The organism is Nostoc sp. S13 (assembly GCF_029379315.1).
Classification (GTDB): Bacteria; Cyanobacteriota; Cyanobacteriia; order Cyanobacteriales; family Nostocaceae; genus Nostoc.
In genome coordinates, this window is sequence record NZ_JAQYWQ010000055.1 from 1 (window position 1) to 42,099 (window position 42,099).

At 43.2% G+C, this 42,099-nt stretch carries 33 protein-coding genes, 1 other RNA gene and 3 pseudogenes; 15 read left to right on the forward strand and 22 right to left on the reverse strand.

Annotated features, from left to right (window positions below):
- Nucleotides 1–220: hypothetical protein (locus tag PUQ00_RS17630; protein WP_300418987.1), on the reverse strand; the 220-nt coding region annotated here is incomplete at its 3' end.
- Between the two features lie 347 nt (nt 221–567).
- On the opposite strand from PUQ00_RS17630, the gene nifJ reads away from it, so the two are divergent.
- Nucleotides 568–4,218 carry a pyruvate:ferredoxin (flavodoxin) oxidoreductase gene (nifJ, locus tag PUQ00_RS17635; protein WP_300418988.1) on the forward strand — a complete coding sequence of 1,217 codons (3,651 nt, stop codon included), beginning with the start codon at nt 568–570 and terminating at the stop codon, nt 4,216–4,218.
- Nucleotides 4,219–4,318: 100 nt separating this feature from the next.
- On the opposite strand, the gene PUQ00_RS17640 is transcribed toward nifJ, so the two are convergent.
- Nucleotides 4,319–5,140 (reverse strand): SDR family oxidoreductase, encoded by an 822-nt coding sequence (locus tag PUQ00_RS17640; protein ID WP_300418989.1) that lies wholly within the window; start codon nt 5,138–5,140, stop codon nt 4,319–4,321.
- A gap of 1,045 nt (nt 5,141–6,185) precedes the next feature.
- Here PUQ00_RS17640 and PUQ00_RS17645 point away from each other — a divergent pair.
- From PUQ00_RS17645 to PUQ00_RS17655, 3 genes and pseudogenes are all read left to right on the forward strand, one after another.
- A pseudogene (locus PUQ00_RS17645) lies at nt 6,186–7,310 on the forward strand (ATP-binding protein); the annotation flags it as partial.
- Nucleotides 7,307–7,486 carry a hypothetical protein gene (locus tag PUQ00_RS17650; protein ID WP_300418991.1) on the forward strand — a complete coding sequence of 60 codons (180 nt, stop codon included), beginning with the start codon at nt 7,307–7,309 and terminating at the stop codon, nt 7,484–7,486. The pseudogene PUQ00_RS17645 and the gene PUQ00_RS17650, both read left to right, overlap by 4 nt.
- Nucleotides 7,487–7,547: 61 nt before the next feature.
- Nucleotides 7,548–9,047 (forward strand): HAMP domain-containing sensor histidine kinase, encoded by a 1,500-nt coding sequence (locus PUQ00_RS17655; protein ID WP_300418993.1) that lies wholly within the window; start codon nt 7,548–7,550, stop codon nt 9,045–9,047.
- A 50-nt stretch (nt 9,048–9,097) separates the two neighbouring features.
- Here PUQ00_RS17655 and PUQ00_RS17660 read toward each other — a convergent pair whose 3' ends face one another.
- The 3 genes from PUQ00_RS17660 to PUQ00_RS17670 form a co-directional block, all read right to left on the reverse strand.
- Nucleotides 9,098–10,546: a DICT sensory domain-containing protein gene (locus PUQ00_RS17660; protein WP_300418995.1), complete on the reverse strand. Its 1,449-nt coding sequence runs from the start codon at nt 10,544–10,546 to the stop codon at nt 9,098–9,100.
- 172 nt (nt 10,547–10,718) lie between these two features.
- Complete coding sequence (locus PUQ00_RS17665; RefSeq protein ID WP_300418996.1) at nt 10,719–12,221, reverse strand: UDP-N-acetylmuramoyl-L-alanyl-D-glutamate--2,6-diaminopimelate ligase; 1,503 nt, start codon at nt 12,219–12,221, stop codon at nt 10,719–10,721.
- 47 nt (nt 12,222–12,268) lie between these two features.
- Nucleotides 12,269–12,613, reverse strand: a complete 345-nt coding sequence (locus tag PUQ00_RS17670) for a glutaredoxin family protein (protein WP_300418997.1) — start codon at nt 12,611–12,613, stop codon at nt 12,269–12,271.
- Between the two features lie 80 nt (nt 12,614–12,693).
- Between PUQ00_RS17670 and PUQ00_RS17675 the strand changes: the two genes are divergently transcribed.
- Nucleotides 12,694–12,882, forward strand: coding sequence for a DUF4089 domain-containing protein (locus PUQ00_RS17675; protein WP_300418999.1), 189 nt, complete (start codon nt 12,694–12,696; stop codon nt 12,880–12,882).
- The gene (locus PUQ00_RS17680) at nt 12,879–14,267 is read left to right on the forward strand and encodes an AtzE family amidohydrolase (RefSeq protein ID WP_300419001.1); all 1,389 of its coding nucleotides are present in this window, start codon (nt 12,879–12,881) and stop codon (nt 14,265–14,267) included. Before PUQ00_RS17675 ends, PUQ00_RS17680 begins: the two co-directional genes overlap by 4 nt.
- Before the next feature lie 62 nt (nt 14,268–14,329).
- Here PUQ00_RS17680 and gntT read toward each other — a convergent pair whose 3' ends face one another.
- From gntT to PUQ00_RS17700, 4 genes are all read right to left on the reverse strand, one after another.
- Nucleotides 14,330–15,694 carry a guanitoxin biosynthesis MATE family efflux transporter GntT gene (gene gntT, locus PUQ00_RS17685; RefSeq protein WP_300419003.1) on the reverse strand — a complete coding sequence of 455 codons (1,365 nt, stop codon included), beginning with the start codon at nt 15,692–15,694 and terminating at the stop codon, nt 14,330–14,332.
- Nucleotides 15,695–16,522: 828 nt separating this feature from the next.
- A complete protein-coding gene (locus tag PUQ00_RS17690) occupies nt 16,523–17,176 on the reverse strand; it encodes a hypothetical protein (RefSeq protein ID WP_300419005.1) in 654 nt (217 codons plus the stop codon).
- 476 nt (nt 17,177–17,652) lie between these two features.
- The gene (locus PUQ00_RS17695; protein ID WP_300419007.1) at nt 17,653–19,239 is read right to left on the reverse strand and encodes a GMC family oxidoreductase N-terminal domain-containing protein; all 1,587 of its coding nucleotides are present in this window, start codon (nt 19,237–19,239) and stop codon (nt 17,653–17,655) included.
- A gap of 84 nt (nt 19,240–19,323) precedes the next feature.
- On the reverse strand, nt 19,324–19,833 hold the full coding sequence (locus PUQ00_RS17700) for a GNAT family N-acetyltransferase (protein ID WP_300419008.1): 510 nt from the start codon (nt 19,831–19,833) through the stop codon (nt 19,324–19,326).
- 245 nt (nt 19,834–20,078) lie between these two features.
- Between PUQ00_RS17700 and PUQ00_RS17705 the strand changes: the two are divergent.
- The 4 genes and pseudogenes from PUQ00_RS17705 to PUQ00_RS17720 form a co-directional block, all read left to right on the forward strand.
- Nucleotides 20,079–22,526: pseudogene (locus PUQ00_RS17705) on the forward strand (LAGLIDADG family homing endonuclease); the annotation flags it as partial.
- A 288-nt stretch (nt 22,527–22,814) separates the two neighbouring features.
- Nucleotides 22,815–23,888 (forward strand): annotated as a pseudogene (gene nrdJ / locus PUQ00_RS17710) (ribonucleoside-triphosphate reductase, adenosylcobalamin-dependent); the annotation flags it as partial.
- A gap of 479 nt (nt 23,889–24,367) precedes the next feature.
- Nucleotides 24,368–25,378, forward strand: a complete 1,011-nt coding sequence (locus PUQ00_RS17715) for an NAD(P)-dependent alcohol dehydrogenase (protein WP_300419011.1) — start codon at nt 24,368–24,370, stop codon at nt 25,376–25,378.
- A 238-nt stretch (nt 25,379–25,616) separates the two neighbouring features.
- The gene (locus tag PUQ00_RS17720; RefSeq protein ID WP_300419012.1) at nt 25,617–26,117 is read left to right on the forward strand and encodes a cobalamin biosynthesis protein; all 501 of its coding nucleotides are present in this window, start codon (nt 25,617–25,619) and stop codon (nt 26,115–26,117) included.
- A 513-nt stretch (nt 26,118–26,630) separates the two neighbouring features.
- Here PUQ00_RS17720 and PUQ00_RS17725 read toward each other — a convergent pair.
- The 11 genes from PUQ00_RS17725 to PUQ00_RS17775 form a co-directional block, all read right to left on the reverse strand.
- Nucleotides 26,631–26,984 (reverse strand): phage holin family protein, encoded by a 354-nt coding sequence (locus PUQ00_RS17725; RefSeq protein ID WP_300419014.1) that lies wholly within the window; start codon nt 26,982–26,984, stop codon nt 26,631–26,633.
- Between the two features lie 362 nt (nt 26,985–27,346).
- On the reverse strand, nt 27,347–28,357 hold the full coding sequence (locus PUQ00_RS17730; RefSeq protein WP_300419016.1) for a peptidoglycan-binding domain-containing protein: 1,011 nt from the start codon (nt 28,355–28,357) through the stop codon (nt 27,347–27,349).
- A gap of 69 nt (nt 28,358–28,426) precedes the next feature.
- The gene (locus PUQ00_RS17735) at nt 28,427–28,972 is read right to left on the reverse strand and encodes a bluetail domain-containing putative surface protein (RefSeq protein WP_300419018.1); all 546 of its coding nucleotides are present in this window, start codon (nt 28,970–28,972) and stop codon (nt 28,427–28,429) included.
- A 389-nt stretch (nt 28,973–29,361) separates the two neighbouring features.
- Complete coding sequence (locus PUQ00_RS17740; RefSeq protein ID WP_300419020.1) at nt 29,362–30,633, reverse strand: pitrilysin family protein; 1,272 nt, start codon at nt 30,631–30,633, stop codon at nt 29,362–29,364.
- A gap of 101 nt (nt 30,634–30,734) precedes the next feature.
- Nucleotides 30,735–31,976, reverse strand: coding sequence for a pitrilysin family protein (locus PUQ00_RS17745; RefSeq protein ID WP_300419041.1), 1,242 nt, complete (start codon nt 31,974–31,976; stop codon nt 30,735–30,737).
- A gap of 321 nt (nt 31,977–32,297) precedes the next feature.
- On the reverse strand, nt 32,298–32,555 hold the full coding sequence (locus PUQ00_RS17750) for a type II toxin-antitoxin system RelE/ParE family toxin (RefSeq protein ID WP_300419021.1): 258 nt from the start codon (nt 32,553–32,555) through the stop codon (nt 32,298–32,300).
- A gap of 34 nt (nt 32,556–32,589) precedes the next feature.
- Nucleotides 32,590–32,817 carry an addiction module protein gene (locus PUQ00_RS17755; protein WP_300419022.1) on the reverse strand — a complete coding sequence of 76 codons (228 nt, stop codon included), beginning with the start codon at nt 32,815–32,817 and terminating at the stop codon, nt 32,590–32,592.
- Nucleotides 32,818–33,041: 224 nt separating this feature from the next.
- Nucleotides 33,042–33,225, reverse strand: a non-coding RNA gene (gene ssrS / locus PUQ00_RS17760) — 6S RNA.
- Nucleotides 33,226–33,285: 60 nt separating this feature from the next.
- Nucleotides 33,286–34,443, reverse strand: coding sequence for a 5-(carboxyamino)imidazole ribonucleotide synthase (locus tag PUQ00_RS17765; protein ID WP_300419024.1), 1,158 nt, complete (start codon nt 34,441–34,443; stop codon nt 33,286–33,288).
- A complete protein-coding gene (locus PUQ00_RS17770; RefSeq protein WP_300419026.1) occupies nt 34,440–34,964 on the reverse strand; it encodes a pentapeptide repeat-containing protein in 525 nt (174 codons plus the stop codon). The genes PUQ00_RS17765 and PUQ00_RS17770 overlap by 4 nt, the downstream gene beginning before the upstream one ends.
- A 320-nt stretch (nt 34,965–35,284) precedes the next feature.
- Nucleotides 35,285–35,437, reverse strand: a complete 153-nt coding sequence (locus PUQ00_RS17775; RefSeq protein WP_300419028.1) for a lmo0937 family membrane protein — start codon at nt 35,435–35,437, stop codon at nt 35,285–35,287.
- A gap of 508 nt (nt 35,438–35,945) precedes the next feature.
- Between PUQ00_RS17775 and PUQ00_RS17780 the strand changes: the two genes are divergently transcribed.
- The 5 genes from PUQ00_RS17780 (at nt 35,946) to PUQ00_RS17800 (ending at nt 40,669) form a co-directional block, all read left to right on the forward strand.
- Nucleotides 35,946–36,200, forward strand: a complete 255-nt coding sequence (locus PUQ00_RS17780) for a hypothetical protein (RefSeq protein ID WP_300419030.1) — start codon at nt 35,946–35,948, stop codon at nt 36,198–36,200.
- Between the two features lie 776 nt (nt 36,201–36,976).
- The gene (locus PUQ00_RS17785) at nt 36,977–37,300 is read left to right on the forward strand and encodes a hypothetical protein (protein ID WP_180277395.1); all 324 of its coding nucleotides are present in this window, start codon (nt 36,977–36,979) and stop codon (nt 37,298–37,300) included.
- A 487-nt stretch (nt 37,301–37,787) separates the two neighbouring features.
- Complete coding sequence (locus tag PUQ00_RS17790) at nt 37,788–39,818, forward strand: FAD-dependent oxidoreductase (RefSeq protein WP_300419033.1); 2,031 nt, start codon at nt 37,788–37,790, stop codon at nt 39,816–39,818.
- Between the two features lie 195 nt (nt 39,819–40,013).
- A complete protein-coding gene (gene clpS, locus PUQ00_RS17795) occupies nt 40,014–40,340 on the forward strand; it encodes an ATP-dependent Clp protease adapter ClpS (protein ID WP_300419035.1) in 327 nt (108 codons plus the stop codon).
- A 5-nt stretch (nt 40,341–40,345) separates the two neighbouring features.
- Complete coding sequence (locus tag PUQ00_RS17800) at nt 40,346–40,669, forward strand: DUF2103 domain-containing protein (protein WP_300419037.1); 324 nt, start codon at nt 40,346–40,348, stop codon at nt 40,667–40,669.
- 26 nt (nt 40,670–40,695) lie between these two features.
- On the opposite strand, the gene PUQ00_RS17805 is transcribed toward PUQ00_RS17800, so the two are convergent.
- Together PUQ00_RS17805 and PUQ00_RS17810 are read right to left on the reverse strand one after the other, a co-directional pair.
- Nucleotides 40,696–41,016 carry a hypothetical protein gene (locus PUQ00_RS17805; RefSeq protein WP_300419039.1) on the reverse strand — a complete coding sequence of 107 codons (321 nt, stop codon included), beginning with the start codon at nt 41,014–41,016 and terminating at the stop codon, nt 40,696–40,698.
- Nucleotides 41,017–41,416: 400 nt separating this feature from the next.
- The gene (locus tag PUQ00_RS17810) at nt 41,417–41,902 is read right to left on the reverse strand and encodes a molybdenum cofactor biosynthesis protein MoaE (protein WP_300419040.1); all 486 of its coding nucleotides are present in this window, start codon (nt 41,900–41,902) and stop codon (nt 41,417–41,419) included.
- Nucleotides 41,903–42,099: the final 197 nt, after the last annotated feature.

Sequence of the window (42,099 nt, forward strand, 5' to 3'; positions counted from 1 at the left end):
AGCGACTGCCGTCGCAAAGGAAGAGAAGGAAGAGAAGCAAGAAATGCTTAACTGAACTGTATTGCCTTATAATCATCTGGATTATTAAAGGCTGCAATCCAGGCGGCTGCCTGATAGCAATGGGAGGAAGTTTGAGGGAACGCGCAAGATATGAATATGTCCATAAGATTTCCTCATTTCGCGAAAATTCCTGACTTATAGAATATTTTGTATCAGACATTCCCGACCCTATACCCCACAAAAAAGAATAAATTAGCTTAAAGTCTTATCAAACAGAGATTTTGGTTATTGAGTACATTATTAATACATATTAATAGACGCAGGATTGCGGATGAGATATTAATAGATGCAGTATTTATTTAAAGTTAACTTAAGAGCCAAAAGCCATCAATAAATCATCTTTTAAATAAGGTAAATCTCGATACAGTTCGGATAATATCCCCCTTTTAACAGTTATCAGTAACTCGTGTTCACTGATTTCTTGGCTCTGGCTATTTCTGATTCTTATATTCAGGTGTTTTGATAATCCAGCTTAGAGGCAAAGACAAAAATCATATTATGAACATTATGAACAAAACCTTTGCAACCATCGACGGGAATGAGGCTGTCGCCCGTGTTGCTTACAAATTAAATGAAGTGATTGCCATTTATCCCATCACCCCCTCTTCAGCAATGGGTGAATGGGCAGATGCTTGGTCAGCAGAAGGTCGTCCTAACCTCTGGGGTACTGTTCCCAGTGTCGTGCAAATGCAGAGCGAGGGAGGAGCCGCAGGCGCTGTGCATGGAGCATTGCAAACAGGTTCCCTGAGTACCACTTTCACGGCATCTCAGGGGTTATTGTTGATGATACCCAACTTCTACAAAATTGCTGGCGAGTTGACTAGCGCTGTGGTTCACGTTGCAGCCCGCACCCTGGCTACTCACGCTTTATCAATTTTTGGTGATCATAGCGATGTAATGGCAGCTCGTGCTACTGGTTTTGCCCTACTGTGTTCAGCCTCGGTGCAGGAAAGTCAAGATTTTGCTCTGATCGCCCATGCTGCTACCCTAGAGGCGCGAGTCTCGTTTATGCACTTCTTTGATGGCTTCCGCACCTCCCATGAAGTCCAGAAAGTTAAACTGCTCTCAGATGACGATTTGCGATCGCTTATCCACGATCACCTAGTACTCGCCCACCGCAGCCGTGCGCTCACCCCAGATCGTCCAGTTTTGCGCGGTACAGCCCAAAACCCCGATGTCTATTTCCAAGGACGTGAAGGTGCTAACCCTTACTACAACGCCTGTCCAGAAATTGTCCAGCGCATCATGGATCAATTTGGAGAACGCACGGGAAGGTATTATCAAATCTATGAATATTACGGCGCCAACGATGCCTCGCGCGTTATCGTTCTTATGGGTTCAGGTTGTGAAACCGTCCATGAAACAATAGATTACCTTAACGCCCGTGGTGAAAAACTTGGTGTAGTGAAAGTACGACTTTACCGCCCCTTTGATGTCCAAAGGTTTGTTGCAGTATTACCAAGTAGTGTAAAAGCGATCGCTGTTCTTGACCGCACCAAAGAAGCAGGTAGCGCTGGGGAACCGTTGTATTTAGATGTTGTTGCTGCTATCCATGAAGCGTGGGCAGATAAGAGAGCAGGGGGAGATGGGGGAGATGGGGGAGCAAGGGGAGATGAGGGAGTAAAATCTTCTTCATCCCCCTTATTCCCCAAAATCATTGGTGGTCGCTACGGTCTTTCTTCTAAAGAATTTACTCCGGCGATGGTAAAGGGCATTTTTGACAACCTTGCCCAAGCTAAACCGAAAAATCACTTTACTATCGGGATTAATGACGATGTTACTTATACTTCTCTAAGCTTTGATCCCAACTTCTCCACAGAATCGGCTCACGTTGTTCGGGCTATGTTCTATGGATTAGGCGCCGATGGCACAGTTGGCGCTAATAAAAACTCCATCAAGATTATTGGTGAAGAAACCGACAATTACGCCCAAGGCTACTTTGTCTATGACTCCAAGAAATCTGGCTCGATGACCGTTTCGCACCTACGTTTCGGCAAAGAGCCAATTCGCTCCACTTACCTAATTGACCAAGCAAACTTTATTGGTTGCCATCATTGGGGATTTCTGGAACGCATTGATGTTTTGAAAGCTGCTATTTCTGGGGCGACTTTGCTGCTTAACAGTCCATATAATGCAGATACCGTCTGGGAAAATTTGCCGTTCAAGGTACAGCAGCAAATTATCGAAAAGCATTTGAAGTTATACGTAATCAATGCTAGCCAGGTTGCCCGTGAAAGTGGCATGGGTGGACGTATTAACACGATTATGCAGGTATGCTTTTTTGCCTTAGCGGGTGTCTTGCCACAAGAAGAAGCGATCGCTAAAATCAAACAAGCGATTGACAAGACTTATGGTAAAAAAGGCCCAGAAGTTGTCCGCATGAACTTGCAAGCTGTAGATAACACCTTAGACAACTTGCATAAAGTAGATATACCACAGACATTCCCCACTCCCCACTCCCCACTCCCCAGTACAGACGCGATTAATCGCGTCTGTAACTCCGCTCCCGAATTTATGCGAGAAGTTCTGGGCAAAATCATGGTATGGGAAGGTGATGACTTAGCTGTTAGCACACTACCAGTTGATGGCACTTTTCCGGTAGGTACTGCCAAGTGGGAAAAACGTAACGTTGCCGAAGAGATACCAGTGTGGGAGCCAGATGTTTGCATACAATGTGGGAAGTGCGTCATGGTTTGTCCCCACAGTGCTATTCGTGCCAAGGCTTATCAACCGGATGAGTTAGTTAATGCACCACAAACCTTCAAATCAACTGGTGCAAAAGATAAAGACTTTGCCAATCAAAAATTTACGATTCAAGTTGCCCCAGAAGACTGCACAGGATGCACTATTTGTGTAAATATTTGCCCTGCTAAAGATAAATCTGAGCCATTGCGTAAAGCGATTAATATGGCACAGCAGCTGCCTTTACAAGAGCAAGAGCGAAAAAACTGGGATTTCTTTTTGAGTTTACCCAATCCTGACAGGCGATCGCTAAAATTAAACCAGATTCGCCAACAACAACTGCAAGAACCTTTATTTGAATTCTCTGGTGCTTGTGCAGGTTGTGGTGAAACACCTTATTTAAAATTATTAACACAATTGTTTGGCGATCGCGCCGTCATCGCCAATGCTACAGGTTGTTCCTCAATTTATGGTGGGAACCTCCCCACAACTCCTTGGACAACCAACGCCCAAGGACGCGGCCCTGCGTGGTCTAATAATCTATTTGAAGATAACGCCGAATTTGGTTTTGGCTTCCGTCTTTCTTTGGACAAACAAGCTGAGTTTGCGGCGGAACTATTGCAACAATTGGGGAGTGAAATAGATGAAAACCTTGTCTATTCCATCCTGAAAGCTGAACAAAAATCTGAAGCTGACATTTGGGAACAGCGCGAAAGAATAGAACTATTGCAGCAGAAGTTAAATGAAATAGTAACTTTTGACCCCAATCTCAAATCCAAAATCCAAAATCTTAAATCCCTTGCAGACTATTTAGTGAGAAAAAGCGTCTGGATTGTTGGCGGTGACGGTTGGGCTTATGATATTGATTTTGGTGGTATCGATCATGTAATTGCCAGTGGTCGGAATGTGAACATCTTAGTCATGGATACAGAAGTGTATTCTAATACAGGCGGTCAATCTTCTAAAGCTACGCCACGAGCAGCAGTTGCTAAATATGCCGCCAGTGGCAAGCCTGCACCGAAGAAAGACTTAGGGATGATTGCCATGACCTACGGAAATGTCTACGTAGCGAGTGTAGCCCTTGGTGCTAGAGATGAACATACCCTGAAAGCATTTCTGGAAGCAGAAGCTTATGATGGCCCATCACTGATTATTGCTTATAGTCATTGCATCGCCCACGGCATTGATATGACCACAGGAATGAATCATCAGAAAACTCTGGTAGAATCAGGTCGTTGGTTGCTGTATCGGCATAATCCAGAGTTGCTCAAACAGGGTAAAAATCCTTTGCAATTGGATATGCGATCGCCTCAGCAATCTGTAGAAGATTCGATGTATCAAGAAAATCGCTTCAAAATGCTCACCAAGAGCAAACCCGATGTTGCCAAGCACTTATTAGAACAAGCGCAAGCTGAAGTAGATGCCCGGTGGCAGATGTACCAATATCTGGCAAAGCGTCACATTCCCATCACTTAAGCCGTAGTTTTTCACTCTCCCACATCCGCAAGAGTTTGCAGTGTAAGTAAAAGTAGGGATGACTATCGTGTGGTAATGTAAAAAAATAGTTGGGCAATTTTTAAGAACGCGAGGAAAAAAGAGTTTCCCAATCAATCACAGGCGGTCTTTGTCCCTGGTTGACTATTTCAAAAATTTGTCTCAAACTATTTGGCTGAAAAAGGCATTCCACGCAAGCGCTGGCTACATCAATCCGGCTGGCATCACCCGAAACTGTATCCCCAGTGCCTACGACCACACCGTATTTACCTCCTGTTTTTGCCTTGAGAAGGGTGTTGAGGTCGTATGAGGTATATGGGCCGTCAATGAGGCGTCCTGGGCGGATAATAGTGTAGGGTAATCCAGAATTAATAATAGACTGCTCGCCCTTTTGTTTGGCATCCAACACGCCGAAGGCATTAAGAATACTAAAAGGAAACTGATTTTTACGGAGAATTCCGCAGGAAGAGACGAAAACGAATCGCTGTAAATTCCGGGGTGCTGCTGCTACTAAGTTGCTGACACCTTGGGCATCGACCTTTGCCGGACTATTCTTTGCTTTTGCTTCACTAGATTTGGGGTTAAGGAAAGTGATTCCCCATTCAATCAAGTTTGGGGGTTGGTCAAACTCCCATCGCGTAGAGGGAAAGGCAGTGGTTCCGGTACAACTTATAATATGGCTCACATCTGCCGTTGCGGCTGGCAGTGTAGCTGGCTGGCGGATGTCACCAACGGCAATTTCCACTCTCTGGTTAAACATCTCTTCAGCTTTTGCGGGATTACGTGTCAGGACACGAACTTTCAAGCCTTTCTCTAGTAGCTTACCTACGACCAGTTGCCCGACTCCACCAGTAGCACCAGCAACTAGTACCAAATTTTCAACTGACGTTTCAAAAGAAGTCATAAAGTACCTGTGAGATAGTCTCTAGCGGTTCTCAATTGCATGGAATACAGAAGCCAGTCGCGTGGGTGAGTCTCCCGACTTGGGCGAACTGGCGTACCACTCGTAGGGGCACAGCAATGCTGTGCCCCTACCATATGTTGCATCGCAACGAGAGAGAACTGCTATATTGCTAATCTAACGTGAGTTCGAGGAACCTTTAAGAGCCTTGAACTAAAGTTCAAGTCTGCCCCTCTGCGATTCGGAGAGAAACGGTTTTGCTTAGTAAAACCTCTTAAAGGTCTTTTGATTGAGCTAATAGACGGACATTATTATATAATCTATCGAATTTCCGTTAATCTACTAAAAAAATGCGATCGCCAAAATAGACCCAGATTAAAAATTTTGCTAATGGCTGTTGACTCTATAACTTACAGGCTGACAATTGGGAATTTTAGGATCAGAGTAAACTCCCTAAATCTAAATCAGCACAGTAGCCAGCACTTGAGGTTTCGAGCAAGGAATGAAAATTAGTCAAAAATTAATTTCGGGTGTTCTCGGAATGGTTACTCTCTCAGGAAGTATTGGTGCGATTAGTGCCAATCAGCAATTGAACATAGCTAAGTATCTTGCTCAACAAGAGGCTGAAGAAGTTGCTGGACTACTGGGATATTTCGTAAGTCGTGAGCTTGAGTCCCAGAAGATGCGATCGCGAGATGAGATGCTAGCGCAGTTGCAAGAGAATGTTGAAGCACTACACAAACGTCAGCGCGATCTGGAGATTGTAGATCGTAATAAAATCATTCTTGCAGATGTAGTTCCTGAAGACATCGGTACGCGATTAGATCACGATCTCCATAATGAAGTTGGTAAAACTATTCACGATGGTATACCAAGAACCTATGTTGAAACCAGTTCTGAATACCCAAAGGGGATTCTATTGATTGCTATTGCTTTTAAGACTAACAAGGGGGAAACAATTGGTGCAGTAATTCTGGAATATACACCGCTTTACAAAGCCGCGCTAGCAACAGCCCATAAAAATATTGTTGTCACGTCGATCATCAGTTTGGGATGTGGCATATTTGCATTAGCAGCAGGCTATTTACTCTCCAGAAGCATCTCAAAACCGATTAAACAACTCCAGCAAGCTGTGGTATATCTGGCTGAAGGTAAGCTGGATACCAGAGTTAGTATTCGCTCCCAGGATGAGATTGGCGAGTTAGCTACCTCGTTCAATAAAATGGCGGACGATCTGCAACATTCCAGATATGAGTTGATCAAGGCCAACGAACAATTACGAGACGAGATTGCCGAGCGCCAGCAAGCAGAAGCAGAACTTCAGTAAGTTCTGAAAGACCTGCAAAAAACCCAAATCCAATTAATTCAATCTGAAAAAATGTCGAGTCTGGGTCAACTGGTGGCGGGAGTTGCTCATGAAATCAACAATCCGGTTAATTTCATCTACGGCAACCTCCTGCATACTGATGATTACACTCAACAGCTGCTGCTGTTAATTAAGCTTTATCGAAATTATTATCCCTACCCAGAGCCGGAAATTCAAAATGCTAACGAAGAAGCGGATATTGAGTACCTAATAGAAGATTTGCCTAAGATGTTAACCTCAATGAAAATGGGGGCTAATCGCATCCGTGAAATTGTTCTCAGTCTACGAATCTTTTCTCGTTTGGATGAAGCTGAGTTCAAAATCGCTGATATACATGAAGGAATCGACAGTACCCTGTTAATTTTGCAACACCGGATCAAGGCACAAAATAATCGTCCTGAAATTAAAGTGGTCAAAGAGTATGGCGAAATGCCTAAGATTCACTGTTTTGCAGGGCAACTGAATCAGGTATTTATGAACCTCTTGGTAAATGCAATCGATGCTTTAGAAGAGGGTTTCCAAAAAGAACTTTGTTCAAATCCCTTGATTCGCATTTCTTTTGAACAGGTAAATGAAAATGCCGTCATTCGGATTGCTGATAATGGAGCAGGAATTCCAGAAGAAATCCAGTCGCGTCTATTTGACCCTTTTTTCACTACTAAACAAGTTGGTAAGGGGACTGGTATGGGATTATCGATTAGCTACCAGATAATTACTGAAAAGCATGGTGGCTCTTTGCAATGCATTTCATCATTGGGACAAGGTGCAGAGTTTGTAATTACAATCCCGATTCGAGTAGTGAAATGAGCACAATTATCAATCAGCGATCGCCATACCTATCAGTAAAAGTCAGCGCGAGTGTTTTTCAGCCCCTAACTGCGGCAGCTACGCCCGTCGTAGACATCACACTTAGAGGGGAAATTGCGCCCGAATTGTTCGGTTCTACCACTGTCACCAGTACACGAATAGCTATAACCTTTTAGGTAGTAGTGAAATTTCTACCTAGACGCTGTTAGTCGCTCTTGAATTAAGGGGTGAAAACCTGTGTACAAATGGATATTGCCAAGCCTGAGCGAAATCTTGGCTCAAAATCAATCAAGTGTGGCTGAATGTTCACCTGCTAAAGCAGAGCGGCAGTGGCGTGTCAGCCTCGCAGCGACAGAACATTTGCTATTAAATACTTTAGCAGATCCTTCAAAAGACACAACCCAAGGATTAGTTTTAGCTGCACCAGCACCCTTATTTAGTCAGCCAAAACTGACTCAAAGTTTACAAACAGTAACTTTTACAGCAAAACCATTTAATCCCTTGGCGCTGATGCCATTTCAGATGCCAGATGCAATGCCTGGGTTGGGCTACGCCAACACATCTGTAAATGAAGAAATTGCTCCCCATGAATCGGTACTTCCTTTATTACCTGCCGATCCGCTAGGGGCAGAGCAGTTTTGCTTAGTTTTCACAGATAAATTTAGATTAGTGCTGGTTTTAGCAACGCACAAAAACGGTAAAAAAACCTTTTCATTTTCTTTTGAGCCAGAGGTAGTGCAGCAGGCTTGGCGATCGCTAGGAGCAAGGGTAATGCTGGCTAATCCCGAATTTTTCGCCCGCCTGGACGCATTAGTACAACAGCATTCTCCGGTAGCACCAGATTACCATATCGTGATTGAGTTTAGCCAGTTGTTGCTTCGGGAATTAACAGAACCAGAAGAAACTGGGGACAAGGGGGACAAGGAGGAGAAGGGGGACAACGAGAATAACCCATGCCCAATACTTCGGCAAAGCTCAGTACAAGTGCCCAATGCTCAATCCCAAAATCCTGATGTGGAATTGCTCCAAGCCTTCGCTCACGAAGTCCGCACGCCTTTAACAACTATTCGCACCATGACTCGCCTGCTTTTGAAGCGGCGAGACTTAGATACTGGCGTGATTAATCGCTTAAAAGTTATCGATCATGAGTGTACCGAGCAAATTGACCGCATGGAGTTGCTGTTTAAGGCAGCAGAATTGGAAACTACTGCCTCAGCAAAATCGTCAAAAACTCAACTCACGCCGATGTCTTTAGATCAAGTGTTGCAGCAGAGCATTCCCCGTTGGGAACAAGCAGCGCATCGGCGGAACTTAACTTTAAATGTTGTTTTACCCCAGCAATTACCAACAGTGGTGAGTAATCCCATTATGCTAGATCAGGTACTTACTGGTTTGATAGAGAATTTCACTCGCAGCTTACCTTCTGGCAGCCATATTCAAGTACAAGTTATCCCGGCTGGAGATCAACTGAAGTTACAATTATCGCCCCAATTCGGGTGCAAAGATTCCAATAAAACCGCCACACCGGCAACGCCACCAATTCGCAAAGCTCTAGGTCAATTGCTGATGTTCCAACCAGAAACGGGTACGATTAGTTTGAATATCGCCGCAACTAAGCATTTGTTTCAAGCGATCGGTGGAAAACTGATTGTGCGCCAGCGTCCACATTATGGGGAAGTTTTGACGATTTTCCTGCCATTGGAAGTTAGCAAGCAGAAGCCGGTAGTTAGTAGTTAGGAGTTAGGAGTTAGGAGTTAAAAATTGATAACTTATTTACTCACAACTCATCACTCATTTTCTGTAGCGATCGCTTTTGGGGTATCGCCAACACTTGCCAGTTGTATTGTAAATGTGGAACCTTCAGATAATTTACTTTTTACAGAAATAGATCCGCCAGAGCGCAGCAGCAATTGCTGTACAATTGTTAACCCCAACCCAGCACCACCATAATCTTCAGTTGCTGCTGTCCGTACACGATAAAACCGATCAAAGATTTTGGGAATTTCGTTTTCGGCAATACCGATACCTGTGTCGCGGAATTCTAATTGGACATAATCGCCTTGAATACGGGCACGCACCCATACTTGACCACCATTAGGGGTAAACTTAATGCTGTTGTGCAGTATATTAATCACAATTTGCCTCAGACCACCACTCACGCACCAAACAGATGGGAGTTCAGTCGGTACGGTGTAGGCTAAGGTAATCCCTTTTTCTTGAGCCACAGTTTGATAAGTACTAACTACTCCAGGCACAATATCTGAGAGACGCACTGACTCTATAGCCGTCCCCTCCAAATTGCGTTCTAACTGCACCAGTTCCAACAAACCAGTAATCAGGGAATTTTGTTGATCGCACTGGGTATTTAACATCTGTAAATAACGTTGTCGCTGGGGGGGTTTAAGATTAGGGGAATTCAATAACGAAAGTGCTGTCTTCATGTGGGTCAAGGGTGTACGTAATTCCTGACACACATTTTTCAGGTATTCATCTTTGAGTTGCTCTTTATTGTGCAGTTCTTGATTTTGCTGCTCCAACTTGCTGGTACGTACTGTGATGATTTGACGATTAATTTCATCTTGTCGCAGGAGTTGTTTTGCCAACAGTTGATTCATCAGTGCAGCTTGGGGCACAGTTGGACAAATAAAACTAGAAGGTAAAATTGGGGATGATTCTGGCGTAATCGCTTTTTGGATACCATTTAATACTTGCTGAATTACTCTCCCCTCAACAGTAGTTATAATCAGCAACGGCTGGTTTTTATTACTATTTACTTTCCCCGATGTCTGATTTTTACGTTTTTTAAGTGGTCGATGAGCCAAAATTAAACTGCAAAACTGGGGCGATAACACCATCAGAAAATTTTCCCGTCGCAGTTGGCTATCTGGTGGGAGGTGAACAGAGACATCATAAGGGGATGAGGAGGATGAGGAGGCATTTACTCTTTCTTCATCTTCCCCTGCTCCCGTTCTCCCTCTCTCCTCAATCTGGCAAGTATAAATGAGACTTGAGGCACCTACCGAGGATTGATAACGCGCTAATTCTGATTGCCAGATTTTATCTGGTGGTAGCTTCACCCATAAAGTGGCTGCAATTTCTTGCTCAATTAGTAAGTCAATTTGCGCTCTCACCAGTGATAGCAGAGTAGCAGGACTGAGGGACAATGGTTTAGGAGGCACTTGCACTCCCATAACCTGTTGATAAACAGACAGATCGTTAACCAGAGATACATTCATGAGTCAAGCACAACAAGGGTGAAGCAAGAAATAATTCTGTCTTCGATTTTCACCTTTATGTGTGCATTTTTTACAAAATCCGCACGCAAATAAACATGAACAATCAATTATGAGCGATTTTAATTTTGTGGAATACATCTTTTAGGATAGCACAGCTGTGCTACCCTTTGGCTTAGGCTTGTATATTTAGTCTTTGGTGTAAAGCGTCGCGTGCGTGTTCTCGGTCGTCAAAATGGATTTTTTCAGTACCAAGAATTTGGTAGTCTTCGTGACCTTTACCAGCAAGCAAGACTCCATCACCAGGTTGTGCTTGTAAAATTGCGGTACGAATTGCGATCGCCCGATCGCAAATTACAGTTGGCTGCACTGTGTCAGCAATTCCCGCCAAAATATCTTTCAAAATCCGTTCTGGGTCTTCAGTCCGGGGATTATCCGATGTCACCACTGCCACATCAGCTAATTCAGCAGCAATTTTACCCATTATTGGGCGCTTAGTGCGATCGCGATCGCCTCCACAACCAAACACGCAAATCACCTTCCCAGGTATAAACGGACGTGCAGCTTTCAGCAAATTTTCTAGACTATCGGGTGTGTGGGCATAATCCACAATCACGCTAATATCTTGGTCAGGACTAATCTGTACCCGTTCCATTCGTCCGGGCACTCCGGGAAACTCAGGTATCACAGATACGAGTAACTGCAAATCTAGCCCTAAGTGTAAAACTGCTCCTACGGCTGCGAGAAGATTTTCTAAATTATATTGTCCGACTAGGGGCGATTGAAAAGCTACGTCACCTTTTGGTGTATGTAATGTACCACTGACACCATTGGGCTGGTAATTTAAATCACTCATCCATAAATCAGCGCTATTATCGTTTACACTGTAACTCCAAACCCGTTCGGAATCTAAAGAGGCGATTAACCGTTTGCCATAGGAATCATCAGCATTAATTATTGCCCGTCCCTTGAGATAATCAGGGCTAAATAACAACGCTTTGGCGGCAAAGTAATCTTCCATGTCGCTGTGATAGTCGAGATGGTCTTGGGTAAGATTACTGAATACCGCCACCTCAAATTCACAACCCAACACTCGACTTTGGGCTAAAGCGTGGGAACTTACTTCCATCACGCCGAACTCACTACCAGCATTTACAGCCTCTCTTAGCTGCTGTTGTAGTTCCACCGCAAAGGGCGTAGTGTAGGCAGCAGTTTGCTCAAAACCTGCCCAACGAGTGTAGAGAGTTCCCATCAAAGCTGTAGCTAGATTAGCTTTGATCAGCAAAAATTCAATTAGATGAGTTGTTGTAGTTTTGCCATTTGTACCAGTCACGCCTACCAGCTTGAGTTTTTGTCCTGGATAACCGTAAAAAGCACTAGCTATCTGGGCACAAGCTTGAGTTATGTTACTTGCACTGATGACTACAGCCTGATTTGTGGGAGGATTTTTTTGTGCAGCTTCGGGTGAGACGATCGCCGCTACAGCACCCGATGCGATCGCACTTTGCCAAAATTCCCCACCATCAACCCGCCCTCCTGGCATCCCAATAAACAAATCTCCCACAATACAAGCATGGGAATTCGTCTTCAAACCCCTAACTTCTACATCCTCAAAAATCGGATGGCTAGGCAATTGTTCAACACTATCTACCGCCGTTAGTAATTCCCGCAATTTCATCTTGTGAACCCATTCTTAATCTTGGGCTTATTCTGCATTATTTTTTTCTAATTGGCTAAATACTTACGCAACATTTGCTCCAACTGCTGCACATTAGCACGAGGAGAAGGACGCGGCAATAATTTCTCACTCCCCTCTTCTTCCTCTGTCTCTGTGCCACGGACACTTTGCTCAACGGGGGGGAACCCCCGCACGCAAGTGTCCTCCTCTGCGCCTCTGTGGTTCGATAAAAAAAGTACCGGCACCTCATACTCATACGCAGCAAACCAATCTTTACGAGTCGTAATATCCCTAATTTCCAACTCGAAACAGAGATTTTGGATTTGTTCTAGCTTTTCTTGCAAGCCTTCACATAAATGACAGCCGGGTTTACTGTATAAAATTAATCGCATTGTTTATTTCAGTTGGCGCAAGAAGTTATAAGTTTAGAATAACGAACCGCAAAGGACGCAAAGGGCGCAAAGTAAGAAAGATGAGAAGAGAAGGGTTTGATGTGGGTAAGTATGTTGATCAAATGGCGTTGTTGTTGGATTTGGAGCTAAAAGATGAGTATCGTGATGGTGTGGTAGCAAATTTTGAGAGAATTAGGGCGATCGCTAATCTTGTAAATTCTTTCCCGCTAGCGGAGGATGTTGAAGTTGCACCAGTTTTTGAACCATGAATGATGCTGTATCAATCGCTGCTGCTGTGCGTGAAGGGAAAGTCAGCGCGGTGGAAGTTACTCAGGCTGCGATAGCACGAATCGCTGCGCGGGATAATCAACTTAACTGTTTTACGGCTGTGACTGCTGAGACAGCTTTAACAGATGCAGCACGTATTGACACGGAAATTGCCCAAGGTAATCATTCCAGAATGCTGGCTGGTGTCCCTTTTGCGGTGAAAAATCTCTTCGATATCGCTGGTTTAACGACTCTGGCGGGATCGAAAATTAATGCAGGAAAACCAGCTGCTAGCCAAGATGCAGCAGCAATAGCGAAGCTGAAACAAGCGGGTGCTGTGCTGGTTGGCGCTTTGAATATGGATGAGTACGCCTATGGGTTTGTAACGGAAAACTTCCATTACGGTGCGACTCACAACCCCCATGATTTACAGCGAGTTGCTGGTGGTTCATCGGGTGGTTCGGCGGCGGCTGTTGCTGCTGGTTTAGTACCGTTGACGCTGGGTTCTGATACTAATGGTTCAATTCGCGTTCCGGCGGCGTTGTGTGGCGTTTTTGGTTTCAAACCGACTTATGGAAGGTTATCTCGTGCTGGTGTAGCTTTATTATCTAGCAGTTTTGACCACATTGGCCCTTTTGCGCGTTCGGTGCAGGATATCGCTACGGTGTTTGATGTGCTTCAAGGAGAAGACGATCGCGATCCCATTTGCACAAAGCGTCCGCCTGAATTGGTTTTATCACAACTTAAGCAAGATATCTCTGATATTAGAATTGCGATTGCTGCTGATTATTTTACCAAAGGCGCAGAAGCCGAAGCTTTAGCAGCAGTCCAAAAGATAGCTGATGCTTTGAATGTCACTGAATACGTAACCATACCAGAAGCACACCGCGCCCGTGCAGCAGCGTTTGTGATTACAGCTAGCGAGGGCGCAAATTTACATTTTGACAAATTGCGATCGCATCCTCAAGATTTTGATCCAGCGACACGCGATCGCTTTTTGGCTGGGGCGTTAATTCCTAATAGCTGGTATCTCCAAGCACAACGGTTTAGAAAATGGTATCGCGATCGCATTCGGGAAGTCTTGCAAAATGTGGATGTAATTCTTGCCCCAACTACACCAATTTCCGCACCGCTAATCGGTCAACAAACGATGATTTTGGATGGCGAAGAAATTCTTGTACGTCCTCATTTAGGGCTATTTACTCAACCATTATCTTTTATTGGCTTACCCGTTTTATCAGTACCAATTCAGCGTCCAAATGCCTTACCTTTCGGTGTGCAATTAATCGCAGCACCATATAATGAAGCGCTAATTTTACGGGTTGCGGCTGCGTTAGAGGCTAAAGGTGTAGTTTCAGCACCAGTGATTTTCAACGCTCTCAACTAAAGCTAATCGTTTACAATGCTGTGAATGAGGTGATTATAGAATGGAAAAATTACGCCTTCGATTTACTCGCATTGAGTTTTTTCAGCAGGAGGAATATCCTCTACCGCTAGTTTCAAGGTTCTAGGGATCTGAATTCCCTGCACTGCAATTCTAGTGACAATGAACAAAGACATCGCCAACCATAACAGATGAACACTCTGCAACTTCCAAGCCAGGGCTGCTGTGGGAATAAACCCTAACCCAGTTGCGATAAAAGCCGCATTGCGGAGGATTAATCCTTCTGCCAAACCAAAGAAATAAGCTTCAATTGAGACGGCAAACGCATACAGCCCCAGCACGCTCATTAGCCAGGGAATGTAGGGATCAATCTGGGTGGTTATTTCCGTATGATTTGTAAGTAGTCCAAATACGGTTTGAGGAAAGAGGATGCAGGTAAGGGACATGATGACTGCAAACATTAGACTCACGCCTATAGAAACGCCAAGCAGTGGCACCATCTGCCCCTGCTCGTTTGTGCCATGAAAGTTGCCCGTCAAGGTTTCCGTTGCATAAGACAAGCCATTGAGTATTTGAATTCCTAGCGTCATGAACTCAATCAGCAAGACATTTTCCGCAAAGGCGATTCTTCCCATCCCAGCAAACAGATTGGTAAAAGCCCAAAAGGTAAACCCAATCGCCAGTGTCCGTATAAAGAGATCCTTACTCAGGGCAAAAGTCTCATTCCAGGCAGATTTGTCCCAAAGCTGAGGCGCGACGGCAAGGATTTCCTGCCACTGGATTTCACTCTTCACCCAAATTAGTCCCAGCACCATCATCAGAAATTGGCTCAAAGCTTGTGCCAAGCCTGCTCCCATGCTGTCCAAACCTGCTCGCAGAATCATCTGGTAACTCAAGATAATGTTGACGACGTTGCCAAAAACCGACAATACTAAGACTTTCTGGCTCTGTTCACGCCCCATCAGCCAGCCGAACAGCACCATATTCACCAGAACCGCAGGTACACCCCAAATCCTCGTGTTGAAGTAGTCCACCGCAGCCGCTTTCACATCTGGAGTATTGTTTAAGACAATAAACCCCAACTCTCGCAGTGGGTATTGCAGGAGCAAAACAACAAATCCCAAGCCTAGAGCAATTAAAACATTCCGTAAGCCTAGCAGCAGCACTTCCTGTTGATCATTTCTTCCAGTCGCCTGGGCAGTCGTGCCGGTGACAGAGAGACGCAAAAAATTTAATGCTCGATAGAAGTAATTAAACACAACCGTCGCCAGTGCAACGCCAGCTAAATGACGAATGTCTTGCAAGTGCCCTAAAAAAGAAACGCTAACCATTCCAGATAGCGGTACCATTAAATTGGAGAGCATATTCGCGATCGCTAATCTGAAATAGCGAGGAATCCATCGGTCTTGCAAATCATTATTTACTAACATTTGGAATCGGTTAGCTGATGCGATTGAGCTATTTAACTAATTACTAATTCCTAATTCATAATGGGCACAAGCCGCTACATACCCCTACGGGGATCTTGCTACGTAAAGCGTCTTGTAGAGAAGACCAGGCTGCCTCACTAAATTGTCAAATTGGTGGTCTTGAATTAGTTGTAAATAAATCTTAAACTAATTTAATTACGAATTATGTAGCTTACTTTTCATTTTTGGCGAGTATTATCAATTACGAATTATTTTAAGGAACTCAAAAAATTAAATTATCCAAATTATTGTATCCAATGCAACTATCAGATTCTTTTTTCCTTGCTCAAGAACTGCTTCCACAGCGATTGGATATTTTTTTTATTTGAAAGTTCCTTAACTCCGGTCAAGTCGCTTCTCGAAATTAAAAATTAAAAATTATTAATTGAAAATTTAAGAAATCCTAATAGACTTAAAATTTTACTCCCCAACGCTACAAGGGTTGGGGCTGTTCTTGTTAGGTGTGTATTGCGCTCAATTGAGAAGCGCTATATTTCAATCAATGTGCGAATTAAAATCTACGTTAAACTCCAGGGGACTTTCCACGGGGTTTGGGAGGAACAGCAGGTATCCCAATTGCCGCGAAAACTTCTCCGGTTTATATTATCCGCCTATTTACTTAAGTAGCGGCTGAATAGCCTTGTCCCACTCATCAGCCATCTTATCGTAGCCGTGCTGCGTGGGATGTATTTGATCAGAGCGAATATCATACTTTGTAATGACAATTGGGCATTTTTTTACTTGGATTACTCTTATATAACTATAAGTTACGCACTACTGTTTAGTAGCTCAAAGGTAACGCCGACGCAATATCGAACTAATCCCAATTACACATATACCGAATAGTGTTGTTGCCGTTCTTGGTTCTGGAATTTGCTGCGGTGTCTGGAAAGAACCACTCAAAAAAGCTTGACCTTTTAAGGGACTAGTTGGATCTTGATCGAGTGACTCAATTTCACTAAAGTTAAATATGCCTGTTGCACCACTGAACCTACCTGCACCACCAGTGATAGTTATACTACCAGAACCTACTAATTTACGGTTAATAAAGTCAAATGCAGCAGTCGCGCTACTCCTGCCAAATAATTTATCATCACCACTGCCAAAAAACTCATCTCTGCCGATTGGCAAGCCTTCTAAACCAAATTTTGTTGCGTCTTGAACAAATACGAGATTACCAGTATTAGGGTCAATTCGGCTGTAGTTGTTTATGCTAGAAAAGTTACTCAGACTGTACGGAGCATCAGAATTGAAACCTGAGACAAATGCTTTAGATACGTCGGTCGATGGGATAGGTGTGAGAGTAACTTCCGTGTCGTATACTACGTCAAATGGATAAATCGTCTGGGCGTTTGCTTTTGTTGTACTCGCAGCAATACTGAGTAAACAGAAAACTACCGAACCAAGAAATATACTATGCGATCGCATATTAATTTTTATCACCTAAAACCCCTAATATTAATTTCTAACTTATCAGAGATTGTTATAAACTTTATACAAGTTTAAGAAAAAATTAGAAAACTCGCTATTTTATTTGAGAGCGATCGCACGAGCATATATTCCCTACTTTGCTGTATCGGCTTACCTCTTTTAAGACAATACATTCGGTACACCCAACTTTCTATAAGTAAAGTGAAAGCTGTAGTTAATACAACTTAAACTGTGCTTATAGATGCTGAAGTTGTGGTTACAAATACTCATGATATTATAAGTAAATTTGAAGCTGTAATTAATATAGCTTAAGCATTATTTATAAATACTCCTGATGTTATAAGTAAATTTGAAGCTGTAGTTAATACGGCTTCAACTGTGGTTATAGATGCTGAAGCTGTAGTTAATACAGCTTCAGTTGTGGTTATGAATGTTGAAGCTGTAGTTAATACAGTCTTATGTTATCTCCAGGCGATCGCGCCAGCGAGTTAGTTTGCCATTGCTGAAGCTACTTGCGATGAAACACCACTTGCGGCTTTAATTAAATCGGCTCCTTTCTCGCCGATCATAATCGTGGGCGCGTTCGTATTTCCCCCGACCAGAGTTGGCATGATCGATGCATCAACAACCCGCAACCCAGTAACACCGCGTACCCGAAGTTCGGGATCAACAACCGCCATTGAGTCAGTTCCCATTTTGCAAGTGCCGACAGGATGATACCCCGTAACGCAAAATTCCCGGATGTAAGCTTCGAGTGCTTCATCGCTAATCACCTCAGCACCGGGACTGATTTCCTCACCTCGAAACTGATCAAAGGCACTTGTATGAAATAATTTACGCATTATTTTAATCCCAGCAACTAGCTTTTGCACATCAGATTGACTTTGCAGAAAGTTGATCCGAATAATTGGTGGGTCTTTGGGGTCAGGCGAGGACAAACTGACACTGCCAATGTTTTGGGGATGAGTCAAACTGACTGTAACAGTGAATCCCAAACCAGAGAGGGTTTGGCCAGGAGATATCCACATAATGGGACCGAAGAAAAACTGTAAATCTGGCGCGGCATCCAGATTACCTTCGGTATGCAAAAATAATCCGGCTTCAGCATTACCATTACTGGTAATTGCCGGGTCTAACCCAGCAATTACCTCGTGTGCCACAGGACTGGTAATTATCTGGTGTGCCACAGGAACCAGAGAGTGGTCTTGGAGGTTTTTACCGACACCTGGCAAATCAACGACGACAGGAATCCCCATTGCTTGCAGTTGTTCTGCATCACCAATGCCGGAAAGCATCAGCAGCTTGGGCGAATCGAATGCACCAGCACTTAAAATCACTTCTTTGTTAACCCTGGCTTGGTGCAGCCTTCCCTGGTGCATATATTCCACCCCAACGGTGCGGGTTCCCTCAAACAATAACCGAGTCACTAACGCTCCTGTTGTTATTGTCAAATTGGGACGCTTGAGAATTGGCATCAGGAATGCAGCAGCAGCACTGTGACGTTTACCATCCTTGACCGTCAACTGATAAATTCCCGCACCTGATTGCTGTATTCCATTGAAATCAGGATTGTGGTTATATCCGATTGCCACGGCTGCTTCTACAAATCGTTGCGATGCCACAGTAGGGGGTTGAATATCGGTGACGCTCAACTCCCCATCAACCCCGTGGTATGCGTCGGCACCGCATTGCTGGTTTTCAGATTTCTTGAAATAGGGCAATACATCTTGATAACTCCAACCAGGATTCCCCAATGACTCCCAGTGGTCATAATCGTGATCATTGCCCCGGATATAAATCATGGAATTAATCGAACTGCTGCCACCCAAGACTTTGCCACGGGGACAAAAGATTTTGCGGTTATTCAGGTACGGTTCTGGTTCAGAGAAATATTTCCAGTCCAGTTCCGAGCGAGGTAGGTTGGGGGATTCCAACGGGATTTGAATCTCAGGTTTAGTATCTGGATTGCCAGCTTCGAGTAATAACACGGTTGTTTCACTATTTTGTGTCATCCGGTTGGCGACAACGCAGCCTGCCGAACCAGCACCAATCACAATATAGTCATATTGACTCATGACATCCTCGCTTATAAATTCAACTACTTTAAGAACTGTAATGCTAGCAATGAACGGGAGAGTGACGATGTTAGGAATCTCGCATCATTTTAAAACCAATTCCATAAAAACCCAGTTTGCTCGATGTTCTAGAGGAATCTCTGTTTTTTCCAAATACGGCTCGATATCTTGAAAGCCAAATATCCGATAAAGTGCCTGTGCTTCCTTTGCAAAAGGGGCACTGTCTAAACGTATCCTTGAGTAACCAATGTAAACAGCTTCATTGATGATAGCTTTTAATAAAGACCGACCGATTCCTTTTGAGCGAAATTCTGGTCTTACATACATCCTTTTAATTTCGCCAACATCTTCACCAATTTTTCGTAAGCAAGCGCAGCCGGCTATTTGTGCCTCGGATTGTCCCAAAAGCAAGCGTCCTGAAGGGGGTATAAATTCGTGAAGTTGAGTCATATATTGCTCAAAGAATGTATCAACATCTAACTTGATGCCGAACCGATGGCTGAATATCAACTTAGTCTCATTAAAATATTCCCAAAACAGTTTCTGTATATGAGATTTATGTTCGTCAGTCTCTACCTGGATAATTTTAAGCAAAGTTTATGCCTCCGCTAAGTAATTAAATAAGAATCGGTATCAAGAGAATTTACTTATAAATTAATGAGTGCTAATTAAAACTCAATATTGAGATTCTCCCAAGGGTGAGCGACATTATACATCATAAATTTATGTTGCAATGAGTACGGCGTAGAGGTAGCGTAAAGTGGACAATTTGACAATCTTTAATACTAAAACTACTTGGCGTATAGTCATAATCTGTCCGCACGCAAGACACTTGATATATGGTTCAGAATCTCGAAAGAACACGCCAGAGTGCAAGGTTTCCCGAAACTGCACCGGCTGCTAATCCCGTATTTTTTAGAACCTATAGCCGCCGGACAAAGGCGGGACTAAGGGAGACATGGGATGAGGTGTGCGATCGCACTCTACTCGGCTTAATCAAGCTGGGAAAGCTAACTCAAGAAGAAGCAGCCATCCTGGATCAGATGCAGCGCAACTTGAAAGCTATGCCCAGTGGACGCTGGCTATGGGTTGGTGGTACAGACTGGATAACCAAGCCAAAGAACTTCTCCGGGGCTTATAATTGCACCTCTACCAATCTCGAAGACTGGAGTGCCTTCGGATTAATGATGGATTTGGCAATGATGGGCTGTGGCACTGGAGCCGTCCTAGAACCACAATTTATTAACCAGTTACCCCCCATCCGTAATCGACTGAATGTCACCGTACAAGGTGAAATTGGCAGCACTCCTGTCCAACAGCGGCGTGAATATACTGAAACTCATATAGAAGGCAATAATGTCACTATTCACGTTGGAGATAGCCGTGAAGGTTGGGTTGAATCATATCAAACCCTGTTGGAACTCTCCACTGATGAACAATTTTCAACAGAAGTTGAAGTATTAGTCGATATCAGCGATGTCCGAAAAGCAGGAGAAACTCTCAACGGCTTTGGAGGAGTTGCTAATCCTGTTAAATTGCCTGGACTTTATCAGGGTTGTGCATCTATTCTTAATAAAGCTTTAGGACGACAATTAAATTCAGTTGAATGCTGTCTATTAATCGATCAAGCTGCTGTCACAATTGTTGCAGGCAATATTAGGCGCTGTCTACCTGAAGATGCTTTAGTTCATACTTCAAAAGGTCTTATTCCCATTTGCGATGTCCAAGTGGGTGATCTAGTACAAACTCCTTTAGGATTTCGGCGAGTTGTTGAGAAATTCGACCAAGGATTTCAGGATGTCTATGAAATTGAAACTAATGCGACTTACCCTAGAGCAACTTTAAACCACAGACAAGCAGTTCTTGCAGATGCTCAAGGGGGAATTACCTGGAAGTCGATTGCAAGTTTAGCTGAGGGCGATCGCCTGCTGCACAACACACAAGTTATACCTGGTACAGTTACCCATCTACCCCCTGATTTTACTGAATCTCGACCCTCAAACAGTCGTACAGCTAAGTCTTTTGTAATTCCCGAATTGACAGCTGAGGTTGCTTGGCTAATTGGGTTAACCCACGGTGACGGCTATATTGCTCTCGGTCGAAATAAGTATGATAAGCCTTATGGCCGGGTTGAATGGGCAATGAACAGTTTAAATACGGAACTCACAGCTAAAGTTCAAGCCAAAATAGATGCCGCTTTAGCTTTATTTGGATTGACTGCTACTCATGGCATCATCAAGGGTGAAAACACTGCCAAATCAATCTGCTCATCTATTCGATTAGCTGAGTACTTTCATCGTTATATCAAGCAGCCAAATATTCACCTAGCAATTCCTAGTTTTATTTTGCAGGGTTCAGTAGATATCAGGGCGGCTTACTTAGCTGGATTAATGGACAGTGATGGTGCTGTCAATAACCGACCCCCTCACTTAGTTACCTCAGTCTATCGGTCATTTATTAGACAAGTTAGTGCAGTTTTATCCAGCTTGGGTATCGCTGGCAGAATTAGCATTACCCATCCACAACAGCAAACATGGCAAGTTAAGTACAGCCTCACAATACCAGCCTTTAAAGAGCGTTACAACGCACTCATTGCGCCACACTCAGTTAAAGGGTATGTGAAAAAAGGACTGAAAATGTATGGTTTCACCCTTCCTGCTGCCATCATGCGGGAAGCTTACAGCTATAGCGAGATGCGAGATATGGGATTTCAAGGATCTCGCACTGTTGATGCCAATTATGAACGCTATATCGTTGAAGCTGATATCTTGCTAGATATTCCAGTCACTGTTAAAGGACTGGGGAGTTATGATCATGTCCACACTTACGATATTGAAGTCGAAGAAGCTCATTGTTTCTATTGTGATGGCTATCTGACACATAATAGTGCTGGTATGAGGCAAGGTTCTAGCGAAGATACTTTGTTCGCCGATGCCAAAGATAACTTATGGCAGCAGGATGAAGGTGGCAATTGGCGAATTGATCCAGAGCGTGATGCACTTAGGATGGCAAACCATACCAGAGTTTTTCACCGCAAGCCAACCTTAGAAGAATGTCTTAATGCCGTCCGCAAACAATATTATAGCGGTGAGGGAGCGATTCAATGGGCTGGTGAAGCCGTAGCGCGATCGAACATTGATTTGCTGCCAACACAGGCTCTGAAAGTTAATTTTTTGCAAGCTTATGAACAAGGAACAGCACAACAGTGGTTAAAAGAACATTATCCAAATCTTGATGCTAATGAGCTAGAACATCGTTTAGCTCGCTATGGGCTAAATCCGTGTGGTAATTGATTTTGCCTCACGTTAAAAACCTCGTAAAAACGGGGAAAGCTGAGATGCTAATCCCGTGGTAATCAAAGGAACTAAAAAGTCTTTGACACCGTACAGCGTAGAGAGTGAAACTAGATTACATCAGAAATTGGTGTCTAGAATATAATCTCTCCAAGAGTGCGGGGGCATGTGTGAAAAGCACTTTTATTATCTGAAGTCACATATGCAAAATGTACGCGGAGCTACTGCAAATAATCAAGCAGTAGAACTAGGGGATAAAAAGCCTCTAGGGTAACAAATATGGAAATCATCGGTACTAATTTTCACTGTAATTTGTCTGAGGTTCACCTTAATCAAATCGACCCATATAACTACAAAGAACAAGAAGAGGCTTTCACTGCTGGAGCGCTATCTGTAGCAGCACTTTTAAATCACAAATTCTTGGAACCACGCTATCAATACAGCCGTGAATTAGACCCGATTGTAGGAGTTTCTTTTACAGGTTTATTTGATTTCTTTGTCCATGCGTTTGGTGTTGATTGGCTGCGCTGGTGGGCAGAAGGAAGACCAGCAACTGCACAAGGATTAGCTTTCAAGCGTAAGGAAGAAAAATATCTAACTTCCTGGAAAGATATTGTACATCGGGTTGTTTGGGATTACTGCGATCGCCACAATCTCAAACGTCCAAATCGCTGTACTACAGTCCAACCCAGTGGTACTAAGGCTTTATTAACTAATGCTAGTTCAGGATGGCATCCCCCGAAAGCCCAAAGATTTATTCGCCGCATTACCTTCGGCAAAAATGACCCAGTAGCCTTAGCTTGTATTGACTATGGTTACAACGTCATTCCCTCTCAATCAGACAAAGATGAACAGGGCAATTTGCTTAACGATCCCTTTGATTCACGGGTGAGTGAGTGGTTAGTAGAAATCCCTGTTTCTGTAACTTGGGCTGATTTACCAGGAGCTGATGAAATCGATGTTTCTAAGTTTTCTGTTTTAGCCCAATTTGATTTTGTCCTTCAAGTTCAACGTTGGTATGTGACTCACAACACATCAGCTACTTTGGAACTTCGCTCTGATGAAATCGAACCTTTGGCACAGCGTATCTATGAAACTATCGAGAATGACCAGGGCTATATTTCAGCAGCTCTTTTAGCCCGTTTCGACGATTTGCAATCATTCCCACGTTTGCCATTTGAACCAATAGATAAACCAACCTACGATCGCTTGACTCAAGAGGTGAAAGCACGGCGCAAAACAGATGATTTCTGTGCAGTCTTAAGCCGCTACGATTCCGGCGAAATGGCAGAGGCTGGCCCTAGTGGTTGTGACTCTGATAAGTGTATGTTTCCCGATCAGCAACCAAGCCCATAAGGTGAAATGACAATCAACTTTGGGTAGGCACTATTAAAAAGCAGTGGTTTCATATGATATTTAACCACTGCTTTTTATATAGCGGTTCTCTTTTACGTGAGGTACACGCGTAGGGGCTGTTCTGTGCCCATAGGTGTCAACTTAACGTGAAAGTTAGTCTAGAAATAGCTTTTAGAGATTGTCTCGTTAAGAGTCTCTAACTGGGAATGCCTTTGGGAGGCTCCGCCTCAAGAAAGAGCGGCAGAGCCGCAATGAGCAACATTTCCAGCCTCTGGTTGGAAACGAGGTTTTAAAAGAGTTTTGGTTTAAGTTGACACCAATGGGCACAGAACAGCCCCTACACCTGGCAATATAATGTTGTACCGCACCTGAATGGGAACCGCTATATCAACTCAAAACACAAAAATACTTAAGTATTAATGTAGAAAAGCAGCACAAAATTTGTCTACACTATGATCTTTGGCAAAAGGAGTCCGCCAATGAAAGCTTACGAAATTCAAAGCAATGGCGGGATTGATGCTCTGGCATTAGTCGATCGCCCTGAACCAAAACCAACTGCGGGACAAGTTCTGATTCAAGTCAAAGCAACATCTTTAAATTACCGTGATCTACTTGTCGCCGAAGGAGCTTACGGTGCTGGACAGAAATATCCGTTAATTCCCCTGTCTGACGGTGCGGGAGAAGTTGTGGCGGTGGGAGAAGGTGTGACACGGGTGAAAATAGGCGATCGCGTCGCTGGTACTTTCTTCCAAGACTGGATTTATGGCTCTTTAACCAAAGAGAAAATGAAATCCGATCTCGGAGGCGGTATCGATGGAATGCTGGCTGAGTATGTCGTATTACACCAAGATGGTTTAGTGATATTACCAGACTATCTATCCGATATTGAAGGCGCGACTTTGCCCTGTGCAGCAGTCACAGCTTGGCATGGAGTGGTGATAAAAGTCAATATTCGCGCCGGTGATAGTATTTTATTACTCGGTACTGGAGGAGTTTCGATTTTTGCTCTCCAGTTTGCCAAGATACATGGTGCTAGAGTGATTATTACTTCCAGCAGTGATCAGAAATTGGCACGAGCAAAACAGCTTGGTGCCGACGAGACAATCAACTACAAAACAACACCAGATTGGGAAAAGCAAGTTTATCAATTGACTAATCGCACGGGTGTAGATCATGTAGTTGAGGTAGGCGGTGCAGGTACTCTGCCAAAATCGCTACAAGCAGTCCGCATTGGCGGACGTATTAGCTTAATTGGCGTATTGTCAGGCAGAGGAAATGAAATTGACCCCATGCCAATACTTTTTAAGAGTTTAACAGTTCAAGGAATTTATGTGGGCAGTAGGGACATGTTTGAGGCGATGAATCAGGCGATGGAACAGCATCAAATCAAACCGATTATTGATCGAGTTTTCCCATTCACTGAAGCACGAGAAGCTTATCATTACCTCAAAAGTGCGGCTCACTTCGGTAAAGTGGTTATTAATCTATAGTAATCCGCTTTGATTATTGAACTGACTTGCGTAGGCCGGGAGTAGGGAATAAGCCTTTTCGATTAGTACTTAATTTGTTCAAAAATCAAATAGGAGTCCTATAATTCGTAATTCCTAATTTTAAAGAGTTTAATTCTATGTTTATCGTTGGTGCAGTCCAACTTAGGCATCGCTGAATTGATTCAAAAAACCCAAGCATAAGAAAGCGTGACACGAACTGAATCAGGAAATAGAGCAAGTGCAACAAGTTTTTTGGGTAGGAATCGGTTGTAAAGGGGGAACCTCATGGCAGTTGATTGATCGGGCAATTGAGCAAATATTTCGAGAAAATCAACTTTGTCAAAGTGCGATCACAGGTATTGCTACCATTGACACTAAAGCCTCGGAAGTTGGTTTAGTAGAACTTTGTAACCTACGCAATTTGCCCCTAAAAACCTTTTCTGCCCAAATCCTTCGCTCTGTCTGTGTCCCCAACCCTGCCACAATTACCGACCACAAAGTAGGTACACCTAGCGTAGCAGAGGCAGCTGCTATTCTTGCAGCGTCTCAACTCACATTCATGACTGTTTTTCCCTTTACAAGCATAGAGGAATTGCGGGTGAGGTTCTTAGTCCCTAAACAAATTTTCCAGTTACAAGGGCAACCAGGAGCGGTAACGCTAGCTGTTGCCCAAGCTTCAAAAATTATCAGTATTACCGAAAAAGAATTCAGAATGGATTCTGTGCGGTTGGACGTATAAGAGGCTATTTATAAAGTAAATATTAAGTAGGGTGTGTTACGGCTATGCAAGGATTTGGGAGTTCGAGAGAGTGAGAAGTAGCCGTAACGCACCATGTTTCTCGGTGCGTTAAGCGTTGCTATAACGCACCCTACAATTTAAGGTTTACTTTATAAATCATCTCTAACAGAGGTTTAGAGCAAGCAATTTTAATCCTGGATAAGAAAAAATTCTTTCCGTGACCTTTTTTTAATTAAAAGTTAAAAATTAAGAAGAATAATAATTTTTAATTAATTTGGGGTTTAGAGGAACCACTGAATCTTTGATTCAGTGGTCTACAATCAGTGGTGGGTTCAGAGCAACCACTGATAGCGAAGCGTTAGCGAGTCCTCGAGCGTCTTGCAATTTTTAATTAATAATTTTTAATTTTTAATTGGAGCGTTCGCCTTTGGCGTCTCGTAGAGAAGCGACTTGACTGCTGGGGTATTCTGAATTCACCAATTATGTCTTCAGCAGGACTTCTGATTAATTTTTCTAGTCAACCACTCTCAACAAATAGTTAATTATGCTAGAAACAATAGCTAGCACAATTGAACCTAACAAAGCAGGTAAAAAGCCCTGAATCTCAAAACCGTAACCAGGAGTTAGGGCACTTGCCAGCCAAAGGGTTAAGGCGTTGATCACTAATGTAAATAAACCAAAGGTGAGTAAGGTAATCGGAAACGTCAAAATCTGCAAAATTGGTCTAATAAATGCATTAACCAGACCAATAACAAGGGCAGCGACCAAGGCAGTGACAAAATTCTTGATAAAGAATCCCGGAACGATATTAGCAGTAAGAAATAACGCCACCGCACTACCGAGCCAAGTTAATAAAAAGTGTTGCATAAGTTTTTTTACAGGAATTAGCAGTTTAATTAATTTGACTATTGCCAGTTGTAATCTGTAACACTATCAGATGTCGTTATACTTAGCTCCGAAAGTTGCGACCATCTTTTGTTAACCCAAAAATAATCTAATTTTTCAGCGATCGCATAGAGAGATACTTTCAATCAGGGTATCTTTATCGTATTGCAGGATGTACCACGAATTAAGTTGATCAAAAATGATCTGAGCAGGAAAATTCCTACAGAGGTGGCTCTCGGTCGAGAAACCTCTGTATCTAAAAGAGGGTATCTAGCACTAGCAAATTCCCAAGTCATTAAGGGAGACAAAATTGCACTATAATGCATGGCAACTTTAATATCAGCCTAACGCTGTTGGGGCGATCGCGGCAAAAGAACCTCCCAGGTAGAGCCACCAACCACACCGTCAGCTTCTAAACCATAGCGCTTTTGTGCAGCTTTGACAGCCTCTTCGGTGGTCACGCCAAAGTCTCCATCGGCATCGCCTTTCAAGAAACCAAGCTTTTTCAGTTGTTGTTGCAACTTGACAACTTCAGAACCACGTAACCCTATACGCAAAATTGGCAATCCTTCTGAGGTGTATTGAATACCAGGGGTTCGCTTATTAGTTGTGTTTGACTGAGGTCGAGTAGTTGATGTAGTACGATTCGGCGTTTTCCGTGTGCTTGAAGTTGTAGCTTTTCTTGGGGTAGCAGGTTTTGGCTCAGGGCTGGTCGGAAGTTGTGTTACAGCTTTTTTTGGGTTAGTAGGTTTTGGCTTAGGGCTAGTCCCAACTTGTGTTCCAGCTTGTCTTGGAGGGTTGGGGTTAGGATTTGCAAGGTTGGTCAGGTTACTAGCCTGGCTTGGAACAGGAAAATTCGTGGTTGAGTTAAATCTTGGCTGGGATGAAGTGAGGGTTGATGCCGCTACCGGTTCATTCGGGAAAAGTCGTTGCCAAGTGCTGGCATCAACAACGCCATCTGGATTTAAGCCAGCTGCTTGTTTAAACCGGGAAACAGCACTGGCTGTATTCTCACTATATACACCATCTACTGCACCAGAGTAATAACCCAAAAGTTTCAAAGCTGCTTGAAGTTCAGACACGCGGTCGCCTTGACTACCAACTTTGAGGGTAGGGCGGTTGATGCTATCTCCAGGATTTACTTGGGCAATTTTTTGTGGCGCAGCTATTGATACTAAAGACGTTGAGGCAATCAGCACAGGCGTAGTGGAGAACAAGAGTATTTCAATGGCTGATAAAGATTTAGAGCTTTTTGTCCACCAACCTTTTTGCCGTTTTTCCATCCTACAGCGATTTCCAGTTGGATCTAGTAATTTTAAGTAACTCAAAATACTTGCTATCAGGCTGCCTTGCATGGAATTTACTCCCAGAATATTCTCATGCTAATAGTACAGCCGCTTGGTCTAAAAAACAGCAACCTGAAGTTAAACAATCGCTAAGTTAGTCAAGTTGCCTTTGTAGCCGGTAATCTCAATTACGGCATCTGTTAGGGCAGAGAATCCATTAATATTATCATTGAGTGCTAGAAAAGTCTGCCGATTATTGCCTGTACCGAAAGTAAAAGTTGCCGCACCTTTAGTCACAAAACCAGTTGCAGTCAATATCTGTTGTACATCTGAGAAATTTAAACTAGCAACAGTGCCAAGTTGAACCAAATTAACAGCGTTAACTGCATACAGCCCATCAATTTTATCTTGACAAATATTCAAGTCAGTAATTCTATCAAAGCCAGACAGGAGCGAATCACTCAGACTGTTGAACACAAATTTATCAGCGCCACAACCGCCTGTTAGGGTATCACGCCCAGCGCCACCATTAAGGATATCATTACCTTTACCACCAACTAGTTTGTCATTTCCGACTAATCCCAAAAGCTGATCGTTGCCGTTTTTGCCAGAAATTTGATCATTACCAGCCCCACCAGTGAGTTTATCTGCACCGTTACCACCATTTAAAGTAATGTTTAGCACATTTCCCTCTGTGGTGGTCTTTCTGATTAATTGACCATTGGTGTCATATAGATAAGTAGCAAAGGCATCAGTAGTGCCATCACTGTTGCTGTCAATATCTGCTGAAGTCAGTTTGCCATTGGCATCACAGAAATAAAATGGACATCAAGTTGTAATATACATTCTTCCTGTATTTCAACCTTGACAAAGACAATATCGTTGCCTCAATTAACGAGTATGTGTTATTGATCACACACCTACTCGATTACAAAACACTGTCAAATTAAACAAAGTAGTGTAGTGAAATGGTACTAAGTACAGTTTAATACCACATAGAAATACATGAAATTTAGCAGTTGTATCGCTCGTCTAATTTTCAGAAACACTGCATCGCGCCTTAGAGAGCAAAGCTATGTGATCGCATTATTAATTGCTTCTTCTTGACCAACTAAAGACAAGTAAGGTGATTTTAAATACTTACAAGCTGCGGCGATCGCATCTTTGACACTCACAGCCGCAATCAATTCTTGAAACTTTGTATCAAAATCAATTCCTAAGCCCAAAATTTCATACCAGCCGTATATCTGAGCAATTTGCCCGTTGGTTTGTTTACCCAAGGCATACTGCCCCAGGATCTTGTTTTTAGCAGCTTGGAGGGCGCTTTCGGATATTTCGGTGGTACACAATAAATCTACCTCTGTACGCAGTCCCTCTAGGGCGATGCTGGTGTTTTCTGGTGCTGTACCCATGTAAACCACAAATGACGCTGGAAATAGCCTTGTGGAGTAAAAGGCGGATACTTCGTAAGCTAAACCTCGTTTTTCCCGCAATTCCACAAACAACCGACTAGAAAGCCCATTTCCCAAGTAAGTACACAGCAACTTCAGTGGGGCGTAGTCAAGAGAACTCACCGATGTTCCCAAATAACCAAGCATCACAATTGATTGTTGTGTCTGTACTGGCTTCAATCTTACCTCTGGTTCCACCTTAATTTCAGGTAAATTTAGTATTGGCAGTGCTTGGGCTGTAGCTTGCCAATCACCAAAAACTTCTTCCACCCATGCTAGCGCATCCGTAGGTGTGACTCTCCCAGCAATACTAATAACTACATTATCTGGACGAAAATAAGTTTGATGATACTCCACTAAATCCGCACGAGTTAAGCGGCTCATGGTGGTTTCATCTCCCAGCACCGACATAGAGTAAGGATGATTTTGGTACATTACCTGCCGCATTTGTTCAAAGGCGACATTGAACGGCTGCTCTTTTTGGGAACGAATATCTTGGAGTGCTAGACGCCGTTCTAGTTCCACTTCAGCTTCGGGAAAAGTAGGCGATCGCAAAATCCGCCCTGCCAATGTTAAAATTTCTGCAAAATCGGATGTTACCGTTTTGAAAGATACCAAAAAATAATCAGTGCCAGCATCTGCACTCAAACTCGCCCCTACAGACTCGACAATTTCTGCAATTTCCAAACTAGAAAGACCATCGCATCCCTTTGTCATCACTGCTGATAGCAAATGTGCCAACCCTGCTTGCTCCCGGTTTTCATGACAACTACCGGCACGCACAAAGATTCGCGTCGCAATAATGTCCGCAGCAGGGTTTTCTGCTACCAGCAGGACAATGCCATTGTTCAGTACGGTGCGATGGATAGGTGATTTTTGCAGCAAGGTTGTCATTTGTCCTTTGTCCTTTGTCATTTGTGAAAAACTAATGCCCCATGCCCCATGCCCAATGCCCAATGCCCAATGCCCCATGCCCAATGCCCCATGCCCAATGCCTAACACGGTTTAAGTATAGTAACCGCATAATTCTGCGGCGAGAGATACTGTTTAGCTAACTTTTGCAGTTCTTGGGCATCAAAAGACTGAATCTGCTGGGGATATGTCACAGCTAATTCAGCTTGAGCGATCGTATTGTAATATCCATAAAGCCCCGTCAACTGATTTGGCGTTTCCGTAGAAAACGCATACTCGTTACACAGCAGCCTGCGGGCGCGGGCAAGTTCTTGTTCACTAATTCCTCTAGTCTGCAAATCATCCAAATGAGCGCAAATCAAGGACTCAACTTCCTCCAGATTTTCTGGTTCCAACCAAGCAGTAATTGTAAATAAACTTGATTCCCGTTGGAGAGAAAAACTACTGCAAATTCCCTGTACCAATTGCAAATTTTCTCGCAAATCGCGCACTAAACGCGAAGTCCGCCCTTCGGCCAATAACACCGACAACATATCTAAACCATAGCCAGTGCGGATTGACTCTACTCCGGGTACTAGCCACGCCATCAACAATCGCGCTTGCTCTATGCGTGGTAAACACAGTTCTTCACGCTGAATTCCTGTTATCACTGGCTTTGCCACTTTCTCAAACTGCGGACAATTCGAGCGTTCGGCAAAATCAGCAAATGAATGATTTAGGATTTCCCAAGCTGGTTGCTGGGCTATACCTCCGGCAATTACCACCGTCATGTTTTCCGGCTGATAGTAAGTGCGGTGAAAACAACGCATTGCTTCTGGTGATTGCTGCATCAGTTCTTGCTCAGTACCCAGCACCGAACGTCCGTAAGGGTGACGCTGATAGATACTTTGAATCAGAGCTTGAAATCCTGTCCAGTCAGAATCATCATCACAAGAGCGAATTTCCTCTAGCACCACGTCCCGTTCGCGGCTAAATTCATCTTCTGGAATTGCTGCATTCAGCAGTAGTTCTCCCAAGTAGGGCAGAGTATCTTTTAAATAAGGGGTAGCTGTGGTGAGTGAATAATGAGCATAATCATAGCTTGTCGCCGCATTACTCACGCCACCTCGGTTTTCAACTTTGTAATCGAACATTCCAGGGCGTAGCGTCGCTGTACCTTTAAAAATCATATGTTCTAAAAAGTGCGCCATACCAAACCACGGTTCTGGTTCTAGGCTTGCTCCAGCACGCACCCAAACATCCGCCACAACTACAGGGGTAGTGGGAATTTCTTGATGAATAAAAGTTAAGCCATTCTCTAGTCGGAAGACCGAGGCTGGAAACACGGTATTAGTTAGTTGCTGTGACAATTTTTTGTAGCTTTAACCACAATTTAACGCAATTATGTGATCTTACCTCTGAACGATACCTAATTTAGAATCAATTTATACAGATTTTGTTTTTATCAGCAGGTATCGCTAAATTCAGAAGCTCTAACTCTTTTGTAAGTTGACAAAAGAGTTAGGGTTTGTGTCGATGTTTCTGGGACTGACAAGAGCAAGCGCAAGCGATCGCAGAATAAGTTTTTACAACCCTATTGCTCAAAAAACTGTATCATAAAGTACTATTTTTAGCGATGAACTTTTACGTTTACTGATTATTGGGTTTTATGGTAGCCTACGATGCCATTTATTTGGATCTTGAGAAGAGTGGAAAACTGCATAGACAATAATTGTAGTGTCCGAATGCTCATAGAAAACAACGTAAGGGAAGCGCCGAACTACAGCCCTTCGATAGCTTTGGTGAACTACCTGATACATTTCTGGATTTCGCCGAATGAACTGAATACAAGCATCTAGACAACGAAGAAATTCTTCACCCAAACCAAGTTCCTGCTCTTCATACCAGATAAAAGCCTGAGCCACATCTTATTCTGTCACTGGCAGAATAATCAGATTTCTAAGCAGCATACTGTCTACTACGAATTCGCTCCTTAACTTCTTCCCAGGAACTACTTGAGTCAGGATTTTGTAAATAGGTTGCTTTTCTCTTAGCAAGTTCTTCTTTTTGCCAGTCAAGCACAGGAATTTGCTCTGGAACTTGGGCAATGCTATCCCATAAGTCTTCAACAAGCTGCAATTTTTCTGAGAGGGTTAACTCAAAAATCTGAGTGAACTCTGCGTTCATACCAACCTCGTTCAGTGACTAGCCATTTCGTTCTAAGTCTATCACTGGCAACACCGATGCTTTCAGAATGGCGTTTTGAAAAGCTATTCGCTGCTTCAAGGACAAAAGGACTTTGTAATATCATTGACGTTTTAGAATATGTAAACTAAATAGTGCTATAAGTTTTTCTGATTGAAATAATTAAAGCTCCCAAGTTCTAACTGACTTTGGGAGCTAATAATTTTAAGTTCACCGCGACGCCGTTTTACCTAAGTTTATGACCTGGTTTAACCAGGTGGGAACCTAAATTCCTCGTTTAAAGTTTCCGGGTACATGCCCGGTTTACTGCCACGAGAACTGTTTGACTCCCTTGTCTTTAAAGGCATAGATCAAAAAACTTGATGGCAGTCACCAACGTCGTAGTGCAACTCACTCATTATAACTTTCAAAAAGATGTTGTGTGTTCAATATCGAAAGTTTCTGAAAAATTTACCTGGGATACCAGATGGATTCTATGGTGTGGGCGATCGCGGTGCCTACACCAACGGCGTACGCACTTCCCGATTCTCTATTTTGATTGTCCAGCAAAACGGTGACATGTCCCAACTTTCGCCCCGGACGTGATTCTGTCTTCCCATACCAGTGAACGTGCGCTTGGGGAATCTCTGCTATTTTTTGACGCTGGCTTTGGTACTCGCTGTGAGAATTTTCATACCCCAGCAGGTTGACCATCACAGCACCAGCGCATTGCAAAGCCGGATTTCCCAAAGGTAAACCACAAACGGCTCTGAGGTGTTGCTCAAATTGAGAAGTTTCACAAGCGTCAAGGGAAAAATGCCCAGAATTGTGGGTACGGGGCGCAATTTCATTTACCAGGATTTTGCCATCAGCACCTAGAAATAGCTCAATTCCAAAAATTCCCACTACTTCTAGGCTATTTAATAGAGTATGTGCGATCGCTTGGATTTCTGCTACTTGATTGGGTGTAATCTGGGCTGGCGCAATCACCCGTCGACATACTTGTTGTTCTTGTTGGGTTTCTACCACTGGGTAAGTTATAATTTCTCCCTCTACAGAACGCGCTGCAATTACTGCTAGTTCCCGTTCAAATGGGACAAATTCTTCTAACAAGAAAAGTGATTGATTTAAAGTTAGCTTTTGCTCTAAAGTAGCAAGATCCGGAATTATGAAAGTACCCTGACCGTCATAACCGTGGCGTCGAGATTTAAGGACTAGGGGAAAACCTAGATATTCTATTTTTGATTTAAGATTTTCTGCCTCGTCAACGGCGAAAAATTTAGGAACTGGTAAGCCCAAGTCGCGTAAATAGCAACGCTGATGATATTTATCTAAAAGAGGAGCTAAAGCTTCTAATCGTGGGCGAAAACAAACCCCTTGCTGTGCTAAAACAGATAAAGCTTGCAGGTTAACAAATTCGTTTTCAAAGGTGATGACATCACATTTTTTAGCTAATATCTCTGTAGCACTGGTGTCATCTACCGGCGCGAAAACGAGTTCCTGAGCAATTGACACAGCCGGGTCCTGTTTACTAGGAGTTTGTATTACTAATTCTACTCCTAGCTTCTGTGCTGCATCCGCCATCATCGAGGCAAGTTGTCCGCCACCAATTACACCAACACGCTTCATTGACATCCTAGAGAATCACGAGTTTGCACGCCTGTTTTGGAATTCACACCACTGGCTTTCCCGCACAGTTCTTTGATTTGCACTCTATCTAAAATTGCATCTGTAAAATCTGCACCGTCAATATTCACATCATTAAAGATGGCACGGAGCAAAAGAGCTTCTTTGAAAACTGCATCGCTCAAATCTGCCTTAGTTAAGTTTACCTGATCAACCATTGCATTAGTTAAATCTGCTCCGTGAAGATTTGCTTTTGTCATCACCGAAGCGCTCATGACTGCTCCCCGCAAGTCAGCATTTGCAAAGTTAGCCAGTTCCATATTGGCGTTAGAAAACTCCGCAGCTTGCAAACTTTCACCAGAAAAATCACGTCTTGACAACTCTGCATTGCTAAATGACAGTGGATGAGTCCAGTCTACTGCCAATGCGGGATCAGCCACGCACCAGATAATAATTCCTAGAAGGAACGCCAACCCTTGCCGCCAAAATATATCGAGAGTCAATTTTGTGTCTAATCGCTGCATTTAAGCTTACCGCATTTGAATATTAGCAAGACTGGTTTAATCCTGATTGAGACTCCCAGCCTTGCTACCGGACTTGGGGAATGTGTATTTCCCTTGCTTAATATTTTGTAACGCAAAAAGTACATAGGTGTAGCCCGTCGTGGACATCACTTCGCACCTTTAGCTAGAGAGCGACAATATTAGGAGCGTTCGCCTTTGGCGTTGGCGGAGCGATCGCACTCAGTATATAGCGTTTCCTAAGCAACTGAGGTACACTCAAGTTTTTTTAGCAAGGTTAGTAACTTTGAAAACGTACCTTACCAAGTCGGGAACCACTATATTCACACATCACGCGCTTTGAAAAAATTATAGATAGCAAGGGCAATGGCTAAAAGCAACACTGCATGAATTAAATTTCCAGCAATATGAAGTGTCAGTCCTAATGCCCAAAAAGCAACCAGTACAACAACAATACCCCAAAGTATACTCAACATATATTTGCTCTGAGTCCAGTAAGTTTTAATTTGCTCATAGATTTTACTCCTAGCTTCACTTTGATTCTATTTACCTTCAGAGAGGTATATAAAATTAAATCATCCTTCTTAAGAAATAAAATTAATTAAAAATTAATCACATCGGCAATAATTGCAATTTGCAATTATTGCTTTTTCCTGATCAGCACTTGTTGTGGCAATGGGTCAACTAGAGCATCAGACGGCAGGCAATACTTTTCGGTTAAGCGTAAACTACTCCCTGATCTTCTGGGTAACTGAGAAGTATTAAGATACCATGCATTTCTGGAAAAGAGATTGTGGCATGTGTAGTAAGAAAACAAATAGGGAGCATCTCAATGAGTGCAAGTATACCAGATGAGAAACAAGATTCTTGCTCCCTCTCCGAACCCACGGAGAGGGTTGGGGTAAGGTTTTACAAGGCTTTTTATACTCATTGAGTGCTGCCAGCAAATATCACTTGATGCTCAATTTAGCTTAAGAGGGTCTAATGATTGATCGCTTTGTGAATTTCATTTTTATCGATTCCTTCGCCCTGGCAATTAACTTGACGTTTGGTATATTGCTTCGCACTAAAATCTGCAACTATTCATGGGATGGAATTGTAGGTGATGAGCTTTCAACACCAGAAAGTAGCACTAGTTCTTCTGAATCGCCACCATCCTTGGAGAAAGTAGATATAACCACTGGAGTTACGCATCAAGTACCAAATGTAGAGACAATTCATGAATTGCCCCTACGGTAAATCAAGACTTTCACTGCCTTTTTGCGTAAGTCCTGAACCACTTCTATTTCATGAAGCCTGCCTGCGATTGTTGTCCAACGCGATTGCAATCGGGGCAGTGCCGTTATGCAATCGCTCTTGATGAAGGTAAAACTTAAAATTCATAACTCTAAATAAATGGTTTAGCCAGATAAAGCAATGTCTACGATGCGCTGTGACGCTCGATAGCGTTACGAGCGCGTCTCGTAGAGAAGCATTTGCGTTAGCGAAGAACGAGCGTCCGTAGGAGCGTCTGATATCAAGTTGGGCAAATCACTTACGATATGTCATTGCGAATGCAACGTTCGCGGTAGCGTCTCGTAGAGAAGTGGAATGTAGCAATCGCAAAGGTTTGGGATTGCCACGCGACCCTCGCAATCACATAAGTATTAAGTCGGACATGATTGACTCGCTGACGCTGGTTGATTTGTTTACAATTCTTCATTTTTTAGATATCAATTTTAGAATATAAAGAGTTTTATTGAGCAGTAATACTTACTGATTATTTACAATTCTTGACTTTCAATTTTTCAAGTAAAGTTTATTGTCTTTCAAAGTAAACAGGCCCGATCAACTGTTAATCTTTTAATTAATCAAAGCAAGGTTTGAGCGTAATTATATGCGTCTCAATTGCTTAAGAAAGCTTAAAAGTCGGATAATTAGCGTTAATTTTATAGCGATTAGTTAGTTATTCAGGAATCTCTAAGAGTTTATATTCGCCAAGTACACAACTTCCACAAACCGAACTCTGAAACCCGATGATGAATCATTACTCACTTCAATGGATTGAGGCATGGTGCCAAGAAAATGGCTGGACAGATTTATTTGTAGAGCGACGTAACAACTTTTGGGCTTTCCCTCCGGGTGGGGTAATGCCGGAACCAATTCCAGTTCATGTTCTCAGATTGATTAAAGCCGAAAAGGGATTGACTTTTGAAGAACGATTGTGGTCGATGTCCGCAGTAATTGGCACAATCCTAGCTGTTCTTTTTACTTTTTGGTTTCAGTCGCCGATGCCATTAGTTTTAGCTTTTGCTTTTAACGCGGTTACGGTGGCTCAATTTGAACTTGAAGATGCCTAAATTCTTATTTTGGGCTTTGCTATTAAAAACTGCTCTTGTCTACTTTCAGCAAGAGCAGTTTTTAATTTCAGAAAAAGAGACGAAATCACCACAGTTTCAGCTAAACATTATTAGTTACTACAGATTTGATTTCACTAACCATTAATATTTAAATTGTTTGGTAAAAAATAAATTTTATTTTCACCGAGATTTTTACCCTTAAAGTGATAATTTAGCCATAAGTTATGCTCAAAACCCTATTATTGCGTATATCTAGTCTAGCGATGTCTAGGACGAGCTACGTTAACGCACATTTCTCTATAATCGCTGAAATTCCTTTACCGTATACATTTCCCATTTACGGATAAGTCTAATAGTTAAAGTCAGCGAACGAGTTAATACCCAATGACACCACTGCCCAATGCTCAATTCAATAAGCTTGTAATAAACATTTGCTGGATGCTACCTTCTACAAGGTGACACAGGATTTGGAGTGTTTTTTTTAACTATGAAGGGCAGACACAAAGTAGCTTACAGTTTGACATCGCTGATCAGTCTCAATTTAATATCCACCTTAGTTGCATTTGATGGGGTAAACGCCGCGCCACCGAGAACCCCAGATAAAAGTATTAATTGCGAGATTTTAGTTGTGGGTGGTGGACTATCTGGCGTCGCCACAGCTTACGAGGGGTTGCTAGCAGGACGAACAGTTTGCCTCACGGAAATTACTGACTGGCTGGGAGGACAAATTTCGGCTCAAGGGACATCTGCGTTAGACGAACGCCCAACTCAGCGAGCTCTCAAATTCTATTCTCGCGGCTACCTAGATTTGCGAAACCGGATTGGGCGCAAATACGGTAAACTTAACCCCGGTGACTGCTGGGTAAGTGAATCTTGTTTTCTCCCTCGCGATGCTCACACTATTTTGACTCAGATGCTCAAAGATGCCGAAAAGCGGGGCAAAGGGAAGTTACAATGGTTTCCCAACACAGTAATTAAGGATTTAGAAATCGCTGCTGATGGCAAAATAATTAATAGTGCGATCGCTATCCAACATCAACCAGCAAAAGGCGCACCACCTCTCAATACTTTTACTTTATCTCAAAGTATTGAAGATTCTTATAGCTACGAAAACTCATCTCGGTTTACTAAAACTATTCTCCGTTTTATCCCCAAGGCAGCGAAAGGGGATGCTCCTAAATGGTACGTCGTAGACACCAGCGAAACTGGGGAAATTATCGCCCTTGCTGATGTCCCCTATCGATTAGGTATTGATGCCCGTTCCTACCTAGAACCTTCTGCTTCCAGCCCCAACAATGACCCATATTGCCCTCAAGGCTTTACCTACACCTTTGCAATGGAGGCAACCAAGGAACCGCAACCGCAGACGATGCCCCCATTTTATTTAGAATACGCGCCATATTTCAGCTATGAATTAACGCGATTAGCTAACTTTGATTTGGTTTTCACCTATCGTCGCATTTGGAGTCCAAACAAAGGGAAACCAGCAAAATTCGGCGGTGTAAATTTTAGTGCGTCCACACCAGGGGATATCTCGATGCAAAACTGGACTTGGGGTAATGATTACCGCCCAGGAACAGCTAACGATAACCTAATTTACAGTCGCCAACAGTTACAAGCTACTGGGCAGTTAAAACCAGGGGGCTGGCTGGGAGGACTGCGGACAGAAAGCCTCCGCAAGGCTGAGGAAAATGCCCTATCTTTTTATTACTGGTTGGTAGCTGGGACTACAGATTCCCAACTGGGGGAGGGTGTAAAGCAGCAGCAAGCTAATAACCGCTTGTTGTCAGGGCTAAATTCCCCAATGGGGACAGTACATGGCTTATCGAAATATCCCTATATGCGGGAAGGACGCCGCATCATTGGCCGCCCTAGTTGGGGACAACCTGGAGGCTTTGGTATTTGGGAAATTGATATTTCTCGCCGAAATTATAATGATCAGTATTACCCCAAGACTCTGCCAGCAGATATGTATCGTCGGCTACGAGCAGCACTTGCAGGTTTGGAAGCAGTATCAGTAATTGACGGTAAAGTTTCACCAGACAAAGCAATGCGACGGACTCGTTCTACCATCTTTCCCGACGCTGTGGGTATTGGTCACTACGCTATAGATTTCCATCCTTGCATGGTGAATAGTCCTCCAGAAGCCCCTGGTAACACAGAACGTCCAGGCGAAAGACGTGGTGCTGGTCAAGCTTATCCCTTCCAAATTGCTCTGAGGGCGATGATTCCCCAGAAAATTGATAATTTGTTGGTAGGAGGCAAAAGCATTGCTACTAGTCATATTGCTGCTGCTGCCTATCGAGTACATTCCTTTGAATGGTCGGCTGGCGCTGCTGCGGGAACTGTTGCTAGTTTTGCCATCAAAAATGCGATCGCACCTTACCAACTAGTAGATGACTTACCCAAACAAGAGCCACAACTGGAAGCACTCAAAAGGCTTTTGCAACAAAATGGCAACCCTACGGCTTTCCCGGATACATCTATTTTTAACGAAAACTGGGATAATTGGAAATAGGGCATGGGGCATGGGGCATGGGGCATGGGGCATGGGGCATGGGGCATTGGGCATGGGGCATTGGTTATTTCTCCCTCATCTTCCTCATCTCCCTCATCTCCCCACTCCCCACTCCCCACTCCCCACTCCGCACACAATAGACTAAACTATTTACTTATAGTGTAGGTTTGTAAAATTATCTTGCTCAATTGTTCTATGGTTACGACATTTTCAGCAGATGTTTACGGGATGGCCACAGCACCAACTATAGCTCCTGAACGGTCTAATCAAGTTACCAGCAAGCCGTATCCAAATTACAAAGTGATTGTATTAAATGATGATTTTAATACATTCCCACATGTGGCTGAATGTTTGATGAAATATATTCCGGGAATGACTGGCGATCGCGCGTGGGATCTGACTAATCAGGTACACTATGAAGGTCAAGCGATCGTCTGGGTCGGTCCCCAAGAACCTGCGGAACTTTATCATCAGCAGCTGCGCCGAGCAGGTTTGACAATGGCACCTCTAGAAGCAGCTTAATCATCATGGGCAAACCCACCGTAGATCCCCTCCGGGCAGCTTCCCAAAAAGCTGCCAGACTGGTTTGGAATCACTCGACACACCTTTCTGGTCTGATCCCCATTTTAGAACGTCTTTGTCAGCAGGATAGCATCCAAACCGTGACACCGGGAGTGATCGGGCGGGCAAAAGGTCATTGTCCGAAAATGCAACTGCGTGTCTCAGTACCAATTCGCGGCGGCTATAAAGTAATTGCACGGCAGGGGAAGACGGTACAAGAGGTGTTCATTTTGACCCCTTTGGCTCAGTCAGAACTGGAAACGGCATTAGCGATCGCGATGAAATCTTAATCATGCCCTATTCCCATGCCCAATAACTATTCCTCTACACGGTGTACTGCAAATTTGTGTAGTGGCAGACTCACAATGCAAGAAAAAGTTAAGAAATATGACAGAGCCGTAGTTATTCTCAAAGTCATCAGTACAGATTCCCAGTCGGGTAAAACTATTTTCTCTATACCAAAGGCTACACAATAAACTAGCCAGTATGTAAAGCTCATTCTAAACAGAATCCGCTCTGTTTCTTCCACATCATTTTTTTGCTGCTTACCGTCCCACAGTAACACCAGTCCAATAATGCAAGCTACAAAGGAGACAGCAACTACAAATTCGTGACAAAATATATTTAACGAATGCATTTGTGTTTATCCCTAAGTTTTTCGATTAAAATTCAGTCTAAAGGAATATTACTTGCAGAAATACAAAACATTTACAAACCTCAATAGAGTCATGCTGTTTATGTAAAAAAATACAACAGAACTTGTTATTTTACAAATTAATAAAAATTAAGTATTTCTGTTAAGTAGGCGTTGAAAGTCCAAACGCTAAACTTTAGTACTGGTGCTATTAGTGGAGGCGGCTCAAATTACTTCAAATGGGACTCTAGCCATAAACGTAGGTTAAAATAATTCGTATATTCGTAATTAAAGAACTCTCAACCAGCAACTAGCGCCGCAAACATTATAGTTTGCTAATTGCTGGATGAATTGCTAGGTGTTCAAGAGATTGCACTTGTTTGAAGACAATAGCTCAGAAATCTTAACAATTTTCTTTTGATGTTTCACAAGCACCAATATTTACCCAGCAGCTAGAACCATCTTCCCAATGCTCTTTCTTCCAAATGGGAGCATTGTGTTTGAGGGTATCAATAGCATACTGACAAGCTTCAAACGCCTCACTCCGATGAGGACAACCCACTGCTACTAAAACGCTAATTTCTCCAACTTGCAAACGTCCGGTGCGATGATGAATCACTACCCGATTCACATCAGATATAGATAAGCGAATATCAGCAGCAATTTGATAAAATATCCGCAATGCCATAGGTTCGTAAGCTTGATACTCTAGAGCAATTACAGGTTTACCATCAGTTTGATTGCGAACCACGCCACTCATTATAACCACAGCACCGTTGGCTGGATCGTCAGACTTGGCATAGACTTCTTCAAGAGACAATGGTGCAAAGCTAATGGCAAAACTATCTTCGGCTCTTGGTTTAACAGCAGAGGCAAGTGTAGTCGTCATAACTGCGTTGGTATTATGTAGGCTTTTTCTATTCTCTCTGAACAAAACGCTGCTGGTGGATGTTTAGTTGCTCTTACTAATGCTTTTAGGCAAAACTTTTAGGTTGATAACAAGAAAAATTTAATTTATGTAAACAAATATATATAGGACTCCTATTTGATTTCTGAACAAGACTAAGAGAGAATACGGAGAGGTTT

Coding starts and splice junctions, on each gene's coding strand:
- nifJ (WP_300418988.1), top strand. CDS start 568: ATGAACAAAACCTTTGCAACCATCGACGGGAATGAGGCTGTCGCCCGT.
- PUQ00_RS17640 (WP_300418989.1), bottom strand. CDS start 5,140: ATGACTTCTTTTGAAACGTCAGTTGAAAATTTGGTACTAGTTGCTGGT.
- PUQ00_RS17650 (WP_300418991.1), top strand. CDS start 7,307: ATGAGCACAATTATCAATCAGCGATCGCCATACCTATCAGTAAAAGTC.
- PUQ00_RS17660 (WP_300418995.1), bottom strand. CDS start 10,546: ATGAATGTATCTCTGGTTAACGATCTGTCTGTTTATCAACAGGTTATG.
- PUQ00_RS17665 (WP_300418996.1), bottom strand. CDS start 12,221: ATGAAATTGCGGGAATTACTAACGGCGGTAGATAGTGTTGAACAATTG.
- PUQ00_RS17670 (WP_300418997.1), bottom strand. CDS start 12,613: ATGCGATTAATTTTATACAGTAAACCCGGCTGTCATTTATGTGAAGGC.
- PUQ00_RS17675 (WP_300418999.1), top strand. CDS start 12,694: ATGAGAAGAGAAGGGTTTGATGTGGGTAAGTATGTTGATCAAATGGCG.
- PUQ00_RS17680 (WP_300419001.1), top strand. CDS start 12,879: ATGAATGATGCTGTATCAATCGCTGCTGCTGTGCGTGAAGGGAAAGTC.
- gntT (WP_300419003.1), bottom strand. CDS start 15,694: ATGTTAGTAAATAATGATTTGCAAGACCGATGGATTCCTCGCTATTTC.
- PUQ00_RS17695 (WP_300419007.1), bottom strand. CDS start 19,239: ATGAGTCAATATGACTATATTGTGATTGGTGCTGGTTCGGCAGGCTGC.
- PUQ00_RS17715 (WP_300419011.1), top strand. CDS start 24,368: ATGAAAGCTTACGAAATTCAAAGCAATGGCGGGATTGATGCTCTGGCA.
- PUQ00_RS17725 (WP_300419014.1), bottom strand. CDS start 26,984: ATGCAACACTTTTTATTAACTTGGCTCGGTAGTGCGGTGGCGTTATTT.
- PUQ00_RS17730 (WP_300419016.1), bottom strand. CDS start 28,357: ATGCAAGGCAGCCTGATAGCAAGTATTTTGAGTTACTTAAAATTACTA.
- PUQ00_RS17740 (WP_300419020.1), bottom strand. CDS start 30,633: ATGACAACCTTGCTGCAAAAATCACCTATCCATCGCACCGTACTGAAC.
- PUQ00_RS17755 (WP_300419022.1), bottom strand. CDS start 32,817: ATGAACGCAGAGTTCACTCAGATTTTTGAGTTAACCCTCTCAGAAAAA.
- PUQ00_RS17765 (WP_300419024.1), bottom strand. CDS start 34,443: ATGAAGCGTGTTGGTGTAATTGGTGGCGGACAACTTGCCTCGATGATG.
- PUQ00_RS17770 (WP_300419026.1), bottom strand. CDS start 34,964: ATGCAGCGATTAGACACAAAATTGACTCTCGATATATTTTGGCGGCAA.
- PUQ00_RS17775 (WP_300419028.1), bottom strand. CDS start 35,437: ATGTTGAGTATACTTTGGGGTATTGTTGTTGTACTGGTTGCTTTTTGG.
- PUQ00_RS17780 (WP_300419030.1), top strand. CDS start 35,946: ATGATTGATCGCTTTGTGAATTTCATTTTTATCGATTCCTTCGCCCTG.
- PUQ00_RS17785 (WP_180277395.1), top strand. CDS start 36,977: ATGATGAATCATTACTCACTTCAATGGATTGAGGCATGGTGCCAAGAA.
- PUQ00_RS17790 (WP_300419033.1), top strand. CDS start 37,788: ATGAAGGGCAGACACAAAGTAGCTTACAGTTTGACATCGCTGATCAGT.
- clpS (WP_300419035.1), top strand. CDS start 40,014: ATGGTTACGACATTTTCAGCAGATGTTTACGGGATGGCCACAGCACCA.
- PUQ00_RS17800 (WP_300419037.1), top strand. CDS start 40,346: ATGGGCAAACCCACCGTAGATCCCCTCCGGGCAGCTTCCCAAAAAGCT.
- PUQ00_RS17805 (WP_300419039.1), bottom strand. CDS start 41,016: ATGCATTCGTTAAATATATTTTGTCACGAATTTGTAGTTGCTGTCTCC.
- PUQ00_RS17810 (WP_300419040.1), bottom strand. CDS start 41,902: ATGACGACTACACTTGCCTCTGCTGTTAAACCAAGAGCCGAAGATAGT.